The 55,598-nt window shown below is 67.5% G+C and carries 54 protein-coding genes (1 of these 54 running past the window's edge); 31 read left to right on the top strand and 23 right to left on the bottom strand.

All coding sequences use genetic code 11. The annotated features are described in order from the left end of the window. Positions 1 to 255, top strand: the 3' portion of a protein-coding gene (locus tag ABE546_RS13525) for a transposase (RefSeq protein WP_346464052.1). 231 nt of this gene lie to the left of the window's left edge; only the last 255 of its 486 coding nucleotides appear in the window; the start codon falls outside the window, past its left edge; it ends in the stop codon at positions 253 to 255. A 146-nt stretch (positions 256 to 401) separates the two neighbouring features. Here ABE546_RS13525 and ABE546_RS13520 read toward each other — a convergent pair whose 3' ends face one another. Then, positions 402 to 821, bottom strand: a complete 420-nt coding sequence (locus ABE546_RS13520; RefSeq protein ID WP_346464050.1) for a hypothetical protein — start codon at positions 819 to 821, stop codon at positions 402 to 404. Between the two features lie 112 nt (positions 822 to 933). Here ABE546_RS13520 and ABE546_RS13515 point away from each other — a divergent pair, with 112 nt between their 5' ends. Then, positions 934 to 1,266 (top strand): hypothetical protein, encoded by a 333-nt coding sequence (locus ABE546_RS13515; RefSeq protein ID WP_346464048.1) that lies wholly within the window; start codon positions 934 to 936, stop codon positions 1,264 to 1,266. Between the two features lie 14 nt (positions 1,267 to 1,280). Here ABE546_RS13515 and ABE546_RS13510 read toward each other — a convergent pair whose 3' ends face one another. Then, a complete protein-coding gene (locus ABE546_RS13510; protein WP_346464046.1) occupies positions 1,281 to 1,652 on the bottom strand; it encodes a MerC domain-containing protein in 372 nt (123 codons plus the stop codon). A gap of 70 nt (positions 1,653 to 1,722) precedes the next feature. Between ABE546_RS13510 and ABE546_RS13505 the strand changes: the two genes are divergently transcribed. Further along, entirely contained in the window at positions 1,723 to 3,054 is a 1,332-nt protein-coding gene (locus ABE546_RS13505; RefSeq protein WP_346464044.1) for a GTP-binding protein, read from the top strand. Between the two features lie 9 nt (positions 3,055 to 3,063). On the opposite strand, the gene ABE546_RS13500 is transcribed toward ABE546_RS13505, so the two are convergent. Then, positions 3,064 to 4,674 carry an ABC-F family ATP-binding cassette domain-containing protein gene (locus ABE546_RS13500; RefSeq protein ID WP_346464042.1) on the bottom strand — a complete coding sequence of 537 codons (1,611 nt, stop codon included), beginning with the start codon at positions 4,672 to 4,674 and terminating at the stop codon, positions 3,064 to 3,066. A gap of 175 nt (positions 4,675 to 4,849) precedes the next feature. Next, complete coding sequence (locus ABE546_RS13495; RefSeq protein WP_313211735.1) at positions 4,850 to 5,752, bottom strand: LysR family transcriptional regulator; 903 nt, start codon at positions 5,750 to 5,752, stop codon at positions 4,850 to 4,852. A 307-nt stretch (positions 5,753 to 6,059) separates the two neighbouring features. Here ABE546_RS13495 and ABE546_RS13490 point away from each other — a divergent pair, with 307 nt between their 5' ends. Both ABE546_RS13490 and ABE546_RS13485 read left to right on the top strand, forming a co-directional pair. Further along, positions 6,060 to 7,262 (top strand): MFS transporter, encoded by a 1,203-nt coding sequence (locus tag ABE546_RS13490; protein ID WP_346464040.1) that lies wholly within the window; start codon positions 6,060 to 6,062, stop codon positions 7,260 to 7,262. Between the two features lie 106 nt (positions 7,263 to 7,368). After that, complete coding sequence (locus ABE546_RS13485; protein WP_346464110.1) at positions 7,369 to 8,316, top strand: polysaccharide deacetylase family protein; 948 nt, start codon at positions 7,369 to 7,371, stop codon at positions 8,314 to 8,316. Between the two features lie 9 nt (positions 8,317 to 8,325). On the opposite strand, the gene ABE546_RS13480 is transcribed toward ABE546_RS13485, so the two are convergent. Next, positions 8,326 to 9,930 (bottom strand): EAL domain-containing protein, encoded by a 1,605-nt coding sequence (locus ABE546_RS13480; RefSeq protein ID WP_346464039.1) that lies wholly within the window; start codon positions 9,928 to 9,930, stop codon positions 8,326 to 8,328. A 281-nt stretch (positions 9,931 to 10,211) separates the two neighbouring features. Between ABE546_RS13480 and ABE546_RS13475 the strand changes: the two genes are divergently transcribed. Further along, on the top strand, positions 10,212 to 10,985 hold the full coding sequence (locus tag ABE546_RS13475) for a lytic transglycosylase domain-containing protein (protein WP_070426523.1): 774 nt from the start codon (positions 10,212 to 10,214) through the stop codon (positions 10,983 to 10,985). Between the two features lie 9 nt (positions 10,986 to 10,994). On the opposite strand, the gene ABE546_RS13470 is transcribed toward ABE546_RS13475, so the two are convergent. Then, complete coding sequence (locus ABE546_RS13470) at positions 10,995 to 12,521, bottom strand: hypothetical protein (protein WP_346464038.1); 1,527 nt, start codon at positions 12,519 to 12,521, stop codon at positions 10,995 to 10,997. A gap of 139 nt (positions 12,522 to 12,660) precedes the next feature. Between ABE546_RS13470 and ABE546_RS13465 the strand changes: the two genes are divergently transcribed. Next, the gene (locus ABE546_RS13465) at positions 12,661 to 14,745 is read left to right on the top strand and encodes a gluconolaconase (protein ID WP_346464036.1); all 2,085 of its coding nucleotides are present in this window, start codon (positions 12,661 to 12,663) and stop codon (positions 14,743 to 14,745) included. 6 nt (positions 14,746 to 14,751) lie between these two features. Here ABE546_RS13465 and ABE546_RS13460 read toward each other — a convergent pair whose 3' ends face one another. Further along, complete coding sequence (locus tag ABE546_RS13460) at positions 14,752 to 15,126, bottom strand: YciI family protein (protein WP_313211742.1); 375 nt, start codon at positions 15,124 to 15,126, stop codon at positions 14,752 to 14,754. A 189-nt stretch (positions 15,127 to 15,315) separates the two neighbouring features. Between ABE546_RS13460 and ABE546_RS13455 the strand changes: the two genes are divergently transcribed. From ABE546_RS13455 to ABE546_RS13425, 7 genes are all read left to right on the top strand, one after another. Then, positions 15,316 to 15,735: a YciI family protein gene (locus ABE546_RS13455; RefSeq protein ID WP_313211743.1), complete on the top strand. Its 420-nt coding sequence runs from the start codon at positions 15,316 to 15,318 to the stop codon at positions 15,733 to 15,735. Between the two features lie 26 nt (positions 15,736 to 15,761). Next, positions 15,762 to 16,184, top strand: coding sequence for a VOC family protein (locus ABE546_RS13450; RefSeq protein WP_346464035.1), 423 nt, complete (start codon positions 15,762 to 15,764; stop codon positions 16,182 to 16,184). A 71-nt stretch (positions 16,185 to 16,255) separates the two neighbouring features. Then, positions 16,256 to 17,509: a sigma-70 family RNA polymerase sigma factor gene (locus ABE546_RS13445; RefSeq protein WP_346464033.1), complete on the top strand. Its 1,254-nt coding sequence runs from the start codon at positions 16,256 to 16,258 to the stop codon at positions 17,507 to 17,509. A gap of 69 nt (positions 17,510 to 17,578) precedes the next feature. Further along, positions 17,579 to 19,228: a M28 family metallopeptidase gene (locus ABE546_RS13440; protein ID WP_346464032.1), complete on the top strand. Its 1,650-nt coding sequence runs from the start codon at positions 17,579 to 17,581 to the stop codon at positions 19,226 to 19,228. Positions 19,229 to 19,558: 330 nt separating this feature from the next. Then, positions 19,559 to 20,818 (top strand): histidine kinase, encoded by a 1,260-nt coding sequence (locus ABE546_RS13435; RefSeq protein WP_313211748.1) that lies wholly within the window; start codon positions 19,559 to 19,561, stop codon positions 20,816 to 20,818. Next, a complete protein-coding gene (locus tag ABE546_RS13430; RefSeq protein WP_313211749.1) occupies positions 20,808 to 21,581 on the top strand; it encodes a LytTR family DNA-binding domain-containing protein in 774 nt (257 codons plus the stop codon). Before ABE546_RS13435 ends, ABE546_RS13430 begins: the two co-directional genes overlap by 11 nt. Positions 21,582 to 21,610: 29 nt before the next feature. Then, positions 21,611 to 21,955 carry a hypothetical protein gene (locus ABE546_RS13425; protein ID WP_313211750.1) on the top strand — a complete coding sequence of 115 codons (345 nt, stop codon included), beginning with the start codon at positions 21,611 to 21,613 and terminating at the stop codon, positions 21,953 to 21,955. 39 nt (positions 21,956 to 21,994) lie between these two features. Here the strand turns inward: ABE546_RS13425 and ABE546_RS13420 are convergent, their stop codons facing one another. Then, positions 21,995 to 22,609, bottom strand: a complete 615-nt coding sequence (locus ABE546_RS13420; protein WP_026070179.1) for a hypothetical protein — start codon at positions 22,607 to 22,609, stop codon at positions 21,995 to 21,997. A 318-nt stretch (positions 22,610 to 22,927) separates the two neighbouring features. On the opposite strand from ABE546_RS13420, the gene ABE546_RS13415 reads away from it, so the two are divergent. Then, positions 22,928 to 23,845 carry an oxygenase MpaB family protein gene (locus ABE546_RS13415; protein WP_313211751.1) on the top strand — a complete coding sequence of 306 codons (918 nt, stop codon included), beginning with the start codon at positions 22,928 to 22,930 and terminating at the stop codon, positions 23,843 to 23,845. 932 nt (positions 23,846 to 24,777) lie between these two features. Here the strand turns inward: ABE546_RS13415 and ABE546_RS13410 are convergent. Next, on the bottom strand, positions 24,778 to 26,898 hold the full coding sequence (locus ABE546_RS13410) for a M13 family metallopeptidase (protein ID WP_346464031.1): 2,121 nt from the start codon (positions 26,896 to 26,898) through the stop codon (positions 24,778 to 24,780). 306 nt (positions 26,899 to 27,204) lie between these two features. On the opposite strand from ABE546_RS13410, the gene ABE546_RS13405 reads away from it, so the two are divergent. Then, the gene (locus tag ABE546_RS13405; RefSeq protein WP_346464029.1) at positions 27,205 to 30,153 is read left to right on the top strand and encodes an EAL domain-containing protein; all 2,949 of its coding nucleotides are present in this window, start codon (positions 27,205 to 27,207) and stop codon (positions 30,151 to 30,153) included. A 32-nt stretch (positions 30,154 to 30,185) separates the two neighbouring features. On the opposite strand, the gene ABE546_RS13400 is transcribed toward ABE546_RS13405, so the two are convergent. Continuing rightward, positions 30,186 to 31,070: a LysR family transcriptional regulator gene (locus ABE546_RS13400; protein ID WP_313220066.1), complete on the bottom strand. Its 885-nt coding sequence runs from the start codon at positions 31,068 to 31,070 to the stop codon at positions 30,186 to 30,188. A gap of 99 nt (positions 31,071 to 31,169) precedes the next feature. Between ABE546_RS13400 and ABE546_RS13395 the strand changes: the two genes are divergently transcribed. After that, on the top strand, positions 31,170 to 31,979 hold the full coding sequence (locus ABE546_RS13395; protein ID WP_346464027.1) for a class III extradiol ring-cleavage dioxygenase: 810 nt from the start codon (positions 31,170 to 31,172) through the stop codon (positions 31,977 to 31,979). A 131-nt stretch (positions 31,980 to 32,110) separates the two neighbouring features. Next, the gene (locus ABE546_RS13390; protein WP_121042433.1) at positions 32,111 to 33,754 is read left to right on the top strand and encodes a Na+/H+ antiporter; all 1,644 of its coding nucleotides are present in this window, start codon (positions 32,111 to 32,113) and stop codon (positions 33,752 to 33,754) included. Positions 33,755 to 33,921: 167 nt separating this feature from the next. On the opposite strand, the gene ABE546_RS13385 is transcribed toward ABE546_RS13390, so the two are convergent. Continuing rightward, complete coding sequence (locus ABE546_RS13385) at positions 33,922 to 34,173, bottom strand: DUF3297 family protein (RefSeq protein ID WP_259261709.1); 252 nt, start codon at positions 34,171 to 34,173, stop codon at positions 33,922 to 33,924. Positions 34,174 to 34,309: 136 nt separating this feature from the next. Here ABE546_RS13385 and ABE546_RS13380 point away from each other — a divergent pair, with 136 nt between their 5' ends. Next, positions 34,310 to 34,852, top strand: a complete 543-nt coding sequence (locus tag ABE546_RS13380; protein WP_313211759.1) for a hypothetical protein — start codon at positions 34,310 to 34,312, stop codon at positions 34,850 to 34,852. A gap of 42 nt (positions 34,853 to 34,894) precedes the next feature. Here the strand turns inward: ABE546_RS13380 and ABE546_RS13375 are convergent, their stop codons facing one another. From ABE546_RS13375 to msrB, 5 genes are all read right to left on the bottom strand, one after another. Further along, the gene (locus ABE546_RS13375) at positions 34,895 to 35,170 is read right to left on the bottom strand and encodes a DUF4031 domain-containing protein (RefSeq protein ID WP_346464025.1); all 276 of its coding nucleotides are present in this window, start codon (positions 35,168 to 35,170) and stop codon (positions 34,895 to 34,897) included. A gap of 14 nt (positions 35,171 to 35,184) precedes the next feature. Further along, positions 35,185 to 35,706, bottom strand: coding sequence for a hypothetical protein (locus tag ABE546_RS13370; RefSeq protein ID WP_313211761.1), 522 nt, complete (start codon positions 35,704 to 35,706; stop codon positions 35,185 to 35,187). A gap of 193 nt (positions 35,707 to 35,899) precedes the next feature. Further along, positions 35,900 to 36,847 carry a flagellar motor protein MotB gene (motB, locus tag ABE546_RS13365; RefSeq protein ID WP_313211762.1) on the bottom strand — a complete coding sequence of 316 codons (948 nt, stop codon included), beginning with the start codon at positions 36,845 to 36,847 and terminating at the stop codon, positions 35,900 to 35,902. A gap of 9 nt (positions 36,848 to 36,856) precedes the next feature. Beyond that, positions 36,857 to 37,711, bottom strand: a complete 855-nt coding sequence (gene motA / locus ABE546_RS13360; RefSeq protein ID WP_313211763.1) for a flagellar motor stator protein MotA — start codon at positions 37,709 to 37,711, stop codon at positions 36,857 to 36,859. Between the two features lie 91 nt (positions 37,712 to 37,802). Continuing rightward, positions 37,803 to 38,270 (bottom strand): peptide-methionine (R)-S-oxide reductase MsrB, encoded by a 468-nt coding sequence (msrB, locus tag ABE546_RS13355; protein ID WP_313211764.1) that lies wholly within the window; start codon positions 38,268 to 38,270, stop codon positions 37,803 to 37,805. Positions 38,271 to 38,397: 127 nt separating this feature from the next. Between msrB and ABE546_RS13350 the strand changes: the two genes are divergently transcribed. Beyond that, on the top strand, positions 38,398 to 38,814 hold the full coding sequence (locus tag ABE546_RS13350; protein ID WP_313211765.1) for a classical arabinogalactan protein 4: 417 nt from the start codon (positions 38,398 to 38,400) through the stop codon (positions 38,812 to 38,814). A gap of 173 nt (positions 38,815 to 38,987) precedes the next feature. After that, positions 38,988 to 39,158: a lana protein gene (locus ABE546_RS13345; RefSeq protein ID WP_121042445.1), complete on the top strand. Its 171-nt coding sequence runs from the start codon at positions 38,988 to 38,990 to the stop codon at positions 39,156 to 39,158. An 86-nt stretch (positions 39,159 to 39,244) separates the two neighbouring features. On the opposite strand, the gene ABE546_RS13340 is transcribed toward ABE546_RS13345, so the two are convergent. Then, on the bottom strand, positions 39,245 to 39,724 hold the full coding sequence (locus tag ABE546_RS13340) for an Lrp/AsnC ligand binding domain-containing protein (RefSeq protein WP_046272909.1): 480 nt from the start codon (positions 39,722 to 39,724) through the stop codon (positions 39,245 to 39,247). A 149-nt stretch (positions 39,725 to 39,873) separates the two neighbouring features. Here ABE546_RS13340 and ABE546_RS13335 point away from each other — a divergent pair, with 149 nt between their 5' ends. Together ABE546_RS13335 and alr are read left to right on the top strand one after the other, a co-directional pair. Then, the gene (locus ABE546_RS13335) at positions 39,874 to 41,184 is read left to right on the top strand and encodes a D-amino acid dehydrogenase (RefSeq protein WP_313211766.1); all 1,311 of its coding nucleotides are present in this window, start codon (positions 39,874 to 39,876) and stop codon (positions 41,182 to 41,184) included. Beyond that, the gene (gene alr / locus ABE546_RS13330) at positions 41,163 to 42,236 is read left to right on the top strand and encodes an alanine racemase (RefSeq protein ID WP_346464024.1); all 1,074 of its coding nucleotides are present in this window, start codon (positions 41,163 to 41,165) and stop codon (positions 42,234 to 42,236) included. The genes ABE546_RS13335 and alr overlap by 22 nt, the downstream gene beginning before the upstream one ends. Positions 42,237 to 42,311: 75 nt before the next feature. Here the strand turns inward: alr and ABE546_RS13325 are convergent, their stop codons facing one another. Next, positions 42,312 to 42,878, bottom strand: coding sequence for a DUF3016 domain-containing protein (locus ABE546_RS13325; protein WP_313211768.1), 567 nt, complete (start codon positions 42,876 to 42,878; stop codon positions 42,312 to 42,314). 207 nt (positions 42,879 to 43,085) lie between these two features. Here ABE546_RS13325 and ABE546_RS13320 point away from each other — a divergent pair, with 207 nt between their 5' ends. Together ABE546_RS13320 and ABE546_RS13315 are read left to right on the top strand one after the other, a co-directional pair. Next, positions 43,086 to 45,098: an ATP-binding protein gene (locus ABE546_RS13320; protein WP_313220062.1), complete on the top strand. Its 2,013-nt coding sequence runs from the start codon at positions 43,086 to 43,088 to the stop codon at positions 45,096 to 45,098. A gap of 65 nt (positions 45,099 to 45,163) precedes the next feature. Beyond that, entirely contained in the window at positions 45,164 to 45,454 is a 291-nt protein-coding gene (locus tag ABE546_RS13315; RefSeq protein WP_313211770.1) for a DUF3247 family protein, read from the top strand. A 30-nt stretch (positions 45,455 to 45,484) separates the two neighbouring features. Here the strand turns inward: ABE546_RS13315 and ABE546_RS13310 are convergent, their stop codons facing one another. Continuing rightward, on the bottom strand, positions 45,485 to 45,748 hold the full coding sequence (locus ABE546_RS13310) for a hypothetical protein (RefSeq protein ID WP_346464022.1): 264 nt from the start codon (positions 45,746 to 45,748) through the stop codon (positions 45,485 to 45,487). Between the two features lie 142 nt (positions 45,749 to 45,890). Between ABE546_RS13310 and ABE546_RS13305 the strand changes: the two genes are divergently transcribed. The 3 genes from ABE546_RS13305 to ABE546_RS13295 are packed head-to-tail and all read left to right on the top strand — an operon-like array spanning position 45,891 to position 48,402. Continuing rightward, positions 45,891 to 47,012, top strand: coding sequence for a class I SAM-dependent methyltransferase (locus ABE546_RS13305; RefSeq protein ID WP_346464020.1), 1,122 nt, complete (start codon positions 45,891 to 45,893; stop codon positions 47,010 to 47,012). Further along, positions 47,009 to 47,713 carry a pseudouridine synthase gene (locus ABE546_RS13300; RefSeq protein ID WP_123731283.1) on the top strand — a complete coding sequence of 235 codons (705 nt, stop codon included), beginning with the start codon at positions 47,009 to 47,011 and terminating at the stop codon, positions 47,711 to 47,713. Before ABE546_RS13305 ends, ABE546_RS13300 begins: the two co-directional genes overlap by 4 nt. Further along, positions 47,710 to 48,402, top strand: a complete 693-nt coding sequence (locus ABE546_RS13295; RefSeq protein WP_313220060.1) for an HAD family phosphatase — start codon at positions 47,710 to 47,712, stop codon at positions 48,400 to 48,402. Before ABE546_RS13300 ends, ABE546_RS13295 begins: the two co-directional genes overlap by 4 nt. A gap of 76 nt (positions 48,403 to 48,478) precedes the next feature. On the opposite strand, the gene fabB is transcribed toward ABE546_RS13295, so the two are convergent. Together fabB and fabA are read right to left on the bottom strand one after the other, a co-directional pair. Continuing rightward, positions 48,479 to 49,687 (bottom strand): beta-ketoacyl-ACP synthase I, encoded by a 1,209-nt coding sequence (fabB, locus tag ABE546_RS13290; RefSeq protein ID WP_282263386.1) that lies wholly within the window; start codon positions 49,685 to 49,687, stop codon positions 48,479 to 48,481. Further along, positions 49,687 to 50,202, bottom strand: a complete 516-nt coding sequence (fabA, locus tag ABE546_RS13285) for a 3-hydroxyacyl-[acyl-carrier-protein] dehydratase FabA (protein ID WP_070471641.1) — start codon at positions 50,200 to 50,202, stop codon at positions 49,687 to 49,689. The genes fabB and fabA overlap by 1 nt, the downstream gene beginning before the upstream one ends. Before the next feature lie 231 nt (positions 50,203 to 50,433). On the opposite strand from fabA, the gene dinB reads away from it, so the two are divergent. Continuing rightward, positions 50,434 to 51,516, top strand: a complete 1,083-nt coding sequence (gene dinB, locus ABE546_RS13280) for a DNA polymerase IV (RefSeq protein WP_313220059.1) — start codon at positions 50,434 to 50,436, stop codon at positions 51,514 to 51,516. Between the two features lie 457 nt (positions 51,517 to 51,973). Here dinB and ABE546_RS13275 read toward each other — a convergent pair whose 3' ends face one another. Both ABE546_RS13275 and ABE546_RS13270 read right to left on the bottom strand, forming a co-directional pair. Continuing rightward, positions 51,974 to 52,888 carry an MBL fold metallo-hydrolase gene (locus tag ABE546_RS13275; protein WP_346464108.1) on the bottom strand — a complete coding sequence of 305 codons (915 nt, stop codon included), beginning with the start codon at positions 52,886 to 52,888 and terminating at the stop codon, positions 51,974 to 51,976. Positions 52,889 to 53,031: 143 nt separating this feature from the next. Further along, the gene (locus ABE546_RS13270; RefSeq protein WP_346464018.1) at positions 53,032 to 53,670 is read right to left on the bottom strand and encodes an NAD(P)H-binding protein; all 639 of its coding nucleotides are present in this window, start codon (positions 53,668 to 53,670) and stop codon (positions 53,032 to 53,034) included. Between the two features lie 96 nt (positions 53,671 to 53,766). On the opposite strand from ABE546_RS13270, the gene ABE546_RS13265 reads away from it, so the two are divergent. Together ABE546_RS13265 and gph are read left to right on the top strand one after the other, a co-directional pair. Continuing rightward, positions 53,767 to 54,669, top strand: coding sequence for a LysR family transcriptional regulator (locus ABE546_RS13265; RefSeq protein WP_313220057.1), 903 nt, complete (start codon positions 53,767 to 53,769; stop codon positions 54,667 to 54,669). Between the two features lie 191 nt (positions 54,670 to 54,860). Next, on the top strand, positions 54,861 to 55,511 hold the full coding sequence (gene gph, locus ABE546_RS13260) for a phosphoglycolate phosphatase (RefSeq protein ID WP_313220137.1): 651 nt from the start codon (positions 54,861 to 54,863) through the stop codon (positions 55,509 to 55,511). The last annotated feature ends 87 nt before the right edge of the window (positions 55,512 to 55,598 follow it).

The raw sequence follows: 55,598 nt of genomic DNA, 5'->3' as shown, positions 1-55,598 counted from the left end.
GCGCAGATCCAGGCGATCTTTGACCGCCAGTTGCCGATGGGCGAGCCGCGGCTGCAGCTCCGGCGTGATCGCAGCCTGCGGCCGCTCTGGCACAACGGCTTTCGCGAGCATCGGATCGTCGACGCCGAAGACCTGCAGCGGCATGTGGCGTATGTGCACCACAACCCGGTCAAGCACGGGCATGTGCGTGATGCGACGCAATGGCCATACAGCTCGATCCATCGTGGCCGCCGCGAGCCGGAAGAGGGCGGCTGACGGATGGGAGTGGGGGTTTGCCCGCGGAAGTGTGCGGCAGGCGATATCGGGGGATGAGGGTGGCGGACCGGGCTACTGGTGCGGGCATGCGGTGGGCCGCAGCCAACATCAGTGGCCCGGTAGGCGGGCGCGACGCACGTTGGCGATCAGGGGCACTTCACCGCGAATACCGGCCCGGCGCCGATCAGGACCAGCGCCATGTAGTCGCTGTCCTTGGCCTTGCCCTTGAGCGTGGCCCCCGGGTTGAACTTGAAGATGCCGAAGCCGCCACCGGGGCGCACCAGGGCCTTGTTGATCTGATCGGCATCGTCGCGGAAGAACTGGGCGATCTCGGCGCGGCTGGATTCCTGCAGCGGTGTGGCGTCGCGCTGCCATTGTTCATCGCGGTTGAAGGACACGTAGTACTGCCCCTGCTGCTGCTCGATGCGGAATTCCGCCGGCTTGCGCGCGTGAGTGGAGAAGCAGCCGAGCATCGGATCGGACGAAAACACGCCGACGCTGTTGTCCTTGCCGCAGCCGGTCAGCAGGAGCGGGGAGAGGAGGAGCAGGCTGGTCAGTACGCGCATGGCGGATCCTGGCGACGGGTGTTTCAGCATTGTCCAACACCGCATGAAAAGAGGCCGTCTGTGTGCGTCGCGGACGATGGTGTACGGTGATGCGATTCTCAGGAGACACCCCGTGCCGCCCGATTCTCCGCAAGTGCCGCGCTCACCGTCGACGGTGCCGATCTCGGCTCAGCGACTGCCGCTGCTCGGCCTGGTCAGCTTCCTGGGCCTCCCCGTCGGGGCCGCCGCCGCCCACATCGCCACCGCCGCCAACCACGGTGTCACCGCCGGCGCCAGCACCACAGGCGTCTCCATCGGCGTCCTCGCGTCAGCGGCCGTGGGCCTGATTGCCACCGTGGGCTCTCGCGTGCGCCAGGAACGCTGGCCGTGGCTGGGCATCATCGGCGCGGTACTCAGCGCCGCGCCGCTGGTGCTGTTCCTGGTCGGGATGATGTTCAAGCACTGAACCGAGCAGGCCGCTCAGTGCCGGTGCCGCCGCCAGGCGTTCCACACATGCGTGCTGGCCAACAGGAGGCTGCCGACCACCGTCATCGGGGTCTCGGCCTCATGGCTCGGCCAGCCCATCGCACCGGCCAGCAGCAACAGCAGCCCGACCAGCGCGGCGGCCATCGCCAACACGGGCAGGCGGTGCTGGCGGTGCGCGCGCCATAGCGCGAAGCCGGTCACCGGCACGGCGATGGCCACGAACAGGGCATGCACCCACTCGGCCTCGGCCCACACGCCCAGCAGCGGGAGCATCGCCGCGAGCAGCGGCAGGGCCAGGCAGTGCAGCAGGCATAGGCCGGACAGCGCGATGGCGCCGGCATCCAACAGGGCAGAGGATCGCTTCATGGGGCGTGGGGGTCTTGGTCTGTGAATGTTATATAGTAACATTTCAATTCCACTTCTGACCTGCTCCGCCATGACTGCCTCTGCTGCCCTTCGTGATTCCCGTCTGCCGGTGACGGTGCTGTCCGGCTTCCTCGGTGCCGGCAAGACCACCGTGCTCAATCAGCTGCTGCGCAATCGCGAGGGTCGCCGGGTGGCGGTGATCGTCAATGACATGAGTGAGATCAACGTCGATGCGCAGCTGGTCCGCGAGGGTGGCGCCGCACTCAGCCGCACCGAGGAGACGCTGGTGGAGTTCAGCAACGGCTGCATCTGCTGCACGCTGCGCGATGACCTGCTGCTCGAGGTGCGGCGGCTTGCGGCGGAGGGACGCTATGACTATCTGTTGATCGAATCGACCGGGATCGCCGAGCCGATGCCGGTCGCGGCGACCTTCTCGGTGCGCGATGAGGCCGGCTTCAGCCTCAGCGACATCGCGCGGCTGGATACGCTGGTGACGGTGGTCGATGGCGCGCAGTTCCTGCACGACTTCGGCTCCAGCGATCGGCTGATCGACCGCGGGCAGCAGGCGGGTGAGGACGACGACCGCGGTGTGGTCAACCTGCTTGCCGAGCAGATCGAGTTCGCCAACGTGATCGTGGTGAGCAAGTGCGATCTGATCGATGACGACACGCTGCAGTCCACGCTGGCCGTGCTGCGTGCAATGAACCGGGACGCGCGGCTGGTGTTGTCCGAACATGGCAACGTGCCGCTGCACGAGGTGCTCGATACCGGCCGCTACGACTTCGTCAAAGCGCAGTTGGCACCGGGCTGGATGCAGGCGCTGCGTGGTCAGCACACGCCGGAGACCGAGGAATACGGCATCACCAGTTTCGTCTACCGCTCGCGCCGACCGTTCCATCCGCAGCGCTTTGCACGCTTGCTGGAAACCGGGCTGGGCAGCGTGATCCGCAGCAAGGGCTTCTTCTGGCTGGCCAACCGCATGGACTCGGTGGGCGAGCTCTCCAGTGTCGGTGCGGCCACGCAGACCTCGGTCGCGGGGGTCTGGTACGCCTCGCGCGAGCGCATGGAGGCGGGCTTGGAGAACACCGTGCCCGAGCTGTCACCCACGCGCGTGCCCTACACGGATATCGGCTGGGCCCGCCAACAGACGGCGTGCTGGACCGCGCCGCTGCCCAGCGTGGAGCAGGTTGGCGATGCCGGTGAGTACCAGGCGATGCGCAGGCTGTGGCATCCGTGGTGGGGCGACCGCCGCCAGGAACTGGCGGTGATCGGCGTGGCGATGGACGAGCACGCGGTGCGTGCCGAGCTGGATGCCTGCCTGCTCAACGATGAAGAACTGCGCGCCGGCCCGCTGTTGTGGCAGTTGTTGCCGGACGCTTTCCCGGCGTGGGCGCGCGCGTAGCCGCCGGCGCTACACCGGCGTCAGCTGCCAGCCCTGATCAGATGCGCGCAGGGTATGGCTCAAGCCGACCGCCTCCAGCAGCGCGGCATCGTGCGAGACGATCATCAACGTGCCGGTGTACTGACCGAGCATCTGCTCCAGCGCGCCCAGCGAGGGCAGGTCGAGGTGATTGCCGGGTTCGTCGAGCAGCAGCAGTTGTGGCGGCGTCTGCGCGTACAGCACCGATGCCAGCGCCGCCTTCAATCGTTCGCCACCGCTGAGCGTGGGCAACGGCCGCAGGCTGCGCTCGGCATCCAGGCCGAGCAGGGCCAACTGCGTGCGCAGCGTACCTTCGTCGGCCAACGGATGCGCGCGCTGCAGTAGTGACAAGGCCGAGGCGTCGTCCGGCAGCATCGTGAGGGACTGATCGAGCAGGGCGACGCTGGCCGCCACCTCGACGTGCCCCGACACCGGCACCAACGTGCCGGCCAGCAGCCGCAGCAGCGTGGATTTGCCGCTGCCGTTGCGGCCCTGCACGCCGATCCGCTGGCCGCGCTGAACCGTGAGATCCAGCGTCTTCCAGGGCGCCTGCACCCACGGCAGTTCGGCGGCGACGAGCTCGGCCACGCGCTGGGGGCCCGGCTGGCTGATCACCGGGGCAAGCAGGGCGATCTCGATGTCCTGCTCCACCTCGCCGGCGGCCTCGCGCACGCGCGCGTCCAGTTCGGTACGGCGCTCGCTCTGCTGTGTTTGCCAGCGGCCGGCACTGTGCTCGCTGCGGTTCTTCATGCCACCGAGCAGGATCGGCGCCTGGTTGGCGGTGCGTGCCTCGCGTGTAGCGCGCGCTTGCCGATGCGCCATCTTCTCGCGCTGATCGCGCAGCTCGGTCTGCTGCTGGCGGCGCTCGCGCTTGCGCAGGGCCAGCTGGGCATCCGCGCTGCGCCGCTCGTCCTGCTTCTGTTCGGCGTAGAGATCGTAGTTGCCGCCGTACTGGCGCAGCCCGCCGGGTGACAGTTCGACGATGCGCGCCATGTGCCGCAGCAGCATGCGGTCGTGGCTGATCACGATCAGGCCGCCGTGCCAGCGCTGCAGCGCCTCGATCAGGCGCGCACGATGGGCGGCGTCGAGGTGGTTGCTGGGTTCATCCAGGATCAGCCCCTCGGCACCGGACAGGAGCGCACCGGCCAGCGCGACCTGCATCGCCTGGCCCCCACTGAGCGTGGCCGCCGGGCGTAGGGGATCCAGCGCGGGCAGCCCGAGCAGCTGCCACTGCGCCTGCAACTGCTCGCGGAGGTCCCAGCGCTCACCCACGCGGGTGAAGTCGTCCGGATCCACGCTGCCGGCTTCGATACGGTGCAGGGCGTCGAGCACCGCGCCGACGCCGGCCAGATCGGCGATGCGGCCTTCAGGCACGCCGCTGTGCTGCGTGAGCAGGTGCACCGGCCCGCTGCGCAGGATGCGGCCGGCGGTGGGCGTCAGATCGCCGCTGAGCAGGTGCGCGAGCCGGCTTTTGCCCACGCCGTTGCGCCCGACCAGGCCGGTCGGGGTGCCGTCGAACGCGGCGGACAGTTCGGAAAACAGGACCCGGCCGTCGGGCAGGGTATGCGTCACGCGGTCGAGCGTGAGAGCGAATGCGGTCATGCGACCTCCATTGGATGCCAAGGACTCCCCTCCTGCGGAACAGGTGGGTGGAGACGGGCCGTCAGACGACGGCGGCATCAATGGCGCATGTAGGCCTACCTCGGCAACAAAGGCGGCTGGCTGCCGCGTGGCCAGTATAAAACCGCCCGGCGGCAGGGCGATGAACGCCGCCTGCTCAGCAGCTGACCCCGGTCAGCCGGGCGCTGATGAAATCGATGAAGACCCGCAGCTTGGGCAGCACATGGCGGCCGGAGGGCCACAGCAGGTAGAAGGTGCCGCAGGCATGGATGCGGTCGGCCATGACCCGTTGCAGGCGGCCGTCGGCCAGGGCCTCGCGCACCGAGTGCTCGGGGATATAGGCGATGCCGCGCCCGGCCAGCGCGAAGGCCAGCCGCGCTTCGATCGTATTGCTGACCATCGAGACCGGCAGTGCCAGCGGCGCGGCGCCCGGCGTCTGCGGCAGCGGCCACGGTTCCAGCTTGCCGCTGCTGGGGAAGCGGTAGTGCAGGCAGTCGTGGTGCAGCAGGTCCTCGGGCACACGTGGCGTGCCGCGCCGCGCCAGGTAATCAGGGGAGGCGACCAGATAGCGCGGGAACACGCCGAGCTGTCGCGCGCTCAGGCGCGAGTCGGTCGGCGCGCTGACCCGCAGCACGGCGTCGAAGCCTTCCTCGATCACATCCACCAGGCGGTCATCGAAATCCAGCTCCAGGCGGATGCCGGGATAAGCGGCCATGAACTCGGTGAGCAGCGGCAGCGAGATGTCGCCGACCAGCGGCAGGCTGACCCGCAGCACCCCCGTGGGCGCCTCGGTCTGCTGGACCAGCTCATCGCGGGCGGCGTCACGCTCATCGATGATGCGCCGGCACCGGACCAGGAAGCGCTCGCCCTCGGCGGTGAGAGTGACGCTGCGGGTGCTGCGATGGAACAGCCGCACGCCGAGTGCCTGCTCCAGCCGCGATACCGTCTTGCCGGCCGCCGAGGCGGAGATGCCGAGCATGCGGCCGGTCTCGACGAAGCTGCGGGTATCGGCGACCTGCACGAAGGTCTGCAGGTTGCCGAGGTTGTCCAAGGCTGACATGGGCGGTTGCACGGGGTGAAAGAGGCACTGTAACGGCCGGCAGGGCCTGCGGGGCGGGCGCCGGCGGCATTGGCCCGCAACACTGCGGTGCGCGGGTGCCTGGTGCCGGCCGAAGACCTTGCGGGGAGGGCGCTTCACCGATTGCGGCCTCGCCGGTCCGGAATGTGCGGAGCGTCACCCCGCTGTTTCGACGGCGGCCCAACGCCTACGGTGGCGCTCCCCCTTCCCCTGGTGCCCCGATGTCTGCCCTCAATGACCTTCGCGATCTTTACTCCAGCTGCGCTACGGCCCCCACCCAGGCGCGCCCATGAGCGGGCACGCGGTCGATTCCACCGCCCTCCCCCTGCCCAACGCCGCCAGCCGGTTGCCGTTCGGCGGGCTGCTGGCGCTGGCCTGCGCGGGCTTCATCACCATCCTCACCGAGGCGCTTCCGGCCGGCCTGCTCTCCCCTATGAGCGCCGATCTCGGCGTCAGCCGCGCGCTGGTCGGGCAGCTGGTCACGATCTACGCCCTGGGCTCGCTCGTCGCCGCATTGCCGATGACCGCGCTGACCCGGCGCTGGCCGCGCCGCCCGCTGCTGCTCACTGCGATCGCCGGCTTCGTGGTGGTCAACACCATCACCGCGATGACGCACCACTACGGCCTGATGCTGGTCGCGCGCTTCTGCGCGGGCATCAGCGCGGGCCTGCTGTGGTCGCTGGTGGCCGGCTATGCCAGCCGCATGGTGGTGCCGCAGCTGCAGGGCCGCGCGATCGCGGTGGCGATGGTCGGCACGCCGCTGGCACTGTCGCTCGGCATTCCGGCCGGCACCCTGCTCGGCCAGACCATTGGTTGGCGCTGGGCGTTCGGGTTGATGTCGCTGCTCAGCGTCGGCCTGCTGGTGTGGGCGCGGCTGGCGCTGCCCCCGCTGTCGGCCCCGGGCGCGGCGGCGCAGCAGCCGCTGGGCAACGTACTGCGGCTGCGCGGCATGCGCACTGCGTTGCTGACGATGTTCCTGTACGTGCTGGCGCACAACGTGCTCTACACCTACATCGAACCGTTCGCGGCGCTGTCCGGCGCGGCGGCCTGGCTGGATCGCCTGCTGCTGGTGTTCGGCGTGGCCGCGCTGGTCGGTATCTGGATCACCGGGCTGCTGGTGGACCGCTGGCTGCGCGAACTGGTCATTGCCAGCACGCTGGCGTTTGCGTTGTCGGCCGTGGCGTTCGGGCTGTGGCCCGGCACACCGTGGGTGCTGCTGATCGGCACGGTGGTGTGGGGGGTGTCGTTCGGGGGCGTTGCCACCCAGTTCCAGACCGCGGTGGCACGTCGCGCCGATGAGGCCGGTGACATCGCGCAGTCGTTCGTGGTGACCGGCTGGAACCTGGCGATCGCGCTGGCCGGCATCGTCGGCGGGGTGATGCTGGAAACCGTGGGCGAGCGCTGGCTGCCGGCGGTCCTGCTGGTGCTGCTGTTGGCCACGTTGGTGGTGGTGCTGCGCCAGCCGCGTGCGTGGGCCCCGATCGCGCACTGAGCCGAGCCGCCGCACACGGCAAGGTGAGCCGCGATACCCGGCGCTATGCTGGGGCCGGGTATCGCGATGGGAGTGGCAGGTGCGTAACGGAGTCCTTCGAAGTGGCCTGCTGGCGCTGCTGTGCCTGGCCGGGGTCGCACAGGCGGCTGAGCCGGATCGACGCATCGCGCTGACGATCGATGATCTGCCCTGGCAGCGCCTGGACGAACGCGCCGAGCCCGAGCTTGCCGCCCGTCATGCACAGTTGATCGCAGCCCTGAAGCGGGCCGACGTGCCGGTGGTGGGGTTCGTCAACGAGGTCAAGCTGGCGCTGGACGGACAGGTGCAGCCAACGCGGGTACAGATGCTGCGCGACTGGCGCGATGCCGGTGTCGAACTGGGCAACCACACCTACGGCCATGTCGATCTGCACGCGATCGGCCTGGCCGCGTATGAGCAGGACATCCTGCGCGGTGAAGCCACCTTGCGCCCACTGCTGGCCGAAACCGGGCAGGCACCGCGCTGGTTCCGGCATCCGTATCTGCGTGCCGGGCAGTCACCGCAGGAACGCGCTGCGCTCGGCGCGTTCCTGCAGCAACATGGTTATCAGGTCGCGCCGGTCACGGTCGACAACAGCGAATGGATCTGGGCCTTCGCCTACGATCACGTGCGCGATACCGAGCCCGATCCGGTCGCGCGGGAGGCTCGCCTGCGCCAGTTGCGTCGCGGCTATGTGCCCTACATGCTCAACAAGCTGGACTACTACGAGCAGCGGGGGCAGCAGCTGCTGGGCCGGTTGCCTGCACAGGTGTGGTTGATCCACGCCAATGCGCTCAGCGCGGACTGTGTGGAAGAACTGGTCGCCGCCACGCGCCGGCGCGGCTATCGCTTCATCTCGCTGGAGGCGGCACTGCAGGATCCGGCCTACCAGCATGCCGATGGCTACAACGGCGCCGGGGGCATCAGCTGGATCCAGCGCTGGGCGATGGCCGAGGGCAGACCGAAGGCGTTCTATGCTGGCGAGCCGCAGGTCCCGGCGTGGGTGATGACGCTGGCCGGCCTCGAGGCGGAATGACGCAACGGCTCAGGCCGGCGTGTCGCCGTTGGGGTTCTGCATGTCCTCCGGTGCCGGCCCGTACTGCTGCTGGCGCTGCTGGTGGAACACCATGAACTCCGCCGGCGGCAGTGCCTTCGAGAACAGCCACCCCTGCCCGAACTCCACCTGGCGCGCCTGGAGATAGGCGAGCTGGGCCGGGGTTTCCACGCCCTCCGCCACGGTGAACAGCCCGAGCGTCTTGGCCATGTCGATGATGTGCGAGGTTACTGGGCTGGTGGCGCTGTCGGTGCCGATCGCATCGATGAACGACTTGTCGATCTTCAGTGCATCCAGTGGCAGCTGCTGCAGGTACTGCAGGCTGGAATAGCCGACACCGAAGTCATCGATCGCCACGCAGTGACCCATGCGCCGCGCATTGGCCAGGCTGGTGCGCGCGCGGCGGAAATCGATGAAGCCGCGCTCGGTCGCCTCCAGCCAGATCTGCTGGGGGTGGATGCCGGTGCCGTGCAGCTTGCTCGACAGCACCTTCAACGCCCGGCCACTGCTGACATCCTCGGCGGCCAGGTTGATCGCGATGTGCGCGGTGCGGTCCTGTATCAGCAGCGTGCGCATGTCGGCGATCACATGGTCGATGACCTGATCGGTCAGCGCCTCGATCAGCCCGGCTTCCTCGGCCAGCGGAATGAACAGATCCGGCCGCACCAGCGTGCCATCGGGCCGACGCCAGCGCACCAGCGATTCGGCGCCCACGCAGATGCCGGTGTCCAGCTCGATGATCGGCTGGTAGTGCATGAAGAACTCGCGCCTGCGCACCGCCGTGGCCAGTTCGCCCCGCAGCGACAGCCGCCGCCGCGACAGCCACACCACACCCCCGATCGCCGCCAGCGCGCCGAGCACGCCCAGCGGAATGAACTGCCCGATCTGGTGGCGGAACGCGGCGACCAGATCGGTGCGCGGGGCGGTCGCAACGGCCAACCACTCCTGGTCCTGCGCGGTGGCGTAGAGCGTCTGGCCTTCCATGCCGCTGGCCGGCTCGCGCAGCAACCGCTGCAGCAGCTCCTGGTCCTGGATGTCCTGCTGCGCGATCAGGCGCCCGTCCGGGCTGGCTACCGCCAGCCGCACGTTGGGGTCGGCGATCACATCGACCAGCCGCGCCGGGTCCATCAGGATGTCGTACTGCCCGTAGCTGAGCGCCATCAACGGCTGCTCCAGATTGCCGGCCAGCGGCCGGACGCCGAGGGTGATGCCGGCGCCTTCGGCGGTCACGTACCCGGGCGTGGGCTGCGGGATCTCGGCCGTCACCGGCCCCCACGAATTGCAGACCAGCCGGCCCTGTTCGAAGTAGCCCACCTGCTCGGCCGAATGGGTACGCATGGCCAGGCTGCGCATCAGCTGCAGGTGCTCGGGTGAGCAGGGCACCAGTGTGCTCTGGTTGAGCTCGTGCAGGGTGGTCAGTGCCATCTCGTAGGCACGATGCGCGCGCTGCAGGGTGCGCTCGGCCGTGGTCTGCAGCCGCACCTGCTCGGACTCGCTGGCGCGGCTCCAGGTGAAATAGAACACCGTGGCGATCGGCACCAGGGCGCCCAGCAGGGCGAGCACTACAGTGACGGCAATGATCCTGGCGCGGTTCAAACAGACCTCGATGCCTAGTCGAAAAGGGGTTCCATGGCAGCCCGACGGGCCAGGGCACTCACTGCCCCGAGCCGCTATATGACCATCAGTCCGCGGGGATTGAAACACTGCCGCGCGCCGGGACGGGCGGGAGCGGAGGCGGGACGCTCCATGAGGGGTTGAATCCGTCAGCCCTGGGCAGGGCGCCAGCGCGTGCCCAGCGGCAGCCCGGTATTCACCTTCGGTTCGCGCCCCCGGCCGGATCATCGCGCCGCACCCTTCCGTGCCCCGATCCGAGCCCGATGAATCCGACCCTGCCTGCCGCGTTGGCCCTGTTGTCGTTGCTGCTGCCTGGCCTGGCATCGGCGCGCACGGTCTATCGCTGCGTGCAGAGCAACACGGTCAGCCTGGCCACCGCGCCGGAGCCGGGCTCCAGATGCACCCCGCAGCAGATCGACGACAACGCCGTGCAGACCCCCAACCTGTGGGGCAACATGGGCGTCTTCAGCGGCACCCTGTATGAGCGTGAGCAGGACGGTGCGCTGGTCTACTCCACCCGCAACCTGCCCGGCTCGCGCGTGTTCCTGAAGTTCACCGTGGCCACGCCCCCGGGCGAGCCGGCGCACGAAGGGCTGGGCAAGGTCGGTACGCCGCAGTTGAACCGGCATGCCAAGCAGTTCAAGGCGGCAGCCAAGGCCACCGGCGTGGACGATGCCTGGCTGCGCGCGATCGCGCATGCAGAGAGTGGCTTCGATGCCGGCGCGATCTCACCCAAGGGCGCGCAGGGCGTGATGCAGCTGATGCCCGATACGGCCACCGAATACGGCGTGGCCGATCCCCTCTCGGCCGAGCAGTCGATCAGCGGTGGCGCGCGTTACATGAAGGCGTTGCTGCGGCGTTACAAAGGCGACCGCGTACTGGCTGCGGCCGCGTACAACGCCGGGATCGGTGCGGTGACGCGCTACAAGGGCGTGCCCCCGTATGCCGAGACGCTGGCCTATGTGGAGAAGGTCAGCGCGTTGTACGTGCGCTACCGCGAAGCGATGGGGTTCAAGGTGGAGACGCCGGCGAAGTAGGGGCCGGGCTCAGCGCGAGGAGCCGCGTGCGACGATCGCGTACGCGTCACTGCGGCCGACGGCGTTCAACGCCACTTGGACATCGCGGCGCGCCACCACCTGCCACCAGCGGCGATCGCGCTCCGCATCGCCGGGCAGCGAGGGCACCGTGACAAAGCGCTGGACCGACAGCAGGGTATCGCTGCGGTGCTGGGTGGATTGCAGTCTGCCGATCAGATGCGCGGCCGCGGCGTCCAAGGCGTTGTCCTCCAGCAGGGCCTCCATGAAATAGCCTGCGGCAACATCGTCATGCGCCTGGAGCCATGCCTTTGCCTGTTCGGCACGGGCCAGATCGCCAAGCTGGCGGTAGGCCGCAAAGCGCACCCACTGCTGCACCGCTTCACCGTACGGGCTGAGGTTGTCGCCGATGCCGTTGGCGGTCTCCAGTGCCTGGCGGGGCTGCAGGATGCCGGTCTGCCACACGGCCAGATTCAGGCGCTGGCTGACATTGCTGCCGCCGCCCTCCGAGAAGCGGCCCGCGAGCGTCATGGTGGCCATCGCCGTCTCGATGTCGCCCAGCCGTCGCTGGGCGATGGCACGACTGTTGAGCAGCCACGCGAGGTCGCCGGACCCCTCGAAGGTGTCCGGAATGCCCGGACCGGCAGCCACCTTGGCCGCCCGGTCCGTCATCGCGAGGACGTCCTCGTTCTTTCCCATCAGCAGCATCGCCTCGCTCATCGCAGAGAGCGCGGTCACGTTCTCCGGCGCCAGCAGCGTGTCCAGCCGCAGCGTGTCCAGATGGCGCTGGGCAGACTGTTGTGGATCGAAACGAGGGCTGTCGCGATCGATGAAGCGATCAAAGCGCTTGTCCGCGCGCAGGGCGATGACTTCCATCGGGGTATCAATGCGCGCAAGGGTGGCCGCGACCCGTTCGGACTGCTCGGCATTGATCTGAAGCAGCGCGAGCGTACGCCAGAAATCAGTCGGCTCCACGCCATCGGGCTTCCACTGGCGCTCGAACAGCACCTCGAGGAACGCGCGCAACACATCCTCCTCGCCCTGCAACCGCTGGATGAACTGCGCGGCCATGTTGATGCTGACATCGCCCGCGAATGAAGGCGCCAGCTGCACTGCACGGGTGATGTTCCGGATGCCGTCGAGCGGATTGCCCTCCTGGGTATCCAGTGCCCCGAGCAGATACAGCACACGCGGTTCATCCGGCGACAGCTGGCGTGCGCTCTGCAGGTATGTTCGTGCGAACCCCGTCTGACCGGTCTGCAGCGCGGTCCACGCCGCCTGGCTGTAGGCCTCGAGACGGTCGGCCTGCGACAGCGTGGGCAGGGCAGGGCTCGCCAGCAGGCGTTCAAAGGCAATCAGTGCACCCAACGTGTCGCCCTGTGCGGCTTGATCGGCCGCATCGGCGACGGCGTCGCGCAGGACCTGCGCCTGTGGCGCTGTTGTGCCATCGCCGGTGTCGACACGGGCGTGGACGGGACTGCTGCCTGCGATCGCCAGCGCAAGCACCAGGGCACTACGATGACGTTGCAGGCGCCGCATGACGGTGTCCTTCCATGGAATGAACCCCGATTGAAACCGGAACGTGGCGTCCGCACAAGTCGCGTTCGTCGTGCAGGGTTTGCAGGCGCGCTGCGAGCGGCTAAGGTCGTGTCCCGAACAGCAGCAGGCAAGGACGGCGATGACGCGCGGACGATGGACGATGGTGGTGCTGATCGCCACCCTGATGGCAGCAGCGCTGGTCTGGACCTTCCTGCGCGAACCGGCGGCGCCGGCACCGCCACCGGGCCCGGTGGCGACGGCCCTGGGTTGGACGCCGCAGATCAGCGTGCTGGCCGGCGACGGCGTCGGCGGCAGCACGGAAGGCCCCGCCGCCCAGGCGCGCTTTGCCGATCCGTACGGCGTGGCCGTGGATGCACACGGCGTCGTGTACATCGCCGATGCCGGCGACAACAACCGTATCCGCCGCGTCCATCCCGACGGCCGCGTGGACACCCTGGCCGGGCAGGGCGAGGGCTGGCGCGATGGCGCTGCCTTGCAGGCGCAGTTCAACACGCCCTCCGGGATCGCGGTGGATGCCAGCGGCAACGTCTTCGTCGCCGATACCGGCAACCACGTGATCCGCCGCATCGCGGTGGACGGCACCGTGAGCACGCTGGCCGGTGATGGCCAGCGGGGCTTCGTCGACGGGCCGGCCGCGCAGGCGCGTTTCGATGGGCCGATGGGCGTGGCGGTGGACGCCGGCGGCCGCGTGTACGTGGCCGATACCTACAACGACCGTATCCGCATCATCGAACCCGATGGACGGGTGCATACCGTCGCGGGCGGCGAACGCCCGGGCATGCTCGATGGCTTGGGCACGGTCACCCGCCTGGATACGCCGGTGGCGCTGGCACTGGATCCGCACGGCAATCTGCTGATCGCCGACCTGTTCAACAACGCGATCCGCCAGCTTGCACCGGATGGCACGCTGAGCACCCGCGTCGCCGATGGGGGCCTGCTCAGTGGTCCGCTGTCGTTGGCGGTGACCCACGACGGGGTGATCTATGCCAGCGACATCAACGGCAAGGTGGTGCAGATCTCGGCGCAGGGGCATCAGCTGGCGTTGGCGGGGGTGCCGCCGCAACCGCGCTTCGCCCGTCCCACCGCGCTCGCGCTCGATGCCGAGGGTGGTCTGTACCTGGCCGATGCCGCGTCCTACCGTGTGCACCGGCTGCGTGCGCTGGCGGCAGGAGAAGCCGCCCCGCCGGCGCTGATCGGCCCGGCGCCGGACGCGCCGCTGCCGCAGACCGCCGGCCGGTGGCCGCTGGCCCCGCAGGACGGGTGGCATGAAGTGGTCGGCACGCTGGGTGAAGTGCGCGGCGACTTCAAGGGCGAAAGTCGCCACCACCTGCACGGTGGCTTCGACATCCGCGGCGATGTCGGCCAGCCGGTGCTGGCGATTGCCGACGGCAAGGTGGATACGCCGTTCGCGGCGTGGTCAGTGGGTGGCCAGGCCGAGGGCCTGTCACTGGGCCGGCTCAAGTACATCCACATGAAGGTCGGCCGCGACCCGCGCGATCGTCCGTTCGATGCGCGCTGGCAACCACTGTTCGGTGAGGACGGCACGTTGGCGCGCATCCGCGTGCGCCGTGGCACGCGCTTCGCTGCGGGTGAGGCGCTGGGCAGCATCAACCGCATGGCGCATGTACACCTGAGCGTGGGTGCCAGCGGCTTCGAGCGCAATGCGGTGGCGCTGGGCTTCATCGATTATGCCGACACCTTCGCGCCGCGCATCACCGAGGTGGCGGTGCTGGACGATCTGGATCAGCCGATCCAGGCCGGCGCCGATGGCCGCATTGCAGTTCCGAGGCAAGGCCCGGGCGTGCAGATCGTGGTGGAGGCGTGGGACCAGGTGGACCGCAACCTGCCGCGGCGGCGGCTGGGGCTGTACCAGGTCGGCTACCAGGTGCTGGATGCGCAGGGCCAGCCGTTGGCCGGCTACGAGCAGCCGCGTTTCAACATCGTCTTCAACCGGATGCCGCGCGAAGACAGCGCCACCCGCGTGGCCTACGCGCCGGACAGTGGCATCACCGTGCATGGCAGCGCGGTCACCCGGTTCCGCTACCTGGTCACCAACACCGTGCGCGATGGGCTGGTCGAGACCGGGCGCTGGCAGCCCGACGCGTTGCCCGCCGGCGACTACATCCTGCGTGGCAGTGCGCGTGACTACAGCGGCAATGAGGCCATCGGCCCGCGCGATCTGAAGATCACGCTGTTGCCCTGAGCCATGTCAGGCGCCGACGCGCACGCGTTCGGCGTCCATGTCGGCCAGCGGGCGCACCTCGATGCTGCCGAAACGTGACCACGGGAACTGCTGGGCGATGCGCATCGCCTCAGCGTGGTCCGGCGCGTTGATCAGATTGAAGCCGGCCAACAATTCGTGGGTTTCGGCGAACGGGCCATCGGTGATGCGGGTCTGGCCCTGGCGCACGCGCAGCGTACGCGCGCTGTCGACCGGTTCCAGCTTCTGCGCGAGCACCAGCGTGCCCTCGGCCTGCAGGCGGTCGGCATGCTGCAGGCAGTCGTGCATCAGGCGGTCGTACTCGTCGCCGGGCAGGGCCTGCAACAGGCCTTCGTCGATGTAGATCAGCAACAGGAATTGCATGGCCGGACCGGGGTGAGCGGGGGAAACGGCATGATGCCCCAGCCCGCGCCCGGGACGTGTTGCAGCGCCGCAGCGGTGCCCCGTTCAGGGGCGGAAAAATAAACCCGTGCGGCGTGTCGATTTCCGCCCTGCGGGCACGTTGTATCCAGTGAACGGCCCGGGTGACGGGCTGGCACACAGGAGCATCCCGTGAAAGTCATGGTACTGGTCAAGGCAACGGCGGCCACCGAGGCCGGTCAACTGCCCACCGAGCAGGAAATACGCGCCATGGGCGCTTACAACGAACAGCTGGTCCAGGCCGGGATCATGCTGGCCGGCGAGGGCCTGCACCCGACCGCGCGCGCCCGCCGGGTGGCGTTCGGCAGTGAACCGCCGCGTGTCATCGATGGGCCCTTCGCTGAAACCCGCGAGCTGGTCTGCGGGTTCTGGCTCTGGCAGGTGCGCTCGCTGGACGAGGCCACCGAATGGCTCAAGCGCGCCCCGTTCGCTGCCGGGGATGTGGTCGAGCTGCGGCCGATCCTCAGTGCCGAGGATTTCGGCGCGGCCTTCACTCCTGAATTACAGGCGCAGGAACAGCGTCTGCGCGACCAGATCGGCACCGCCGATTGATCCCCCCGCATCCCTGGAGCATTCCCATGAAACTGATTCCGTTCCTCGGCTTCAACGGCAAGACCCATGACGCCATGGCCTTCTACGCGCAGGTGCTCGGCGGTAAGGTCACCTCTGAAATGAAGTACCGCGACATGCCTCCCATGGAAAGCCAGGAGGGCTGTGGCGAGATGCCGCCGGAGACACTGGACCACGTTGCCCACAGCCAGCTGGAGGTTGGCTCGGCGGTCCTGATGGCCGCCGATGGCCCGTCGTCGGACGGGCAGGGCAGCACCACGATCAACATCGAGGTCGACTCGGTCGACGAAGCCGAGCGTGTGTTCAAGGCGCTGGCCGACGGGGGTGAGATCAAGATGCCGATCACCGAGACCTTCTGGGCCCATCGCTGGGGCTTTCTGATCGACCGCTACGGCAAGCCATGGATGGTCAACTGCATGAAGCAGCCCTGAGCCCGGACCGGCGCGATGGCACGCCGCGGTGCGGCTTGTGCCCCGGCCGCGCTGGTGCTCTGATCGGCCGCATGGACACGGCACTGACGCAACGACTGGAGACGATCTGGCGCATGGAGTCGCCAGTGTTGACCGCCCGCCTGACCCGCCTGCTTGGCGGCGATGTCGGCCGTGCCGAAGAGCTGGTCCAGGACACCTGGCTGGCCGCGCTGGAGCGCTGGCCCCGCCAGGGGGTACCGGACAATCCCGGAGCGTGGCTGATGACCACCGCGCGCAACCGTGCCATCGATGTGCTGCGCCAGCACCGCCGCGTCGCCGGCCAGCATGCGCAGTACGGCAGTGAGCTGGAGCCACTGCCGTTGCCGGCGCCCGATGACAGCGGTGCGCTGGAAGACGACATCGGCGATGACCTGCTGCGGTTGATGTTCGTCGCCTGCCACCCAGTGCTGGCGGCCGATGCGCGCGTGGCATTGACGCTGCGGCTGCTTGGCGGGCTGACCACCGAGGAGATCGCGCGCGCCTTCCTCGCCCCGGAGCCGACCATTGCCCAGCGCATCGTACGCGCCAAACGCACGCTGGCGCAGAAGCAGGTGCCGTTCGAAGTGCCACGCCAGGCGGCGCTGCCGGAGCGGTTGGCCTCGGTGCTGGAGGTGGTCTACCTGATCTTCAACGAAGGCTATGCCGCCAGTGCCGGCGATGACTGGATGCGCCCGGCATTGTGCGATGAAGCGCTGCGGCTGGGCCGCGTGCTGGCCGGCCGGCTGCCGACCTGGCCGCAGGTGCAGGGTCTGCTCGCGTTGATGGAACTGCAGGCATCGCGCACCGCCGCGCGTGCGGATGCGACCGGCACACCGATCCTGCTGCCCGACCAGGACCGCACGCGCTGGGACTGGCTGCAGATCGCCCGTGGCCAGGCGGCCCTGCAGCAAGCGATTGCATTGGGCGGTGGCGACGACGCCTATGCACTGCAGGCGGCCATCGCCGAGTGCCATGCGCGCGCACGCCGCGCCGAAGACACCGACTGGGCGCGGATGACCGTGTTGTACGCGCGGCTGGCCCAGCGCCAGCCCTCGCCGGTGATCGCGCTGAACCACGCGGTCGCCTTGTCGCGGGCACAGGGTGCGGCCGCCGCATGGCCCCTGGTCGATGCGCTCGGGGACGATGCGCGGTTGCGCGACTACGCGCCGCTGGCCGCGGTGCAGGGTGATCTGTTGGCCCAGCTGGGCCGGCACGACGAAGCGCGCGCGGCCTTCGCGCGTGCAGCCGCACTGACCGCCAACGCACGTGAGAAGGTGCTGCTGCTGGCTCGCGCGGCCGCTGTGTAGACCGGCACTGCACCGCACGGCAGCTCTGGCCTACACTCGGGCGATTGTCGGTCAGTCATGAGGTGCAGCGTGAAGCGTGTGGTAATCAGCCTGTTGGCGTTGTCGGTGTCGTCGGCCTTGATGGCCGCCACTCCCAAATTCGATGGCGCGCGGATCTCCGCCGACGTCAAGGAACTGGCGTCGGATGCCTATGAAGGCCGCTCGCCGGCCACGGCCGGTGAAGAGAAGACCATTGCGTTCCTGAGCAAGCAGTTCGCAGCGGCGGGCCTGCAGCCGGGCGGCGACCTCAAGGATGGCAAGCGCCTGTGGACCCAGGCCGTGCCGCTGCTCAAGGGCGATATCGTCGGCACCCCGAGCCTCTCGCTGAGCAGCAAAGGCACGCCGCAGACGCTGAGCCAGGGCAAGGAAATCGCCGTGCGTGCCGCCATGAACGGTGCCAGCGAAGTGGACATCAAGAACGCGCCGCTGGTCTTCCTCGGCTACGGCGTCAAGGCCGGCGAGCGCAACTGGGACGATTTCAAGGGCGTGGACCTGAAGGGCAAGATCGCGGTCGTGCTGATCAACGATCCGGACTTCGAAACCGGCCAGGGCGATTTCGACGGCAAGGGCATGACCTACTACGGCCGTTGGACCTACAAGTACGAAGAAGGCGCGCGCCAGGGCGCCCTCGGCGTGCTGATCGTGCACGAGACCGCACCGGCCTCGTATGGCTGGGCCACCGTGGCCGGTTCCAACACCAACACCATGTTCGACGTGGTCCGCGACAATCCGGCCGACGCGCATCCGCTGCTGGAAGGCTGGATCCAGCGCGATCTGGCGGTGGAACTGTTCAAGCGCTCCGGCCTGGATTTCGAGGCGCTCAAGAAGCAGGCGCAAACCCGTGACTTCAAGCCGGTCGAGCTGAAGGGCGAGACCTTCTCGGCCAAGTACGCGGTCAAGACCGAGGTGATCACCTCGCACAACGTGGCCGCGCGCCTGGAAGGCAGCACGCATCCGGATGAGACCGTGATCTACAGCGCGCACTGGGATCACATCGGGGTGGGCAAGCCGGACGCGAACGGTGACACCATCTTCAACGGTGCGCTGGACAACGCCAGCGGCACCGCCTCGCTGGTCGAACTGGCCCGCGGCTTCGCCAAGGCCAAGCGCCCGGAGCGTTCGGTGCTGTTCCTGGCCGTCACCGCCGAGGAAAAGGGCCTGCTCGGCTCGGAGTACTACGCCACCCACCCGCTGTATCCGCTGGGCAAGACCGTGGCGCTGATCAACATGGATGGCATGGCGCCCTTCAGTCCCTCGCGTGACTTCGGCATCTACGGCTCGGCCAAGCTGGAACTGCTGGACCAGCTCAAGGACGTCGCCAAGGGCTGGGACATCCGCTATACGCCGGATCCCAAGCCGGAAGCCGGCCTGTTCTTCCGCTCCGATCACTTCCCGTTCGCCAAGCGTGGCGTGCCGGCGGTGTCGTACTCGGCGGGCCAGGATTGGGTGGAAGGCGGCGTCGCCGCTGGCAAGGCGGCGTCGGATGACTACACCGCCAAGCGCTATCACCAGCAGGGGGACGAATGGCAGCCGGACTGGACCTTCGCCGGTGCCTCGCGCGATCTGGAAGTGCTGTACACGCTGGGCAACCAGCTGGCCAATTCGCGCGCCTGGCCGAACTGGAGTGAAGATTCCCAGTTCCGCGCCCCGCGTGATGCCAGCGCCGCCGAGCGAAAATAAGACCGCGTCCGGCCGGCACGCCGGCCGGACCCCGCTGTAGAGCCACGCCATGCGTGGCTTCGCGGTCTCGAACCCAGACGTAGAGCCACGCCATGCGTGGCTTCGCGGTCCCGAACCCAGACGTAGAGCCACGCCATGCGTGGCTTCGCGGTCCCGAACCCAGACGTAGAGCCACGCCATGCGTGGCTTCGCGGTCCCGGAAGAAAGCCAGCCACCCATGGGGTGGCTCTACACCGCTTCGTCCCACCATTCCCCGCCTTCGTCGCATGCCGCTTGTTCCCGCTGGCGGCAGGGCTATGCTCGCCTCACTCCCTATGTGATGACGCCGCCGTGTTCGCCAGCCTCTCCCTGATTCTCCGCATTCTGTTGGCCTGGGCCGCCGCCATCGTGGTGGCGGGGTTCGTCTGGAGTGGCTTCTTCCACGGCATGGACGAAGGTCCCGGCTGGGTGTTCGGCTTGCTGGCCCTGTTCGTGATGGTGACCGCCCTGGGCAGCTGCATTGCCCATATCCGCCGGGTCCAGCACGCAGCCGGGCGCCTGGACGCGGCCACCCTGTCCAGCCGCCAGCGGCGCCAGATCGAGGTCCCCATGGATGCGGGCCCCGCCTTCGCCTTGGTCGAAGCGGCCATCGCCGAGCTGCCGCGGGTGGAAGATATCGAAAGCGCTCCGGGCAGCCTGCAGGTCCGTGCCTACGTACGCCGCGTGGACACCTACAACGGCCGCCCACCGTCGCGCTGGAACCTGCCTGCGCGGCTGGCGATAAAGCGCAACAGCGTGCTCGCCACGGTCACGCCGGGGCAGGGCACCAGCAGCGTGACGCTGCTGTTCGAGCCCGACGCCGGCGTCTGGGCGGACCTGCTGGCGGTGGACGAAGGCAGCAACCATGAAAACGCCGAAGCGGTAAGCCGTGCGATCACCCGCCGGGTGGCCGAGCAGCGCCGCGACGAACAGGCCGCCGCCGAACAGACCGCGACCGAGAAGGAACTCTCGGTGGCCAGACTCAACCTGCTGCATGCCCAGGTCGAGCCGCACTTCCTCTACAACACCCTGGCCAACGCGCAGGTGCTGACCCGCACTGATCCGCCGCGCGCGGACCAGATGCTGGGGCACCTGATCCAGTACCTGCGCAGCTCGCTGCCCAGCGTGGATGAATCGATGTCCACCCTGGGGGTGGAGCTGGAGCGCACCCAGGCCTACCTGGAAATCCTCAAGATCCGCATGGGCGCACGCCTGGCCCTGCAGGTGGATGTGCCGCCGGCGCTGACCAGCGTGCCGCTGCCCTCGATGGCCCTGCAGACCCTGGTCGAGAATGCGATCAAACACGGGCTGGAACCCAAGCCGGGCGGTGGCACGGTATGGATCATCGCGCGCGCTTTCGAGGACCATGTCACCCTCACCGTGGCCGACGATGGCCTCGGTTTCGGGCAGGGCACCAGCGGTACCGGGATCGGCCTGAAGAACCTGCGCGAGCGCCTGCGCCTGACCTGCGGTGAGCGCGCCGGGGTGGCCATCGTGTCCAATTTCCCCAGCGGCGTGGCGGCGACGATCACCCTGCCGCGCGATGCCCGGGAGGCGATCCATGCAGCTTGATGCACTCATTGCCGAAGACGAAGACCTGCTGCGGCAGTCATTGGTCGCCCAGCTGCAGCGGCTATGGCCGGAGCTGCGGCTGGTGGCCGAATGCGAGGATGGCGCCAGCGCGCTGGAGCGCCTGGCCGAGCTGAAGCCGGATCTGGCCCTGCTCGACATCCGCATGCCGGGCATCACCGGCATCGAGGTGGCCCGCGCGCTGCCCGAGATCAGCCCGCGCACCCAGGTGGTGTTCGTCACCGCCTACGACCAGTACGCCATCGATGCCTTCGAACAGGGCGCGATCGACTACCTGCTCAAGCCGGTCAGCGATGAGCGTCTGCTCGCCACGCGTGAGCGCATTCTGGCGCGCATGCAGCTGGGCCGGCCGGACAGCGGCATGCTGGAACAACTGCTGCAGCGCCTGGGCCAGCAGCCCGCCGCCGCCTCAAGCGCGCCGCCGTTGGCCTGGATCACGGCCAGCAACGGGCGCGACACCCAGCTGATCATGCTCGAAGACGTGATCTACTTCCGTGCCGACAGCAAATACACCACCGTGGTCACCGAGCAGGGTGAAAGCCTGCTGCGCACCTCGCTGCGCGAACTGCTCGACGCGCTCGATCCGCAACGGTTCCGCCAGATCCACCGTTCCACCATCGTCAACATGAAAGCGGTCGCCGCGGTCACCCGCGATGACACCGGCCGCGGCCAGCTGCGCTTGAAGCACCGCGCCGAAGTGCTCAACGTCAGCCAGCCCTTCATGAGTCTGTTCCGCGGGATGTAAGACGCCTTTTCTTTTGTCGGGAGCCTGCCATGCGTATCGCCGTTGTCGCCAGTCTCTGCGTGCTGGTGCTGGCTGCCTGCCAGCAATCGAGCAACACCTCCGTCACCCGCATCCGCGCCAATGGCGTGGATGCGCTGTACAGCAAGACCACGGTCGACAACGGGGTGGCCAGCTTCGACTGCATCGCCAGCAGCAGTGGTCACTGCCACTACCTGGTGCTGGATGCGCGCTGCGGGAAGGACAAGGACTGCGCCTATCCGCCCCTGCACCGGCTGTCGGTGGCAGTCGGCAAGACCGAGCAGATGGCGGGGTTGCCGGCTGGCTTCCAGCACTGCGTCAGCGCGGTCCAGAAAGAACAATGCCACCGTGAGTGATCACGGTGGCATCGTGGCTCCCCCCGCGTTTCAGTAGGGTCAGAACGCCGGTTGCAGATGCAGGTTGGTTCCGTTGGGCTGCTCGCCCACGTGGTTGAGCTGGCCGACCAGTTCGGTGTGCTGCTTCATCCGGCCGATCTCGCGCATGATGCGGATATCCTCATGGCGCAGTTCGCGCTTGGCGCTCACGGCCTGCTTGTAGTCCAGCACTTCCGGATAGTGCTGGGCCATATCCAGCGCTTCGGCCACGCACTCCACCGTATCGGCATCGGAGGTGATCCGGGCGCGGCTGTTGAAGGCCTTCATCCAGCGCTCGAAGCCGGCGGTGTGATCGAACATGTTGGCCATGAACCAGATCACGAACAGGATCGACACCCATGAGCCGAACACGATCACCACGCGGGTGAAGGTGATATGGAAGTCATCCTTCCACAGGTAGTTGCTGATCAGGCCGAGGATCAGCAGCGAGGATGCCTGCCACCCGACGATCGAGGCCATCAGCCATTGGCCCTTGGCCTTGGCGAGCACCGCGACTTCCTCGCGGATCTGCTGTTCACTCTTGTTACGCCAATGCGCGACCTGTTTTTCGAACGGGCTGCTGTACAGCTCGTTGTCCTGCAACAGCAAACCCAAACCTTTGAACAAAGCGATCATGACGAGCTCCTTCTGGAACGTGCGGCAGCGCATTGGACGACGTTGTGGCACGTCCAGTTCTAGCACTTTCACGGCGCTTGGCAATGGGCAAAGCGCAAAGATCCGGCGTCATTCCTGCCTGAATGGGCAAACTCGCAGCGGATTTGCGCACTGCGGCACGTAAATCACCGGGTAAATAGCCTGTGGACGCCGGTTCCCATGCTGCAGTTGCACAATGCGCGGGCCCAGCGCGACGGTGCCCTCGCCAGCCCCGGCGGTATCACGCAGAATTGACGCATCCGCGCGAAACGCCGGCCCGCTCCGCCCTCGGTACTGTTGATGTCTTCCCTGCTGCGTTCGCTTGCCCGCCCCGCCACTGCCCCGATCCGCCGCTGGGTACTGGGTGCTTTCCCCCGCGGCCAGAGTGGGATCGATTACGACCATCCCCTGGGCGACCCCGGCTGGTTCGGCCCGGACAGCATCACCTGGCGCGTGCACTCGGAATTTCCCGGGATGCTTGCCGGCGGCCTGTGCGCGCTGATGCTGCAGACCCTGCATCCGCTGGCGCTGGCCGGCGTGTACGACCACTCCAATTTCCGCGATGACCTGGTCGGCCGCCTGCGCCGAACCACCGCGTTTGTCGCCGGCACCACGTACGCACCGGCCGCGGAAGTCGAGGCGTTGATCGCCAAGGTGACCCGCATCCACGCGCAGGTGCGCGGGCACACGGCCGACGGCCGCGCGTATTCCGCGGACGATCCCGCCTTGCTGACCTGGGTACACGTGACCGAGGCCTATGGTTTCCTGCAGGGCTGCCGGCGCTATTGCCGCGACGTCCCGGGCGCCATCGCCGATCAGTATTACCGCGAGTACAAGCGCGTGGCCGAAGCACTCGGCGCCACCGATGTGCCGGCGTCGGAAGCGGAGGTCGACGCGTACTTCGCACAACAGCAATCGGCGCTGGTGTTCGATGCGCGCTCGCGCGAGGTGCTGGCGGTGTTGTCCGGCATCCGCTTGCCGGTGCCGATGGCGGGACTGTCGCGCGAGCTGTTCCTGGGTGCCGGCGCGGCGCTGTTGCCGGACTGGGCGACGACGATGCTGGCGCGCACGCCCATGCAACGTGCGCAGTCGCGTGCCTCTGCGGTGATGCTGAAGGGTATGGCGCCACTGTTCCGGCGTGCACTGCAGGATGGCCTGGCGACGCGGGCGTGCACGCGGATGGGCGTTCCTGCCGGCGTGCTTGCTGATTGGCCTTGAAGCGGTGAATCGCGAGTGCCTGTGTCCGATGGTTGGGTCGGGCACGCATAGGCTTCCGGGACCCGCTGCAAGTACGTCCCTGTAAGCTCGAATGCCGCCATCCATGGCGGCATACGGTCCCTCCAGCCTACACGTGCCCGCCCCCTGACAATTGGCCGGTGGCCATGCTGAGATCAAAGGCCAGTAAGCGGAGCTGAGCGGCATCGCGGAGCAGCAGCGCTAAGAGGCAGACTCAGTAGCAGTGCCAACCAGTGGATCAGAGTGGCGATACTAAACAGCTAAACAGCTGAACAGCTGAACAGCTAAACAGCTGAACGGCTGAACGGCAAAGCGGCACAGAACTGCAGAAGTGCGGTGCAACAAAGCGCGAGCAGCAGAGCGTGAGCAGCAAAGCTGAGCAGCAGAGCACAGCGCAGCAGCAGAGCACAGCAGCAGAGCACAGCGCAGCAGCAGAGCAAAGCAGCAGAGCAAAGCAGCAGAGCAAAGCAGCAGAGCGTCACTGTGTTGCTCCACGAAGCCGAGTAGCAAAGCTACAGATCGAAGCGGGCCAGCGAAACAAACCCAATCACTGCCACAGCCGCGGAGCCGGGGACCGCTTTTCCCTTGCGCACCAGCCCATTGTCAAAGGGTGGGCATGGGTGGGGTGGCGGGACCGTATGCCGCCATGGATGGCGGCATACGAGCTTACATGGACGTACTTGCAGCGGGTCCCGACACCCCGCCCATGCCCGCCCAAGCCAGGGCAGCCGCAAACCCCAGCCGTTGCTCTGCTCCAGCTCTTCAGCTCTTCAGCTCTTCAGCTCTGAAGCTCTTCAGCTCTTCAGCTCTGAAGCTCTGAAGCTCTGAAGCTCTGAAGCTCTGAAGCTCTACGACAAAAAAAACGGGCGCCGAAGCGCCCGTTCTTTCATCTCAGCAAAACGTGATGAAAAACCTCACCACACCTTGACCCGCTTCTCCGGCGCCAGATACAGCTTCTGGCCTTCCTTCACCTCGAAGGCCGGATACCACGCATCCAGATTGCGCACCGTCAACGCACGGAACTGGCCCGGCGCATGCACGTTCGTCAACAGCGAATTGCGCAGTGCCTGCTCACGCGCCTTGCTGCGCCACGCCTGCGCAAAGCCCAGGAAGAACCGCTGATCCGGCGTGAAGCCCTCCAACGTCTGGCCCGGCTTGCCCTGCAACGACAACTGATACGCATCGTAGGCCGTCGACAGACCCGCCACGTCCGCAATGTTCTCGCCCAGCGTCAAACGACCATTCACCGACACCCCCGGGAACGGACTGTAGCTGCTGAACTGCGCCGCCAGCGCATCACCGGCCGCGTTGAACTTCTTCAGATCTTCCGCCGTCCACCAGTTCTGCAGCTTGCCCGTCTCATCGAACAGCGCACCGGCGTTGTCGAAGCCGTGGCTGATCTCATGGCCGATCACCGCACCGATCGCACCGTAGTTCACCGCATCATCGGCCGCACCATCGAAGAACGGCGGCTGCAGGATCGCAGCCGGGAACACCAGACGGTTTTCCAGCGGCACGTTCATCGCATTGATGGTCTGCGGCAGCATCGCCCACTCGCTGTGGTCCACCGGCTTGCCCAGCTTGGCGATGTTGCGGCGGTACTCGAACAGCTCGGCACGCTCGGCATTGCCCAGCGCGTCATCGCGCTTGATCTCCAGGCCCGTGTAATCGCGCCATGTGTCCGGGTAGCCCATACCCACGGTCAGGCCATCGACCTTGGCTTTGGCACGCGCCTTGGTCTGCGGCGACATCCATTCCAGCGCATCGATGCGCTTGGCGAACGCGGCAATGATGTTCTTGGCCATCTCGTCCGCACGGGCCTTGGTGGCCGGATCGAAATGACGCTCGACGTACAGCTTGCCGATCGCTTCGCCGACGGCATGGTTGCTGTCATCCACCGCACGCTTCCAGCGCTCGCTCTGCTGCGGGGTGCCGTTGAGCGTGGTGCCGTGGAAGGCGAAGCGCGCATCGGCGAACGACTTGGGCAGGTACGGGGCGGCGCGGTCCAGCGCATGGAAGGCCAGGTAGTCCTTCCAGACCTCCAGCGGCTCGGTCGCGACCAGGCGCGAAATGCCGGCCACGGCCTTGGGCTGCCACACGATGAAGTCCTGCTGGGCGTCCAGGCCGGCCGAGGCCAGGAAAGCGCTCCAGTCCATGCCCGGCGCCTTGGCGCTCAGGTCGGCCTGCTTCCAGGCATTGGCGCCCTTGGCGACGTCGTTGGTGTCTTCCTGGGTGGCGTGCGCCTGGGCGATCTTGGTCTCCAGCGCGAGGATGCGCTGGGCCTTGGCCGCCGGATCGGCGACGCCGGCCAGCTGCAGCACCTGGGCGATATACGCCTGGTACTGCTTGCGGATCTCGGCCATGCGGCCGCCCTGCAGGTAGAAGTCGCGGTCCGGCAGGCCCAGGCCGCCCTGCACCAGGTACGGCGCGGTGCGGTCCGGCTGCAGCAGATCCACCGAGACCCACACACCGAACAGGCGGTCGGTGTAGAAGTTGGTGGCGTTGAGCAGGTCCACATCGGCGCGCAGGGTGCCGCCCAGCGCGGTGGCCAGCGCGGCCTTGTCGCTGATCCCGGCGATGGCGTCCAGCGCTGGTTTGACCGGGGCGGCACCGCGTGACTCGATGCCGGTCTCGTCCATGAAGGCGGCGTAGTAATCGCCGATCAACCTGGTTTCGCCCTCGGCCTTGGTATCGGCCGCGGCGCCTTCGAGGATCGCGCGGGTGTCGGCCAGGGTCTTTTCGGAAATGACGTTGAAGCTGCCGTAGCTGGAACGGTCGGCCGGGATCTCGGTGTTCTTGACCCAGGTGCCGTTGGCGAAGCCGAAGAAGTCATCGCCGGCGGCGATGCTGCGGTCCATGCCGGCGGCGTCGAAGCCGAAACTGCCAAGCTGCGGCTTGGGCGCGGCCGGTTCGGCCGGAGCGGCTTCGGGCGCGGCCGCGGCCGGCGCAGTCGCCTGGCGGTCACAGGCGGCCAGGCTCAGCGACAGGCTGGCGGCAATGGCGAGCATCAGGGTGGGGCGGCGCAGCTTGGACATTGAGCTTCTCTGCAACGGAAACATCCAAGTCTAATCCTGTCCCGGGCGTACGGTTATGCCGGCTTCGGCGGCATCGGGTACCGGATCTGCCCGTCCCCGGATTCACCGAGGTGAACGGCCCGCTGCGGTGCTTCCCGTCCTGCGCGTGCTCGTGCATGCTGGCGCGGCACGGATTCCGCGCGCGCCCCGTCGGCGCCCGCGTGACGATCAAGGCGTCAAGAATCCCGGGCAGCGGCCGCTCAGGTTTGGGGAAACCAGGAAGCGTTTACAGATGAAGTCAGCCTGTCGTTCGGGAAAAGGGTTGCGATGCCCGCGTTGAACCGTGCCCTGGCGCGGCCACTGCGGACCTTCGTGTGGCTGGGGGTTTGCCTGGGTGTGCTGCTGGCTGCCGGGCTGGTGGCCACGCTGGTCAATGATGGCCAGCGCCGACAGGAAGCCGCACAGCGCCAGAGCTCGGCGCTGGCGACCGGTGCCCAGCGCCTGCTGCGGCTGGAGCTGCGCAATCTGGAGCGGGTGATGCAGGGCATTTCCCGGGATGGTGCGCTGCTGTTCCAGCGTGTGCCGGCGCAGGCCCCTGATCTGCTCGACGCCAGCATCGCCGGCGCGCTGCAGCGGCATGCCGAACTGCACAGCATCGTGGTGGTCGACCAGTACGGGCGCGCCCTAACCAGTGGCAGCGGGGACCTGCAGCTGCCGCTGTGGGCGGTGGATGACAACCGCGGGCAGGGCAGCCAGGTGTTCCTTGGCCCACCCCAAGCGCTGGATGCCGCGCAGTGGATCCTGCCGCTGGCGCTGCCCATGGGCGGCGACCGCTGGCTGCTGGCACGGCTGCGCACGGCCGAACTGCAGTCGATCATCGGCGGCATGGACACCGGCGATGCCGGGGTGATCTCCATCACCGACCCGCATGGCTATGTGTTGGCGCGCAGTCCGGACCCGGCCGGGGTGGTGGGGCGTCGTTTCGGCCTGGCCAAGCGCGAGCTGCTGCGCCGAGACGCGTTGACGCCGCTGGGGACCGAGATCAGCGCGGTCGATGGCATCGAACGGATTTCCAGCCTCAGCACGCTGGCGCAGTACCCGCTGGCGGTCTACGCCGGGCTGGGCCGGCGCGATGTGCTGGCAGCGTGGTGGCCGTATGTGCAGGCCTCGATCGGCGTCTATCTGCTGTACTGGGCGCTGTTCGGCGCGGTGTATGTGAGCCTGCGCCGTGCCACCCGCGATCAGGACACGCTGAGCGAGGAGCTGCGCACCGGCCATGCCGAACTGCGCATGGCGCACCAGGTTGGCAAGGTCTGCACCTGGTACGTGGATGAGGATGCCTGCCTGTTGCGCTGGTCACCGCTGGCGCGTGAGATTTTCGGCATCGACATCGAGAGCCTGCCGGTCGCCGACTTCTTCGCACGCGTGCACCACGAAGACACCGTACGCATGCAGCAGGCCTTCGACGCCGCATTTGCCGGCAGCGGCGTGCTCGATGAAATGTTCCGCCTGGTGTTGCCTGGGGGCGCGATCCGCTGGGTGTCCGCGCGTGGCCAGCGGGTGGCGGTGGTGGACCGCGAGCGCCGCATGATCGGGGCATTGACCGATGTCAGCGAGCGGGTGGATGCGCTGGCCCGGGTGCAGCAGGCCGAACGACAGTTCCGGCTGCTGTTCGACCGCAACCCGGCGCCGTTCTGGGTGTTCGATCCGGACACGCTGCGCTTCCTGGAAGTCAACGAAGCGGCGGTGCGCCAGTACGGCTACAGCCGCGATGAATTCCTGGCGATGAGCATCCTGGATATCCGCCCGCGCGAAGGCTGGGAGGAGATCCGCGGGGCGATCGCCCAGGCCCGCATCGGCGACGTGCAGGATGCGCAGGTGCGCCTGCACCAGCGCAAGGACGGCACCGTGTTCGAGGTCCGTGCGCATCTGGCCCGGCTGGATTTCGATGGGCGCCAGGCCTGCCTGGTGCTGGCCGAGGACGTCAGCGAGCGCCTGGCCTACGAGCGCGACCTGGCGTATCACGCCACCCACAACCCGGCGACCGGCCTGCTCAATACGCGTGCGCTGGCCGCGCAGCTGGACGAGGAGGGCGGGGCGTACACCATTGCCTACGTGCAGTTCCGTGGCCTGCAGCTGGTCGCCGATACGCTCGGCCGGGAGGTCGGCGACGTGGTGCTGCAGGCGATGGCCAAGCGCCTGGGCGGGCTCGGCGTGCGCTATGGGCTGCTGGCCTTCCAGCCGGCCGAGGATTTCATTTTCGCCATCCGCGACGACCATCAGCGCCAGACCGCGCTGGACACTCTGGTGCAGACCGTCTCCGAGCCGGTGCGCGGGCAGGATTGGCTGCACCAGTTCGAGCCGCGCATTGGCGTGGCGGTCAAGGCCGACGCCGACACCAGCACCGCCGAGCAGGTGATCGGCATGGCCGCGCAGGCCGCGCATGCGGCGCGCGACGAAGGCAACGTGATCGCCTGGTATGACACCACCGTGAGTTCGCGCTTGTCCGAACGCCTGCGCCTGGCTGGGCGCATCCACAGCGCGATCGATACCGAGTTCGAGCTGTACTACCAGCCGATCTGCCACGCAGGCGACAGCAGCCCGGCCGCGCTGGAAGCCCTGCTGCGCTGGCCGCAGGCCGACGGCAGTTTCATTCCACCGGGTGAGTTCATCCAGCTGTGCGAAGACACCGGCCTGATCCTGGCGCTGGGCCGCTGGGTGATCCGCGCCGCCGCGCAGGCACAGCGGCAGCTGGTCGATGCCGGCTGGGACCTGCCGATCGCGGTGAATGTCTCGGCGGTGCAGTTCTTCAACAGCGACCTGGTGGCCGAGTTCACCCGCGCCAGCCAGGAGTTCGGGCTGGCCCGCGGTGCGCTGCAGGTCGAGCTGACCGAGAGCAGCCTCATGCGCAAGCCCGGCCAGGCCAAGCAGACCATGCAGCGCCTGCATGAGCAGGGCATCTGCATCTCGCTGGACGACTTCGGTACCGGCTATTCGAACATGTCCTACCTGCAGCATCTGCCGCTGGACATCCTCAAGATCGACCGCAGCTTCGTGGCGGACGTGGAAACCAATCCACGCAATGCCTCCATCTGCCGTGCACTGCTGTCACTGGGGCACAGCATGGGCCTGACCATCATCGCCGAAGGCGTGGAGACCCCCGGGCAGCACCAGTGGTTGGCCGCGCACGGCTGTGACCAGGTGCAGGGCTATCTGCTGGGCCGACCGATGCCGCTGGCCAGGGTGATCGCGCAGTTGGATGCGGTGGAGGCGTAGTTCGCCGGGCGCTGCCCGGCCGCCGCCACGCGTCATCCGCCCAGCGCTTCCACCAGGTAGTCGATGAAGCTGCGCACCTTCGGCGCCAGATGGCTGCGGCTGGTGTACACCGCATGGATGCCGATGCCCGGCACCGCCCACGCGGGCAGTACCCGCTCCAGTCGACCCTCGGCGATCGCCTCGGCCACCAGGAAGTCCGGCTGCACGATGATGCCCATGCCGGCGATGGCCGCTTCGCGCAGCACGTCGCCATTGTTGGCACGCACACCGCCACGTACCGGCACGGAGACCTCCCCGCGTGGCCCCTGCAGCTGCCACGCATCCCCGCCGCCCCAGTAGCTGTACTGCAGGCATTCGTGCGCGGAGAGATCTTCGGGTTGCTGCGGCCGGCCATGCGCATCCAGATACGCCGGCGCCGCGCACAGGCTGATCTGCGCGTCCGCCAGCTTCCGCGCGATCAGTGCCGGGCCGGGCTGGCGGGTGATGCGGATCGCCACGTCGTAGCCTTCTTCGACCATGTCCACCAGGCGGTCGGACAGCGACAGGTCCAGTTCCACCTGCGGGTAGCGCGCGCGATAGCCGGCCAGCAGTGGGCCCAGCCGGGCGATGCCATAGCTGACCGGCGCGTTGATGCGCAGCCGCCCGGAGGGCTCCAGGGCCTGCGCGCTGATGCCGGCCTCCAGCGCATCGAACTCGGCCAGCAGCCGCACGCACTCGGCGTAATAGGCCGCGCCCGTGCTGGTCGGGCTCACGCGGCGGGTCGTACGGTTGAGCAGCCGGGTCGAGAGGCGCTTTTCCAGCGCCGCGATCTGCCGGGTCACCCCGGCGGTGGACAGGTCCAGGGCCTGAGCGGCGGCACTGAAGCCGTTGCGCTCGACCACGGCGACAAACACACGCATGGCATCCAGAGTGTCCATTGTTTCTCTTTCAGAAATAAACAGCGTCGATGCATCGTATTTATTGGCAAGGCGGCGCGCAATAAGCTCAGGGCCGTCGTAGCGCTACTGGAGTCCGTGATGTCCCGATTGCCCTCCCTGTACATCTCCCATGGCTCGCCGATGACCGCGCTCAACCCCGGTCTGGTCGGTGAGCGCCTGGCGGCCCTGGCCGCGCGCCTGCCGCGACCGCGCGCGATCGTCATGGCCTCGGCGCACTGGCTGACCCATCAGCCCGTGGTTGGCGGGCATGCCCAGCCACCGACCATCCATGATTTCGGCGGTTTTCCGCAGGCGCTGTTCGATCTGCAGTACCCGGCACCGGGCGACCCCGCGCTGGCGCAGGAGATCGCGCAGCGGCTGACCGCGGCCGGCCTGCCGACCGCGATCGACCCGCACCGCGGTCTCGACCACGGTGCCTGGGTGCCGCTGCGCTTTCTGTACCCGCAGGCGGAGATCCCGGTCGTGCCGCTGGCGATCCAGCCGTTGCTTGGGCCGGCCCATCAGTTCGCGCTGGGCCGCGCGCTGGCGCCGCTGCGCGAGCAGGGCGTGCTGTTGATCGGCTCGGGCAGCATCACCCACAACCTGCACGATTGGCGCAGCTACCAGGACGGCAAGGAAGCGCCGTATGTGCGGCCCTTCATCGAGTGGGTGGAGCAGCGCCTGCAGGCCGATGACAGTGCCGCCTTGCTGGACTACCGCCGGCAGGCCCCGTACGCCGTGCAGGCGCACCCCAGCGACGAGCATCTGCAGCCGCTTCACGTCGCGATGGGTGCGGCCGGTGGCGAGGCGCTCGGTGCGCAGCGCATCGATGCCGGGATCGATGCCGGCTTCCTGGCGATGGACATCTATCGCTTCGACGGTGCCGACGTAGAGCAGCGCGCCGCATGAGCGCCGTGCTGTCCGCGAACTGAGCCTGGCGCGCCCCGCGCATTCGCGCGGCGGCGCACGTGTGGTACGTTTTTTCCTGTTTCCGGCGCCGGCTGCCTACAGCCTCCCCCGCGCTGCTTACTGGAAAATGCATGCATACCATTGAAGTCGTCCTGGCGATGCTGGTGGCGGTGGTCGCCAGCGGCTACCTGGTCCGCGTATTGCCGTTGTCGCTGCCGCTGCCGCTGGTGCAGATCGGGCTGGGCGCGGTCATTGCGGGGGTGTTCAACCGCGGCCACGCGCTGGAGCCGGAGATGTTCTTCCTGCTGTTCCTGCCGCCGCTGCTGTTCCTGGATGGCTGGCGCATCCCCAAGCAGGGCCTGTTCCGCGATAAAGGCGTGATCCTGGAACTGGCCTTCGGGCTGGTGGTGTTCACCGTCATCGGGGCCGGGTTCCTGATCCACTGGATGATCCCGGTGATGCCGCTGGCGGTGGCGTTCGCCCTGGCCGCGATCATCTCGCCGACCGACCCGGTGGCGGTCAGTTCGATCGCCTCGCGCGCGCCGATCCCCAAGCGGCTGATGCACATCCTGGAAGGCGAGTCGCTGCTCAACGATGCCTCCGGCCTGGTCTGCTTCCGCTTTGCGGTGGCGGCGGTGATGACCGGTTCGTTCTCGCTGGCGACGGCCTCGCTGACGTTCCTGTGGGTGGCGGTGGCCGGGCTGGCAATCGGTGTCGCGGTGACGCTGGGCGTGTCCACCTTCCAGCGCTGGCTGTGGCGGCGCTTCGGCGAGGAGCCGGGCGCGGCGCTGCTGGTCAACCTGTTGATTCCCTTCGCGGCCTACCTGCTGGCCGAAGAGTTCAACGCCTCGGGCATCCTCTCGGCAGTCGCCGCGGGCATCACGATGAGCTATGTGGAACTGAGCGGTCGGGTGTCGGGCAGCATGCGCGTGCAGCGCACTGCCGTGTGGAACATGCTGCAGTTCAGCTTCAACGGCATCATGTTCGTGCTGCTCGGCGAGCAGCTGCCCGGCATCGTGGAGCGCGCGATCAAGACGGTCAGCGAGAGCGGGCACCACAGCGCGTGGTGGCTGCTGGTCTACGTGGTGGTGATCAATCTGGCGCTGGTGCTGCTGCGCCTGGCCTGGGTATGGCTGTCGCTGCGCTGGAGCCTGCTGCGCGCGCGCCATCGTGGCGAGGCCCGGCAGGGCACGTCCTGGCGGATCGTGGTGGCGACCTCGGTGGCTGGCGTGCGCGGGGCGATCACCCTGGCCGGCGTGCTGACGCTGCCGCTGTTCCTGCCCGATGGCAGCGCCTTCCCGGCGCGCGATCTGGTGATCTTCCTGGCCGCGGCGGTGATCCTGATCTCGCTGGTCGGTGCCAGCATCGCGCTGCCCCGCCTGCTCAAAGGGCTGGAACTGCCGGCCGATTCGGGCGAACGCAAGGAAGAGGATCTTGCCCGCAAGCTGGCCGCCAAGGCCGCGCTGGCCGGCGTGGAGCGCACGCGCCAGCAGCTGGTGCAGAACCAGACCACCGAGAACGTGCAGCTCTACAACGACGCCGCCTCACGGGTGAGCCTGCTGTACCAGCGCAACCTGGAGAAGGACGCCGGGCCGGATGCCGATCCGGACAAGGTGAAGCGGATGGAGCAGGGCTACCGCCAACTGCGCACTGCCGGGCTCACCGCCGAGCGCGAAGAACTGTTCCGCCTGACCCGGCGTGGCAAGATCTCCGACGAGATCTCGCGCCGGCTGATCCGCAATCTGGATCTGCTGGAGACGCGGCAACGCGATTGAGGTCGCACCGTGTCACGGGTAGAGCCACCCCATGGGTGGCTGCGCGGACCCATTGAAACCCACGCGTCGGGGACGAAGGGCAGCCACCCATGGGGTGGCTCTACCCCGGCACACGTGGATCAGGCGCCGCCGGCAGACGTGGATCAGGCGTCGCCGGCGCACGTGGATCAGGCGTCCGGCTTCTGATCCAGGAAATAGGCCACCACGGTGCCCTTGATCTTGATCGTCATCGGGTTGCCGCGGCGGTCGCGGGCCTTGCCGGCCTGCACGCGGATCCAGCCTTCGCTGACCGAGTACTCTTCAACGTTGTCGCGCTCGACATCGTTGAAACGGATGCCCACGCCGCGCTCCAGCGCAGCTGCATCGTGGAAGGGGCTGGTCGGGTTGATCGCCAGGTGATCGGGAGGGGTATCGCTCATGGTCACAGGATGCTGACGACCACCAAGGCCGCCTTCTGCCGTACAGGATAAACCGCAGCGGGCCCTGCGCCGAATTTCGCTTCCTGCCAACGCCCTTGCACGGCAGAATGCGTCCCTGTCTCCAGGAATACCGGCCATGCCCGACAACAGCGATTATTTCGACTTCGAAGAAGAGGAACGCGATTTCGACGAGGACGATTTCGAGGCGCGGATCTGGAATCTGTTCGTGCTGATCAACCCGGGCGATGAAGAACTGGCCCTGCAGCAGTTCAACCGCTGGCGCGAGGCGCTGCTGGAAAGCGGCGAAGGCATCGATGAGGATGCCGACTGGCTGCCGCCGATGATGGCGGCGATCGCCTGGCAGTCCGGGTTCGAGGTGGAGCGCAGCGATGCCGATGCATTGATGTCGGCGGTGAACGAGCTGTCCGCGCGCTGGAATCTGCAGATCGACTGGGGCGGCGACCTGGACGATGAGGATTTCGCCGCCGAGGTGGATGCCCCGATGCTGATGGCCACCGCCCATGACCGCCTGCGCGAGCACAACTACGCGCTGTGGAGCGTGGATACCGGCAATGACACGCTGGCCGGGTGGGTGGCGCTGAACCGCGATGACGATGCGATGCTGGCGCTGTGCTCGCTGCTGGGCGTGGAAGTGCGGCCGGGCAGCGATCCGTTCTGAGGGCGCGATTGCGGTCTGCGTGTGCCGACCAACGGTCGGCACCTACGCCTGATACTGCTCGCGCGCGTTCGAGATCACGGCTTTGACCAGCGCACGGTCCGTATGCCGTGAGATGGCCCGTGCGCCCAAGGCGATCGCCTGCAGGCGCAACTGGGCGGGCACGTCGTAGTGCGCGCCGCTGCGGCGGTTCTGGAACGCCCGCCGCGGAATCCCGAGCTGCGCCGCCATGGCGTGCAGCTCGGGCAGGGTATCGGCCATCAGATGCGCCCAGCGCTCGCCGCGCCAGGGATGTACCGCATCGTCGATATAGACCGTCACCGGATCGCCGTGGCTCAGGCCTGCGGCTTGTCGTCGCTGGCGGCCGGGGTGGCGTCGGCGGCGGCATCGGTGCCGGCCTCGTCTGCCACCGGGGCGTCTTCGCTGGCGTCGGCAGCGGTTTCAGCGGTTTCGGCGTCTTCGCCTTCTTCGCCTTCCACGCCTTCAAACTCGGAGACCAGCTGGGTCAGGTACTCGTCGGCGGTCTTGCCTTCGTCGGCGGCCAGGTCGTCGATCAGCTGCTGCAGCTGGCTCGAGTATTCCAGGTTGACCTTGCGGCCTTCCTTTTCCTGGACGTTGGACAGGTGCTTGAGCATCGCCAGCATCGGGACCGGGTTGTCGGCGTTGCCCATGGTCTGGCCGCCGATGGCCAGCAGCCATTCGGTGCCCTGCAGGCCGATCGCAGCGACGACCTGACCTTCTTCGTTGGTCAGCACGGCATGGTTCTGCACCGGCTGCTGGGCGTTGAGGCGGTTGATCGGACGCTTGGGCTGCTGCTTCTTGCGCTTGTCGCGCTTGGCCTTGGACTGCTTGGACATGAGTGCGGTCTATCTACAAAAGGGAAGACCCATTGTAGTGCCGGCCGCTGGCCGGCTCCACGCATTCCGTAAAGGGCGCATATCCCCGGCCGCTGGCCGGCTCCACGCATTCCGTGAAGGGCGCATATCCCCGGCCGCTGGCCGGCTCCACGGATTCCCTGAATTCCCTCTGCAGCCGCCGCCGCCGCGCCCCTTAAGGCGCGACAGCCGGCGCAAGCGTCGCCTGGATATCGGCGTCGGCAGCGGTGGGCGACAGCGCCACTTCCTGCCCGGCACCGGCCAGGGCCGCCGCTTCGGCCGCCTTGGTCATCACCACGATGCTGATCCGGCGGTTGATCGGGTTGTCCGGCTGGGTGCGGTCGAACAGCACCGAGGAGGACAGGCCGACCACACGGGTCACCTTGTCTTCGGTCATGCCGCCATCCAGCAGGGCCCGCCGGGCGGCGTTGGCGCGGTCGGCGCTGAGCTCCCAGTTGCTGTAGCCATGGGCCGCGTTGTAGGCAGTGATGTCGGTATGGCCGGTGATGCTGATCCGGTTCGGCACGTGGTTGATGAACTGCGACAGCTCGCGCAGGATCTCGCGCGTATACGGCTTGAGCGAGGCGCTGCCCATGTCGAACATCGGGCGGTTCTGCTTGTCCACGATCTGGATGCGCAGGCCTTCGGGGGTGAGGTCGAGCAGCAGCTGGTCCTTGAACGGCTCCAGCGCCTGGCTCTTGCTGATCGCTTCTTCCAGCTCCTGCTTGAGCGCTTCGAGCTGGCGTTTTTCGCGCTCGCGCTCGTCCTGCTGCGGCACCGGCCTGGAGGCCTGCTGGTTCTGGAAGGGATCGTTGCTGTTGCCGCGCGAGATGTCGGTCGCGCCGCCCAGCTTGATCATCGAGGTGCTGGCGCCGCCCGGGCCGGCCATGCCCGGGGCCGGGGTGGAACTGCTGCCGGCCAGCGGGCTGGGGTTGCGGAAGTACTCGGAGATTGCCGCGCGCTCCGGCTTGCTGGTGGCGGCCATCAGCCACAGCACCAGGAAGAAGGCCATCATCGCGGTCACGAAGTCGGCATAGGCCACTTTCCAGGCGCCGCCATGGTGCGCGGCATGCCCGGCCTTCTTGACCCGGCGGACGATGACGGTGGGTTTGGTCTCGGCCATGGCGCTGCCTTACTTGACCGTCTTGAGGTGCTGTTCGAACTCGCTGAAGCCCGGGCGCACGTTGGACGGCAGGGTCTTGCGGGCGAATTCCAGCGCGATCTTCGGGTTGTAGCCGCGCAGGCAGGCCAGCAGGGCGGTCTTCACCGATTCGTAGATGCGTGCGTCCTGTTCGGCGCGCGCTTCCACGGCCGAGGCCAGCGGGCCGACGAAGCCATAGGCCAGCAGGATGCCCAGGAAGGTGCCGACCAGCGCGCCGGCGACGTGCGCGCCGACTTCAGTGATTTCCCCGCCGATCGAGCCCATGGTGATCACGATGCCCAGCACCGCGGCGACGATGCCGAAGCCGGGCAGGCCGTCGGCGACCTTGTTGAGCACCGCGGCCGGCTGCATCGCCTCGCCATGGTGCTTCTCCAGCTCCATCTCCAGCAGCGGTTCCAGCTCGTGCGGCTCGATGTTGCTGCCGATCATCAGGCGCAGACAATCGGTGATGAAGTCGACCAGGTGATGGTCGGCCTGCACCTTGGGGTAATTGGCGAAGATACTGCTCTCGGCCGGGCGCTCGACGTGGTCTTCCAGCGCCATGAAGCCTTCGCGGCGCGCCTTGTTGAGCAGTTCGTAGAGCAGGCTCAGGACGTCGATGTAGTCCTGCTGCTTGTAGCGCGGCCCCTTGAACACGCCCACGGTGGCCTTCAGGGTCTGCTTCACGGTTTTGACCGGGGTGCCGACCAGGAACGCACCCAGCGCCGCACCGCCGATGATCACCAGTTCATAGGGCTGCCACAGCGCGCCGAGTTTGCCGTGCGCCCCCACGTAACCGCCGAGCACGCTGAGGATGACGACGAGAAGTCCAACGATGATGAGCATGGGGCCGACGCGGGAAGGGGATACCTCCATGTCGGCCCCTTCACACCCTTTCTGAAGGGGGGTGTTCGCTCGATGTCACACTTTTCCGGATTCAGGCGGCCGGCTCGGCTTCCGCACCCCCGCGCTGCAACGGATCCGGATAGGCCTGCCCGTTGGGCGTGAACGACAGCGAGACCGAGTTCAGGCAGTGGCGCTCATGGGTCGGCGGCGGGCCATCCGGGAAAACATGGCCGAGATGGCTGTCACACCGCGCACAGACGATCTCGGTGCGGACCATGCCATGGCTGGCGTCGCGGATCTCGCGGACATGCGCCGGGTCGAAGGGCGCGAAGAAGCTCGGCCAGCCGGTGCCGGAGTCGAACTTGGTGCTGGAGCGGAACAGCGGCAGGCCGCACAACCGGCAGCCGTAGACCCCGTCCTGCTTGTTGTCCAGGAAGACCCCGCAGAACGGCGCCTCGGTGCCGTGATGCAGCAGCACGCGCTGCTCATCGGCGCTGAGGCCGGCCACCAAGGCCTGGCGCTGGGCGTCGGTGGGCGGGGAAAGGTCGAAAGCTGTCATAAACATTCCCTATTGATGTGGTACGTAGATTGGGCTGTTGCCTGTAGAGGTTCAAGCCGGGGCATTCATCGTGCTGATACCCATGGCGGCGCATGGTGAAGACCTGAACCGCCGCCGGGAGATCGCCATGTACCGCCCACGTCGCCTCGCCGCTGCCTTGCTGGTGCTGCTGCCGTTGACCGCGGCCGCGCAGATCGGCCCGCCGCCCACGCCCACCGCGACGCGGCCGGTGGTCACGCCGCAGCGCGCGCCACAGCCCCCGGCCGTGCAACCGGTGCCGGTCGACAGCCTGTCCGACAGGATGGCCCCGGTGAAGTCGTCCTCGCAGACCCAGCAGCAGCTGCGCACGCACCCGATCCAAAGCAAAGGCCCCGCGCAGCCCGCACCGCTGCAGGGCCCGGCCGTGCAGAGCAAGGTCTACGACCGCCACGGCCGGATCATTCCGGGGGTCAAGCAGGTAGGCCCGAACCGCGTGCTCGATACCCGCACCGGCCGCTATTACGACGCCGTCCCCAGCGCTGACGGCCAACAGATCAAGCCCTGACTCCCGGGGTGGCAGGCGGGCAACATGAATGGTTTACATCGCCGCCCGCGCAGTCATCCCCGTCAACGCAAGGCCTCACTGTTTTTTCGCCTGTGATTAACCGGATCGGCGGGACCCTGTACCCGCGCCGCAACACAGCGCATCCCCCGAGGTTTTTCGAGAAGAGTGCAATCATGGCTAACCAGCAGAACCGCAGTCCCGGCAAGACGCCGCAGGAGCAGCAGGGCAGTCAGCAACAGAACCAGAAGCCCGGCCAGCAGAACCAGCAGCAGTGGGACCAGCAGAATCAGAAGGGCGGCAAGCAGCAGGACCAGAAGCATCAGGACCAGAAACAGCAGCGCTGATGCGCTTGGCGCAATGAACAAGGGCGGTACGCACATGCGCGCCGCCTTTTTGCGTTTCAGCCACGCCACTCAGTCACGCGACCGGATCAATCTGGAATCGGCAGGGTCAAGGTCTCCTTGACCTCTTCCATCACGATGTAGCTCTTGGATTCGCGCACGTGCGGCAAGGTCAACAAGGTGCTGCCCAGCAGCTTGCGGTACGAGGCCATCTCGCTGATGCGGGCCTTGAGCAGGTAGTCGAAATCGCCCGAGACCAGATGGCATTCCAGCACATTGGGCAGCTTCAACGCCGCGCGCCGGAACTCTTCAAAGATGTCGCCGGATTTGTAGGCCAGGCTGATCTCCACGAACACCAGCAGGCTGGCCTTGAGGTAATGCGGATCAAGCTTGGCGTAGTAGCCGGTGATGGCCCCGTCGCGCTCCAGCCGGCGGACGCGCTCGGTGCACGGCGTGGTCGACAGCCCGACCCGCTCGCCCAGTTCGGTGAAGGAGATCCGACCCTCGGCCTGCAGGATGCGCAGGATCTTGCGGTCGATCTTGTCCAGTTCACGGGCACGCGTGGCCATCGGCGTCAGCCTCTCAAGGATGTTCGCGAGACAATACCCTGCCTGATGCTGGAAAAACAGGCGAATTGCTTGGTTGCGGCTGACTATACTTCCTCAATTATGGTCCCGGCGTGCTCCTGCGCAGGGAATGATCGGGTTGGAGAGGTGTCATGCGCGTTCTAGTCCTTGGCAGCGGTGTGATCGGCACGACCAGTGCCTGGTACCTGCGGCAGGCCGGGTTTGAAGTCACGGTCGTCGACCGCCAGCCCGGTCCGGCGCTGGAAACCAGTTTCGCCAACGCAGGCCAGCTGTCGTTCGGCTATACCTCGCCGTGGGCAGCGCCCGGCGTGCCGCTCAAGGCCGTCAAGTGGCTGTTCGCCGAGCATGCGCCGCTGGCCATCCGCCCGGGCCTGGACTGGCACCAGTACCGCTGGCTGGCGCAGATGCTGCGCAACTGCACGCATGAGCGCTATGCGATCAACAAGGCGCGCATGGTGCGCATGTCCGAGTACAGCCGCGACTGCCTCAACGAGCTGCGCCGCGAGACCGGCATCGAGTTCGAAGGCCGCGACCTGGGCACCACCCAGTTGTTCCGCACCCAGCAGCAGCTGGACGCCTCGGCGCAGGACATCGAGGTGCTGGCCCAATACGGCGTGCCCTACGAGGTGCTTGATCGCGACGGCATCATCGCCCACGAACCGGCGCTGGCCGGCGTGGCCGACAAGCTGGTCGGCGCGCTGCGCCTGCCGCGCGACCAGACCGGCGATTGCCAGTTGTTCACCCGTCGCCTGGCGCAGATGTGCGTCGATGCCGGGGTGGAGTTCCGCTTCGACCAGGACATCGCCGGCCTGCAGAGCGAGGGCGACCGCATCACCGGTGTACGCATCGATGGCAAGCTGGAAACCGCCGATCACTACGTGGTCGCGCTGGGCAGCTATTCGCCGTCGCTGGTCGCACCGCTGGGCATGCAGCTGCCGGTGTACCCGCTCAAGGGCTACTCGCTGACGTTGCCGATCACCGACCCGGCGATGGCCCCGACCTCGACCATCCTGGATGAAAGCTACAAGGTGGCCGTGACCCGCTTTGACGACCGCATCCGTGTGGGTGGCATGGCCGAAGTGGGCGGGTTCGACCTGTCCCTCTCGCCGCGCCGCCGCGCCACGCTGGAGAAGGTGGTGCGCGATCTGTACCCGGAGGGCGGCGACCTGTCGCGCGCCGAGTTCTGGACCGGCCTGCGCCCGGCCACGCCGGACGGCACCCCGGTGGTCGGCGCCACGCCGTACCGCAACCTGTTCCTCAATACCGGCCACGGCACCCTGGGCTGGACCATGGCCTGCGGCTCCGGCCGCTACCTGGCCGACCTGATGGATGCCCGCCAGCCGCAGATCAGCACCGAAGGCCTGGATATTTTCCGCTACACCCACCATGCCGCGTCCGTCCGTCACCGTGAGTCGAGTTCATGCGCCCAGCCCGTGCGTTGATTGACCTGGACGCGCTGCGCAGCAATTACCGGCTGGCACGCGAACTGGGGGGCGGCAAGGCCGTTGCGGTGATCAAGGCCGATGCCTACGGGCACGGTGCGGTGCGCTGCGCCCGCGCGCTGCAGACCGAGGCCGATGCGTTCGGCGTGGCCTGCATCGAGGAAGCGCTGGAACTGCGGGCGGCCGGTATCACCGGCCCGATCCTGCTGTTGGAAGGCTTCTTCGATGCCGACGAACTGCCGCTGATCGTCGAGCACGACCTGTGGTTCGCGGTTGGCGCTCCGTGGCAGGTGGAGGCGGTGGCCGCGTTTCCGACCACCGCCACGCTCACCGTGTGGTTGAAGCTGGACAGTGGCATGCATCGCCTGGGCCTGTGGCCGGACGAGTTCCGCGCCGCGCACGCCACGCTCAGTGCGCTGGCGCATGTCGGGCCGATGGTGCTGATGACCCACATGGCGCGTGCCGACGAGCTGGACAGCCCGCGCACCCGCGAGCAGGCCGACGTCTTCGCGGCCGCCATCGAAGGCCTGACCGGGCAGACCAGCCTGTGCAACTCGCCGGCGCTGCTGGGCTGGCCGGAGGTGCGCAGTGACTGGGTGCGCCCAGGCCTGATGCTGTACGGGATCAACCCGATGCCGGCGCACACGGCCCTGACCGAGCGCCTGCGCCCGGTGATGACCATGCGGTCGAAAATCTTTGCCGTGCGCGACATCGCGGTCGGCGAGCCGGTCGGCTATGGCGCGCGCTTCGTCGCGCAGCGGCCGACCCGGGTGGGCGTCGTGGCCCTCGGCTATGCCGATGGCTACCCGCAGTTCGCGCCGAACGGCACCCCGGTGCGCATTGATGGACAGCCCGGCATCGTGATCGGTCGGGTCTCGATGGACATGCTCACCGTGGATCTGACCCACCTGCCGCAGGCCGGCATCGGCAGCACGGTGACGCTGTGGGGCGATGCGCCGCGCATCGAGGCCCTGGCGCCGCTGTGCGGGGTCAGTGCCTACCAGCTGCCGTGCGGCGTGAAGCGAGTCGTGCGCGAGTACGCTGACGGCTGAGCCGCCACCGGCGATGCCGGGTGCATGAAAAAGGCGGCGCTGATGCGCCGCCTTCGTCCTGTCAGAGCCAACGGCTCAGGTATTGGCCGTGGCCTCATTGCGCAGATCGCGCCGGATCCAATCATCCAGCAGGCGCTTCTCGTAGCGCAGCGGGTCGGTGTCGCTCTGCCGTCCGATGTTGTGCAGGTAGCCGGTGTCCTGCAGCTTGCGCTCACCTTCGCCGATCACCTGTCCCTGGGCATCCTTCAGGGTGTACGTCAGGGTCACGCGCGGGGGGTAGATATCGCGCATCACCCGGATGTCGTTGGCGCGCGGGCCGTGCCACGGCTCGTAATCGCCGGCGCGCTTGATGTCGGTGAAGGTCACCTCCAGCGTCTGGCCGGGCTGCAGTGCCTTGCTGGCGGTGGTCTGCACGTATTTGGCCAGCTGCTGTACCCAGTCACCACGTTCGGCTTCAAAGCGGTTGTTGCTCAGCCGGATCTCGGTGAACTGGGCCGGGTCGGTCCACATCACCTGGACCGGACCCTCCGCCTTGAGCGCGCGCGGGGCCTGCGGATCGGTCACGGTGCGTGGGGCGGCGGAGGCACTGCCGATGAGCAGCAGGCCGGCCAGGGCGCCGGCGATCAGGGATGTGCGGTTCATGACAACTCCTGGGCGCGATCACAAGGGGGATCAGGCACCCAGTGTGATCCTGATCCGGGTGAGGGACAATCCACGCGTGTATGCTCCGGCACTGCGGTTGGCGCCAATTCACCCAGGCCGCCCCCGACCCCCGGCGCTTGACGCTGCGAATACGCGCGTTGGCCGATCCTGTCCTCCTCTGTTTCGCCAGTTGCCTCATTGACGCCCTTGCCCAGCCTGCCCACCTCGACGTTGGAACGCGCCTCCTTCCTGGCTTCATCGCCGGATCCGGCCCTGTATCGCACGGTACTTGAACGCCTGAATGCGGGGTTCTGCATCATCGAAGTGATCTTCGACGATGCCGGGGTGGGTGTGGACTACCGGTTTGTCGAGGTCAACGAGGCGTTTTCACGCAATACCGGGCTGAGCAACGTCTGCGGACAGCGGATGAGCAGCCTGCAACCCGGCCATGAATCCGACTGGTACCGCACCTATGGCGAGGTGGCGCGTAGCGGGCAGGCACGGCAGTTCGAGATGGAAGCGCGCGCGCTGAACCGGTGGTACTCGGTGGAAGCGGTCAGCGTGGGCGAGCCGGACGAGCCTCTGGTGGCCGTGGTGTTCTTCGACATCACCAACCGCAAGCACATCGAGGTGGAGCTGGCCGAAAGCGAGGCGCGCTTCAGCGCGCTGGCCGATGGCCTGCCGATGCCGGTCTGGGTGCTGGATGAGCGCGGCCATTCGCGCTTCGTCAACAGTGCCTTCAGCGAGTTTTTTGGAGGCGATGAGCAGCGCGTGCCGGATGATGTCTGGCGTGGCCTGGTGCATCCCGATGATGCTTCGGTGTTCGATTACGAACTGCAGGAGGCGCTGAAATCGCAGCGCTCCATGCATGCACTGGTGCGCGGCCGTCGCGCCGATGGCCAATGGCGCTGGCTGGAAATGAACGCCCGGCCGCGCTTCTCGCGCATGGGCCGTTTCATCGGTCTGGCGGGCAGCAGTCCGGATGTGACCGAGCGCCGCGAGATCGAAATGGCGCGCGAGGAACTGCTGCAGTCCGAACGTGCGGCGCGCAGCGCGGCCGAGAACATGGCGCGGCTGAAGGATGAATTCCTGGCCACGCTCTCGCACGAGCTGCGTACCCCGCTGACCACCATCCTGGGCTGGAGCGAACTGCTGCTGCAGCGCATCGACAACACCAGCCCCATGTACAAGGGCCTGGGCGTGATCGCCAACAGTGCGATGGCGCAGAAGCGGTTGATCTCGGACATGCTGGACCTCAGCAGCATGCTGCTGGGCAAAGTGCAGCTGGAAGTGGAAATGCTGGATCTGCGTGCGCAGCTGGAAGAGGCGATGCGCGCGCAGGAGCTGGTCGCCGAAGGCAAAGCGTTGTCGATGGAGCTGGTGATGCCCGACGAGCCCTGTCTGGTGCTCGGCGATGCCACCCGCCTGCAGCAGGTGCTGTGGAACCTGCTTTCCAACGCGATCAAATTCACCCCGGCCGAGGGGCGCGTGGTGCTGACCCTGGCTGCGGACGGCGGGCACTGGTCGATCAGCGTCACCGATTCCGGCGACGGCATCGCGCCGGAGTTCCTGCGTCATCTGTTCAGCCGGTTCCGCCAGGCGGACGGCACGACCACGCGCCGGCATGGCGGCCTGGGCCTGGGCCTGGCGATCGTGCAGCAGCTGGTGGAGCTGCATGGCGGTGCGGTGGCAGCCAGCAGCGACGGCCATGGCCACGGGGCCACCTTCAACGTGCGCCTGCCGCGCTACCAGCCGCAGGCCGACGGTCGTCCGCTGCGCGAAGTGTTCAGCGGCCCGATCACCGAGCAGATCATCGAGCCGTACCCACTCAAAGGCCTGCACCTGTTGGCTGTGGAAGATCAGCCCGAAGTACTGGAGTATCTCCGGCGGCTGCTGGAAGAGCAGGGCGCCTCGGTCACCACGGCGTCCTCGGCCGGCGAAGCGCTGGCACTGCTCAACGAGAAAGGCCATGACGACATCGATGCGCTGCTGACCGATATCGGCATGCCCGGGATGGACGGTTACGGGCTGGTGCGCACCCTGCGCGACAACATGGGCGTCGAGCCGGAGGCACTGCCTGCGGTCGCGGTGACGGCGCTGGCACGTGCGGACGACCGCAAGCGTGCGTTGGCGTCGGGCTTCCAGGAGCATGTGGCCAAGCCGTATTCGGTCGCGCAGCTGGTAGCCGCTGTACGCGGTGTCCTGGGCGGCACGCGCTGAGTCCTGCGTTGGCGGCGTGTTGACGCCGCCGCGGGCACACTGGGGCGCACGCCACAGGAGTTGCCATGTCCCGCTACGCCCCCCGCATCCATACCGATCCGGCCGCCATCGCGGCGCTGGAAGCCCTGCTGCCACAGCTGCACGGCCAGACCCAGGTCGAACTCACGCTTGAGGATGGCAGCCGCCTGCTGGGCACCGTCGCGGTGCAGCCGACGCTGCAGCAATACCGCGACGCCGAAGAGAACGAAGGCAGCAATGGCCAGCTGCGGTTGGACGATCTGGATACCCCGGTCCAGCAGCACGTGGTGTGGCTGGACCAGATCAAGGCCATCCGGCAGCTGCCCTACCGCGAGTGATCGCGGCGGGCAGGTGCGGGTGGGCAGGGTTCAGTGGGTGAATTCGCTGGGCTCGGCCTCGAAGCGGCGCGCGTAGGCCCGTTCCTCGGCGATCCGGGCCACCTCGTCATCGGCCAGGTCCGGGGCGCCATAGACCGCGTAGGCCACGCTGCCATCGGCGGTCTTGCCGACCTGGTGCAGGCGGTAGCGGGAATGGCCGCCGCCGGTGTCTTCGGGGTAATGCACCGGTGGCTGGCTGCCCTCCATGTCCATCTCGCTGTTGTCGACTACGCCACCGACGAACAATGCACGCATGAGCCATCTCCACGGGAAGTGAGGCTCCACCCTGCCGGTTTGGATGTTGTCAGGGCATCAACAGGACGTTGAATAAACGCAAATCCGGGTGGGGCGGGGCGAACCGGTAGAATGGCGGCCTCTTTTCAAGATGTGCCCCCGCATGGCTGCCCAGCACGACGCTCCCCTGGAAACCCTGTTCCTGCCCTTCGCCAGTGGCGCACTGTCCTGGCCGGCCGGCCCCGTGCTGTTCCTGCGCGCCCGCGATGGCGCACCGCTGCGCGAGCATGCCCAGCCGGCGCAGCTGGTCTGCGAACAGAGCTTCCGCCCGTTCGCCGACGCCCTGGAAACCAGTGGCTGGACCGTGCGTGACGAGCAGCAGCTGGCCGGCGATGCCACCCGCTACGCCGTGGTGCTGGTGCTGCCGCCGCGCCAGCGCGAGGAAGCCAAGGCCCTGTTCGCCCGTGCGCTGGCCCTGACCGCCCCGGGTGGCATCGTGGTGGCCTGCCAGCACAACAACGAAGGCGCGCGCTCCGGCGAAGGCGACCTGCAGCAGTTGGCCGGCCTCGGCGGCAAGCTGACCAAGAACCACTGCCGTGCCTACTGGACGGCGCCGCTCAACGGCCAGCACGACGCTGCGCTCGCGCAGCGCTGGGCCACCCTGGACGCGCCGCGCGCGATCCTTGGCGGCCGCTTCCAGAGCCGCCCGGGCATCTTCGCCTGGGACCGCATCGACCCGGCTTCCGCGCTGCTGGTCGAGCAGCTGCCGGCCGATCTGGCTGGGCGTGGGGCCGATCTGGGCGCCGGCTTCGGCTATCTCTCGGCCGAAGTGCTGGCGCGCTGCCCGAACGTGACCGCGCTGGACCTGTACGAGGCCGAAGGCCGCGCGCTGGCGCTGGCCCGCGAGAACCTCGCCGCGCTCGGCAAGCCGGCGGCGCTGGCCTATCACTGGCAGGACGTCACCGCCGGGATCGAGGGCGAGTACGACTTCATCGTGACCAACCCGCCGTTCCACACCCCGTCGCGCGCGGATCGCCCCGACATCGGCCAGCGCTTCATCGCCGTGGCCGCACAGGCGCTGCGCCCGGGCGGCCGGATGTGGCTGGTGGCCAACCGCCACCTGCCGTACGAGCAGATCCTCAATGAGAGCTTCGGCCAGGTCCGCGTGGCTGCCGAGCGCGATGGCTTCAAGCTGATCGAAGCGACCAAGGCCAGCAAGAGCGCCACGCCGGTCCGCACGCCGCGCAGCACCGAGCCGAAGTGGGGCCGCGGAGGCCGCGCATGAAGCTGGTCAAGCTGTTGGCCAACCTGGGCTATGGCAGCCGCAAGCAGGTGCAGGGGATGTTCCGCGCCGGCCTGATCACCGATGCCGAGGGCGAGGTGCTGTACGCCGATGACGCGGTCGCGCATGAGGCGATCCGGGTCGAGGGCGAGCCGCTGGACCCGCCGCAGGGGCTGACCCTGCTGCTGCACAAGCCGCGCGGCTACACCTGTTCGACCAAGGACAAGGGCCGGCTGATCTACGACCTGCTGCCGCCGCGTTACCGCGACCGCGCGCCGGTGCTGTCCTCGGTGGGCCGCCTGGACCGCGACACCAGCGGCATGCTGCTGATGACCGACGACGGCGCGCTGCTGCACCGGATCGTGTCGCCGAAGTCGCGCCTGGACAAGGCCTACGAGGTCACCCTGGCCGAAGATCTGCGCGGCGATGAAACCGCGCGTTTCGCCAGCGGCGGCCTGCTGTTGGAATCGGATGACAAGCCGCTGCTGCCGGCCGAGCTGCACGTGAACGGTCCGCGCCAGGCGCAGCTGGTCCTGCACGAGGGCCGTTACCACCAGGCCCGCCGGATGTTCGCGGCCGTTGGCAACCACGTCGAGGCGCTGCACCGCAGCCGCATCGGTGGGCTCTCGCTGGGCGAGCTGCCTGAAGGTGAGTGGCGCATGCTGGATGCGGCCGATCTCGAGACGCTGTTCAACGTCCCATGACGGCCTTCGCCGCGCTGCCGTTCCTGCCCGACGCCGTCATCTTCGACATGGACGGCCTGATGATCGACAGCGAGCGCGTCTCCATCGCGTGCTGGTCGCAGGCCGCGCAGGAACTGGCACTGCCCTTCCCGGAGGGGTTCTGGCTGCGCATGGTGGGCCTGGGCGACCGCGATTGCGAACGCCTGCTGCTGCAGACGGTGAATGCCGAGCAGGTCGCCGCGCTGTTCGCGCGCTGCCACGACCTGTACGAAGCGCGCACGCAGCAGGGGCTGCCGCTGCGCCCCGGCATCCTGGAGATCCTGCAGCTGCTGCACGATCACGGCGTTCCGCGTGCGGTGGCGACCTCCACCCGCCAGCCGCGTGCCTCGCGCAAGCTGGCAGCGGCCGGGCTGCTGCCGTTCTTCGAGGTGGTGGTGACCAGCAGCGATGTGTCGCATCCCAAGCCTGCCCCGGACATCTACCTGCTGGCCGCGCAGAAGCTGGGCAAGGACCCGGCGCGCTGCCTGGCGCTGGAAGACTCCCCGGCCGGTATCCGCGCGGCAGTGGGGGCGGGCATGACGGCGATCCAGGTGCCGGACCTGGTGCATCCGGATGAGGAACTGCGTGCGCTGGGGCATCGCATCGTGGATTCACTGCTGGACGCACGGCAGTTGTTGGTGCCGCTGCTGCCGGTGACCCGCGCCCGATAACCAACGGCGTTGCCCGTCTGGACCACGAAAAAGCCCGGCACATGGCCGGGCTTTTTCATGCGGACACAGGCTGCCGTCAGAGGCGGCTGAACACCAGCGCCGCATTCGTGCCGCCAAAGCCGAAGCTGTTGGACATCACGGTGTTCAGCTGTGCCGGCTGCGTCTCGCGCACGATCGGGAAGCCTTCCACCAGCGGGTCCAGCTCGCCGATGTTGGCCGAGCCGGCGATGAAGCCATCGCGCATCATCAGCAGGCAGTAGATCGCTTCATGCACGCTTGCCGCACCCAGCGAGTGGCCCGACAGCGCCTTGGTCGAGGACAGCGGCGGGATGCTCTCGCCGAACACTTCGCGCACGGCCTTCAACTCGGTGACGTCGCCCAGCGGGGTCGAGGTGCCATGCGTGTTGAGGTAGTCGATCGGGGCGGTGATGTGCTCCATCGCCATGTTCATGCAGCGCACCGCGCCTTCACCGGACGGGGCGACCATGTCGGCACCGTCGGAGGTGACGCCGTAACCGACCAGCTCGGCATAGATGCGCGCGCCACGGGCCACGGCGTGGTCGTAGTCTTCCAGCACCAGCATGCCGCCGCCGCCGGCGATGACGAAGCCGTCGCGGTCCTTGTCGTACGGGCGCGAGGCCGAGGCTGGCGTGTCGTTGAAGCGGGTCGACAGGGCGCCCATCGCATCGAACATCACGCTCATCGACCAGTGCAGGTCTTCACCGCCACCGGCGAACATCACGTCCTGCGCACCATGACGGATCAGATCCGCAGCGGCGCCGATGCAATGCGCGGAGGTGGCGCAGGCGGCCGACAGCGAGTAGCTCAGGCCCTTGATCTGGAACGCGGTGGCCAGGCAGGCCGACACGGTCGAGCACATCGTGCGCGGCACCATGTACGGGCCGACCTTGCGCACGCCACGGGCGCGCAGGATGTCGGCCGATTCGACCTGCCACTGGCTGGAGCCGCCGCCGGAGCCGGCGATCAGGCCGGTCCGCGGGTTGGCGACCTGCGCCTCGTCCAGGCCGGCATCGGCGATCGCGTCGCGCATGGCGATGTACGCATACGCCGAGGCATCGCTCATGAAGCGCTTCACCTTGCGGTCGATCTGCGCATCCAGGTCGAGCTCGATGTTGCCGCCGACATGGCTGCGCAGGCCGGCTTCGGCATGATCGGGCAGGTGGCGGATGCCGGCGCGGCCTTCACGCAGTGCGGAGGACACGGTGTCCAGATCGTTGCCCAGGCACGAAGTGATGCCCATTCCGGTAATGACGACGCGACGCATCAGAAGTTCTCAGTGGAAGTGAACAGACCTACACGCAGGTCTTTGGCAGAGTAGATTTCGCGACCGTCCACCAGCATGCGGGCGTCGGACTGTGCCATCACCAGCTTGCGGTTGATGACGCGCGAGATATCGATTTCGTAGGTGACGCGCTTGGCGCTCGGCAGTACCTGGCCGGTGAATTTGACTTCGCCGCAGCCCAGGGCACGGCCACGGCCGGGCGCACCGATCCAGGTCAGGAAGAAGCCGGTCAGCTGCCACATGGCATCCAGGCCCAGGCAACCGGGCATGACCGGGTCGCCGAGGAAGTGGCAGTCGAAGAACCACAGGTCAGGGCGGATATCCAGTTCCGCGCGTACCATGCCTTTGCCATGGGGACCGCCGTCCTCGCGGATATCGGTGATGCGATCGAACATCAGCATCGGATCATTGGGCAGGCGGCCGCTGCCCGGGCCGAACAGTTCACCGCGGGCGCTGGCCAGCAGCTGGTCGCGCGAGAACGCGTTGAGACGAGTCATGGAAAACGCAATCCTGAGGAAGTTGTCATCGGGGTGAGCCGACCACAGGTCGACTGCTCTTGCATGAAGCAAGTGCTCAAGAGTGCATGAGAAAAAGTGATTCAATCAAACGTTTTAACCGTACGCCGCCGTAGTGTTTTCAGGTTCAAAAACGCATGTTGTTGTTATCCAACAACCATACTGCGGCGTGTGGCTGTAATCTTGTTCATCTGAATCCGAGTGCCAACGCCCGTGTCCCGCCCCCGCAAGATCATTCACGTCGACATGGATGCGTTTTACGCGTCCGTGGAGCAGCGTGACGACCCTTCCTTGCGGGGCAAACCGGTGGTGGTGGCGTGGCGGGGCATGCGTTCGGTGGTGTGCGCAGCCTCGTACGAGGCGCGTGTGTTTGGCGTGCGTTCGGCGATGCCTGCGCTGCGCGCGGAGCGGCTGTGTCCGGAGGCGGTGTTCGTGCCGCCGGATTTCGCCCGCTACAAGGCGGTGTCACGCCAGGTACGCGAGATTTTCCTGCGGCATACGGATCTGGTGGAGCCGTTGTCGCTGGATGAGGCGTATCTGGATGTGACCGAGCACAAAGGCGGGATGACGGTGGCGACGGAGATCGCGCAGATCATCCGCGCGCAGATCCGCGAAGAGACGCAGCTGACTGCCTCGGCGGGGATCGCGCCGAACAAGTTCCTGGCCAAGATCGCCTCGGATTGGCGCAAGCCGGATGGGCAGTTCGTGGTGCCGCCGCATCGTATCGAGCAGTTTCTGACGCCGCTGCCGGTGAATCGTGTGCCGGGCGTGGGCAAGGTGATGGCGGCGAAGCTGGCCGAGCTGGGGGTGGCGACGGTGGGTGATCTGCGTGCGCTGCCGCTGGAGGAACTGGAGGCGCGGTTCGGGACGTTCGGCGGACGGTTGTTCAATCGGGCGCGCGGTGTGGATGAGCGCCCGGTGGAACCGGATCAGCCGGTGCAGTCGATTTCGTCGGAGGATACGTTCGCCGAGGATCTGTTGTTGGAGGATCTGGCGCCGGCGATCGTGCAGTTGGCGGAGAAGACATGGCTGGCGACGCGCAAGACGGACCGGGTGGGACATACGGTGGTGCTGAAGTTGAAGACGTCGCAGTTCCGGATCATTACGCGGAGTTTTACGCCGGAGTCGCCGCCGGATTCGTTGGAGGAACTGCGCGATATTGCGTTGGGGCTGCGGGCGCGGGTGGAGTTGCCATTGGAGACGCGGTATCGGTTGGTGGGGGTGGGGTTGGGGGGCTTCCGGGAGCGGGAGGTGGTGCGCCAGCCGGGGTTGTTTGATCACCTGGGTGATGGCTGACGGTTTTTCTGTTTGCGGTGACGGCAACGGCAACGGCAACGGCAACGGCAACGGCTGAGGCAACGGCTGAGGCGCTGGGGTCCGGGTGATGAGGGTTTGGGACGACGCGGGTGGGGTATCGGGACCCGCTGCAAGTACGTCCCTGTAAGCTCGTGTGTTGCCATCCATGGCAACACACGGTCCCGATACCCCACCCGCGTCGTCCCCCCGACACTGGGTCGGTGCGCATGGAAGAGGCGCACTGCCCTTCCCCAATGCCACTGAAGACGTCGCTCTTTGGGGCCGCACCGCTGTGGCCTCTCGACTCTCTTTGACGACGTTGATGTCGGCAATGACGGGAACCTCGTGCCGGCACGGCGCGCATGTGCATCGACGGCGGAGCTCTCACCCACGCGGGCTCACCCACGCGTGGTGATCGTGTCGCCTTCGGGCCGCCAAACCTTTTATTTTCGCGCTATTACGGCCACTGCATTTCACCCTTGGCGACCTTCGCGCTCAGTTCCAGTGAGCTCTCGCCCGCCAGATTTGGATAGCGTTTTTTCATCGCGGCAATCAGTGCGTTGGCGTCTTTGCTGCGTGCGGTTTCTTCGTCGAACGCGCGGATGTAGTCGGCGGTGAAATCCACTGCGCTGATGTCGAGGGGGGCATCGGCTGCGTAATGGCCGGGGATGACGCGGGTGGGCTTCAGCGCCTTGATGGTTGCCAGTGTCTGCAGCCAGTGCGCGTGCGATTGGGCGCTTTGGGTGTCGGCCATCCAGACGTGTTCGCCGGCGACGATGGGGATGCCGCCGAGGACGGTGCGCAGGGCGGGGATCCACAGGACGGTGCGGTCCGGGGTGGGGCCGGTGAGGCCGATGATCTTGATCGGTTGGCCTTCGAGGGTGAGGGTGTCGCCGTCCAGTGGGGTGGGGATGACGATGCGGCTGGGCTTGGCTGCGCCCATCTGCGGGCCCCAGTAGGCGAGTTTGGCGGCCTGGGTGGCGTTGATGTGGGCGACGGTCGCAGGGGTGGCGAGGATGCGGGCGTCGGGGAAGGCGTCCTGCAGCGTGGCCAGGCCGAAGTAGTAGTCGGGGTCGCCGTGGCTGATGTAGATCGTGGTCAGCCGTTTGCCGGAATCGCGGATACGCTGGACGAGTTGCGCGGCATCGGTGGCGGCGAACTGGGCGTCGACCAGGATCGCGTCGTGGCGGCCGGTGATCAGGGTGGACGCGACCGAAAACAGCGCCTTGTCGCCGGGGTGGTAGGGCTGCACCTGCAGCGCGTGGGCTTCGGCGGTGGCCGCAGCGGCGTGGCTGATGGCCGGTGGGCTCATGGCGAGCGCGGTACCGAGCGTCAACGCCAGGGCCAGGGTCGTGCGGGAAACGTTCTGCATTTCAAGAAGTCCTGTGCAGCGCGGCCCCGGTATCACACCGGGGCGGGACGGCCCCGACATGACACCGGGGGGAACGGCCCCGACATGACACCGGGGCCGGTAGAGCCGACCGTTGGTCGGCTGCGTCCAGATCGGCGGCCTGGTCAGTACGCAACCGTGGCGATCTGCCGCACGTATTGCGGGGTTTCGATTTCGCTGACGAAGGCGTCGGCGTAGTCGGCGTAGCTGATCCGGCTGTGGCCGTCATCGCCGACCAGGAAGTTCTTCGCCTGGGTGCGGAAGCCGCCGCGCTGCGGGCCGGGGCCGATTTCGGCGGCGGGGGAGTAGAACGTCCAGTCGAGGTCGTCGACGGCGCGGAGCTGCTTGAGCGTCTCGCGGGCGGCCAGGGCGACCGGCTTATAGGCGTCCGGGAAGCCCTCGGTGTCCACCAGCTGCACACCGGGGGCGACTTCCAGGCTGCCGGCGCCACCGACCATGATGAAGCGGGGAACGCCGGCCTGGCGCGCCGCGGCGACCAGGGCCGCACTGGTCGTGGTCACCGTGGTGGGGGCATCGCCCGGGCGCGGGCCGAAGGCGCTGGCCAGGACGTCATGGCCGGCGCTCACAGCGGCCAGGGCATCGATGTCGTCGAGCGCGGCCACGGCCAGCTGGGCGCCGTCCAGTTCCGCCGGGAGGTCAGTCTCACGGCGGACGATGGCGGTGACCTGGTGGCCGCGGGCGAGGGCCTGGCGGGTGATTTCACGGCCGATGTTGCCGGTGGCACCAACGAGAGCGATTTTCATGGGGGACGTCCGTTGAGGAAGGAAGGCCAGCGTATGCCTCTGGAATCGAACGAAAAACCGCGTATAACGGCCTAATTTGTTGCACGGATCGATCAAATGGACCGGATGACTGCCATGAACGTGTTCGTCGAGGTGGCCGAGCGTGGCAGCCTGACCGCTGCGGCCGAGGCGCTGGAGATGTCGCGGGCGATGGTGACGCGCTATCTGGCCGAGGTGGAGCGCTGGCTGGGGGCGCGTCTGCTGCACCGGACCACGCGCCGGATCAGCCTGACGGGGCCGGGAGAAGCGGCGCTGCTGCGCTTCCGGCAGATGCTGGCGATCGGCGATGAGCTGCGCGGGGAGCTGGCCACGGACAATCCCGAGCCGCATGGCCTGCTGCGGGTCACCGCGAGCGTGTCGTTCGGGCAGAACCATCTGGCGGCGGCGGTGGCCGAGTTCGTCAAACGGCATCCGCTCACACGCGTTGAACTGCTGCTGGTGGATCGGGTGGTCAACCTGGTGGAGGAGCGCGTGGACATCGCCGTGCGCATCTCGCGCGCGATCGACCCGAGCCTGATCGCGCGTCCGCTGGGGCAGTGCCGCTCGGTGCTGTGCGCGGCGCCGTCGTACCTCGCAGAGCGCGGTACGCCGACCACCGCCGACGCACTGGCCACGCACAACTGTCTGACGCACCACTACGTCGGCAAGAGCGTGTGGCATCTGCAACGCGACGGACGGAAGATCGCGGTGGCGGTGGGGGGCAACATCAGTGCAAACGAAGCGTCGTTGCTGCTGGAAGCGGTGCGTGCCGGTGCGGGCATCGCGATGCTGCCGATGTATCAGATCGCACCGCTGCTGCACGCGGGGGAACTGGTCGCCGTACTGCCGGACCATGAAGTCGAACTGCTGGGCCTGTACGCGGTGTACGCCTCACGCCGGCAGCTGCCGACGATCATGCGCAGCTTCCTGGATTTCCTGGTGGAACGCTTTGCCAGCCCGGCGTTCCTGGCGCAGCTGTAAACGCGGCCCCGGTAGAGCCGACCGTTGGTCCGCTGCACTTGATCCGGCAACCGCGCATCAGCACGCCGTGCACCCGCAACCGCAGCGGGCGCGTGCAGCCGACCAACGGTCGGCTCTACCCGGGCGTGCATCGGCATCACACACGCACCTCCGTACAATGGCGCTTCCCTGCTGTGGAAGTGAGCATTGTCTTGTCGTATCCGTATCCGTTGGTGGTGTTCGATCTGGATGGCACGCTGGTGGACAGCGCGGCCGATATCGCCGAAGCGCTCAACCGCACGCTGCAGGACTGGCAGTTGCCGCGCGTGCCGGAGGCGACGGTGTTGACGTGGATCGGTGATGGCGTGCGGCGGCTCGTTGAGCAGGCGTTTACCGCGGCCGGCAGCGATATCGATCTGGACGAGGTGATGCCCGGTTTCATGCGCCACTACGAGGCGTGCCTGTTGCGCAGCCCGCGCCTGTTTGATGGCGTGGCCGAAACGTTGGCTGCCTTGCGCAAGCGTTCGGTGACGCTGGCGATCTGCACCAACAAGCCGTCCGCACTGGTGGCGCCGCTGCTGCAGCACTTCGGTCTGCAGGACGTGTTCGCACTGGTGCTGGGTGGGGATTCCTTGCCGGAGCGCAAGCCCAGTGGTGCGCCGTTGCGGCATATCGCCGCGCAGTTCGAGGTGGCCGTCGAGGCCGCCTTGATGGTGGGTGATTCGATCACCGATTACCGCGCTGCCGTGGATGCCGGGATGCCGGTGGCGCTGGTGCGCTATGGGTATCCGCGTGGCCTGGATCTGGACAACGTCGAGGCGGTTGCCGTGGTGGATGATCTGCGGGAATTGTTGGCGTTGTAAGGCCTTCGGGCGTGGGGGGGCCACCCGGCGGCACCAACACCGGTAAAATATGTGCGACCCCCCGGCGGCCCCCGCCCGGGCAGGGTG

The sequence above is a fragment of the Stenotrophomonas sp. TWI377 genome, assembly GCF_039674525.1.
Lineage (GTDB): Bacteria > Pseudomonadota > Gammaproteobacteria > Xanthomonadales > Xanthomonadaceae > Stenotrophomonas.
This window is presented reverse-complemented; position numbering and strand designations above follow the sequence as displayed.

Coding starts and splice junctions, on each gene's coding strand:
- ABE546_RS13325 (WP_313211768.1), bottom strand. CDS start 42,878: ATGAACCGCACATCCCTGATCGCCGGCGCCCTGGCCGGCCTGCTGCTC.
- ABE546_RS13370 (WP_313211761.1), bottom strand. CDS start 35,706: ATGTCCAAGCAGTCCAAGGCCAAGCGCGACAAGCGCAAGAAGCAGCAG.
- ABE546_RS13295 (WP_313220060.1), top strand. CDS start 47,710: ATGACGGCCTTCGCCGCGCTGCCGTTCCTGCCCGACGCCGTCATCTTC.
- ABE546_RS13445 (WP_346464033.1), top strand. CDS start 16,256: ATGGACACGGCACTGACGCAACGACTGGAGACGATCTGGCGCATGGAG.
- ABE546_RS13350 (WP_313211765.1), top strand. CDS start 38,398: ATGTACCGCCCACGTCGCCTCGCCGCTGCCTTGCTGGTGCTGCTGCCG.
- ABE546_RS13315 (WP_313211770.1), top strand. CDS start 45,164: ATGTCCCGCTACGCCCCCCGCATCCATACCGATCCGGCCGCCATCGCG.
- ABE546_RS13415 (WP_313211751.1), top strand. CDS start 22,928: ATGTCTTCCCTGCTGCGTTCGCTTGCCCGCCCCGCCACTGCCCCGATC.
- ABE546_RS13300 (WP_123731283.1), top strand. CDS start 47,009: ATGAAGCTGGTCAAGCTGTTGGCCAACCTGGGCTATGGCAGCCGCAAG.
- ABE546_RS13475 (WP_070426523.1), top strand. CDS start 10,212: ATGAATCCGACCCTGCCTGCCGCGTTGGCCCTGTTGTCGTTGCTGCTG.
- ABE546_RS13265 (WP_313220057.1), top strand. CDS start 53,767: ATGGACCGGATGACTGCCATGAACGTGTTCGTCGAGGTGGCCGAGCGT.
- ABE546_RS13420 (WP_026070179.1), bottom strand. CDS start 22,609: ATGATCGCTTTGTTCAAAGGTTTGGGTTTGCTGTTGCAGGACAACGAG.
- ABE546_RS13340 (WP_046272909.1), bottom strand. CDS start 39,724: ATGGCCACGCGTGCCCGTGAACTGGACAAGATCGACCGCAAGATCCTG.
- ABE546_RS13335 (WP_313211766.1), top strand. CDS start 39,874: ATGCGCGTTCTAGTCCTTGGCAGCGGTGTGATCGGCACGACCAGTGCC.
- motB (WP_313211762.1), bottom strand. CDS start 36,847: ATGGCCGAGACCAAACCCACCGTCATCGTCCGCCGGGTCAAGAAGGCC.
- ABE546_RS13520 (WP_346464050.1), bottom strand. CDS start 821: ATGCGCGTACTGACCAGCCTGCTCCTCCTCTCCCCGCTCCTGCTGACC.
- ABE546_RS13465 (WP_346464036.1), top strand. CDS start 12,661: ATGACGCGCGGACGATGGACGATGGTGGTGCTGATCGCCACCCTGATG.
- ABE546_RS13450 (WP_346464035.1), top strand. CDS start 15,762: ATGAAACTGATTCCGTTCCTCGGCTTCAACGGCAAGACCCATGACGCC.
- ABE546_RS13395 (WP_346464027.1), top strand. CDS start 31,170: ATGTCCCGATTGCCCTCCCTGTACATCTCCCATGGCTCGCCGATGACC.
- ABE546_RS13495 (WP_313211735.1), bottom strand. CDS start 5,752: ATGTCAGCCTTGGACAACCTCGGCAACCTGCAGACCTTCGTGCAGGTC.
- ABE546_RS13500 (WP_346464042.1), bottom strand. CDS start 4,674: ATGACCGCATTCGCTCTCACGCTCGACCGCGTGACGCATACCCTGCCC.
- fabA (WP_070471641.1), bottom strand. CDS start 50,202: ATGACTCGTCTCAACGCGTTCTCGCGCGACCAGCTGCTGGCCAGCGCC.
- ABE546_RS13460 (WP_313211742.1), bottom strand. CDS start 15,126: ATGCAATTCCTGTTGCTGATCTACATCGACGAAGGCCTGTTGCAGGCC.
- ABE546_RS13470 (WP_346464038.1), bottom strand. CDS start 12,521: ATGCGGCGCCTGCAACGTCATCGTAGTGCCCTGGTGCTTGCGCTGGCG.
- ABE546_RS13490 (WP_346464040.1), top strand. CDS start 6,060: ATGAGCGGGCACGCGGTCGATTCCACCGCCCTCCCCCTGCCCAACGCC.
- alr (WP_346464024.1), top strand. CDS start 41,163: ATGCGCCCAGCCCGTGCGTTGATTGACCTGGACGCGCTGCGCAGCAAT.
- ABE546_RS13380 (WP_313211759.1), top strand. CDS start 34,310: ATGCCCGACAACAGCGATTATTTCGACTTCGAAGAAGAGGAACGCGAT.
- ABE546_RS13505 (WP_346464044.1), top strand. CDS start 1,723: ATGACTGCCTCTGCTGCCCTTCGTGATTCCCGTCTGCCGGTGACGGTG.
- fabB (WP_282263386.1), bottom strand. CDS start 49,687: ATGCGTCGCGTCGTCATTACCGGAATGGGCATCACTTCGTGCCTGGGC.
- ABE546_RS13390 (WP_121042433.1), top strand. CDS start 32,111: ATGCATACCATTGAAGTCGTCCTGGCGATGCTGGTGGCGGTGGTCGCC.
- ABE546_RS13385 (WP_259261709.1), bottom strand. CDS start 34,173: ATGAGCGATACCCCTCCCGATCACCTGGCGATCAACCCGACCAGCCCC.
- ABE546_RS13305 (WP_346464020.1), top strand. CDS start 45,891: ATGGCTGCCCAGCACGACGCTCCCCTGGAAACCCTGTTCCTGCCCTTC.
- ABE546_RS13430 (WP_313211749.1), top strand. CDS start 20,808: ATGCAGCTTGATGCACTCATTGCCGAAGACGAAGACCTGCTGCGGCAG.
- ABE546_RS13310 (WP_346464022.1), bottom strand. CDS start 45,748: ATGCGTGCATTGTTCGTCGGTGGCGTAGTCGACAACAGCGAGATGGAC.
- ABE546_RS13275 (WP_346464108.1), bottom strand. CDS start 52,888: ATGCAGAACGTTTCCCGCACGACCCTGGCCCTGGCGTTGACGCTCGGT.
- motA (WP_313211763.1), bottom strand. CDS start 37,711: ATGCTCATCATCGTTGGACTTCTCGTCGTCATCCTCAGCGTGCTCGGC.
- ABE546_RS13405 (WP_346464029.1), top strand. CDS start 27,205: ATGCCCGCGTTGAACCGTGCCCTGGCGCGGCCACTGCGGACCTTCGTG.
- ABE546_RS13400 (WP_313220066.1), bottom strand. CDS start 31,070: ATGGACACTCTGGATGCCATGCGTGTGTTTGTCGCCGTGGTCGAGCGC.
- msrB (WP_313211764.1), bottom strand. CDS start 38,270: ATGACAGCTTTCGACCTTTCCCCGCCCACCGACGCCCAGCGCCAGGCC.
- ABE546_RS13425 (WP_313211750.1), top strand. CDS start 21,611: ATGCGTATCGCCGTTGTCGCCAGTCTCTGCGTGCTGGTGCTGGCTGCC.
- ABE546_RS13345 (WP_121042445.1), top strand. CDS start 38,988: ATGGCTAACCAGCAGAACCGCAGTCCCGGCAAGACGCCGCAGGAGCAG.
- ABE546_RS13270 (WP_346464018.1), bottom strand. CDS start 53,670: ATGAAAATCGCTCTCGTTGGTGCCACCGGCAACATCGGCCGTGAAATC.
- ABE546_RS13410 (WP_346464031.1), bottom strand. CDS start 26,898: ATGTCCAAGCTGCGCCGCCCCACCCTGATGCTCGCCATTGCCGCCAGC.
- ABE546_RS13510 (WP_346464046.1), bottom strand. CDS start 1,652: ATGAAGCGATCCTCTGCCCTGTTGGATGCCGGCGCCATCGCGCTGTCC.